The 55355-nt window shown below is 60.9% G+C and carries 58 protein-coding genes and 2 pseudogenes; 28 read left to right on the top strand and 32 right to left on the bottom strand.

Annotation, left to right across the window (positions count from 1 at the left end):
• Positions 1-88 precede the first annotated feature (88 nt).
• The 5 genes from FFS21_RS20330 (at position 89) to FFS21_RS20350 (ending at position 4260) form a co-directional block, all read left to right on the top strand.
• Positions 89-523 (top strand): DoxX family protein, encoded by a 435-nt coding sequence (locus FFS21_RS20330; protein ID WP_137926595.1) that lies wholly within the window; start codon positions 89-91, stop codon positions 521-523.
• Complete coding sequence (locus FFS21_RS20335) at positions 520-2130, top strand: MFS transporter (protein ID WP_137926596.1); 1611 nt, start codon at positions 520-522, stop codon at positions 2128-2130. The genes FFS21_RS20330 and FFS21_RS20335 overlap by 4 nt, the downstream gene beginning before the upstream one ends.
• A gap of 26 nt (positions 2131-2156) precedes the next feature.
• Positions 2157-2435, top strand: a complete 279-nt coding sequence (locus FFS21_RS20340) for a XapX domain-containing protein (RefSeq protein WP_137926597.1) — start codon at positions 2157-2159, stop codon at positions 2433-2435.
• Positions 2419-3609, top strand: a complete 1191-nt coding sequence (locus tag FFS21_RS20345) for a porin (RefSeq protein WP_137926598.1) — start codon at positions 2419-2421, stop codon at positions 3607-3609. Before FFS21_RS20340 ends, FFS21_RS20345 begins: the two co-directional genes overlap by 17 nt.
• A 270-nt stretch (positions 3610-3879) precedes the next feature.
• Positions 3880-4260, top strand: coding sequence for a response regulator transcription factor (locus FFS21_RS20350; protein ID WP_249359514.1), 381 nt, complete (start codon positions 3880-3882; stop codon positions 4258-4260).
• 4 nt (positions 4261-4264) lie between these two features.
• Here the strand turns inward: FFS21_RS20350 and FFS21_RS20355 are convergent, their stop codons facing one another.
• Positions 4265-4975 (bottom strand): response regulator transcription factor, encoded by a 711-nt coding sequence (locus FFS21_RS20355; protein ID WP_137926599.1) that lies wholly within the window; start codon positions 4973-4975, stop codon positions 4265-4267.
• 320 nt (positions 4976-5295) lie between these two features.
• Positions 5296-5535, bottom strand: a complete 240-nt coding sequence (locus FFS21_RS20360; protein ID WP_137926600.1) for a hypothetical protein — start codon at positions 5533-5535, stop codon at positions 5296-5298.
• 451 nt (positions 5536-5986) lie between these two features.
• Here FFS21_RS20360 and FFS21_RS20365 point away from each other — a divergent pair, with 451 nt between their 5' ends.
• From FFS21_RS20365 to FFS21_RS20410, 10 genes are all read left to right on the top strand, one after another.
• The gene (locus tag FFS21_RS20365) at positions 5987-7108 is read left to right on the top strand and encodes a branched-chain amino acid ABC transporter substrate-binding protein (protein WP_171020459.1); all 1122 of its coding nucleotides are present in this window, start codon (positions 5987-5989) and stop codon (positions 7106-7108) included.
• A gap of 69 nt (positions 7109-7177) precedes the next feature.
• Positions 7178-8107 carry a branched-chain amino acid ABC transporter permease gene (locus FFS21_RS20370; RefSeq protein WP_137926602.1) on the top strand — a complete coding sequence of 310 codons (930 nt, stop codon included), beginning with the start codon at positions 7178-7180 and terminating at the stop codon, positions 8105-8107.
• On the top strand, positions 8094-9302 hold the full coding sequence (locus tag FFS21_RS20375; RefSeq protein WP_137926603.1) for a branched-chain amino acid ABC transporter permease: 1209 nt from the start codon (positions 8094-8096) through the stop codon (positions 9300-9302). Before FFS21_RS20370 ends, FFS21_RS20375 begins: the two co-directional genes overlap by 14 nt.
• The gene (locus FFS21_RS20380; RefSeq protein ID WP_137926604.1) at positions 9299-10081 is read left to right on the top strand and encodes an ABC transporter ATP-binding protein; all 783 of its coding nucleotides are present in this window, start codon (positions 9299-9301) and stop codon (positions 10079-10081) included. The genes FFS21_RS20375 and FFS21_RS20380 overlap by 4 nt, the downstream gene beginning before the upstream one ends.
• Positions 10078-10797: an ABC transporter ATP-binding protein gene (locus FFS21_RS20385; RefSeq protein ID WP_137926605.1), complete on the top strand. Its 720-nt coding sequence runs from the start codon at positions 10078-10080 to the stop codon at positions 10795-10797. The genes FFS21_RS20380 and FFS21_RS20385 overlap by 4 nt, the downstream gene beginning before the upstream one ends.
• A 24-nt stretch (positions 10798-10821) precedes the next feature.
• Entirely contained in the window at positions 10822-12120 is a 1299-nt protein-coding gene (locus FFS21_RS20390; RefSeq protein ID WP_137926606.1) for an amidase, read from the top strand.
• A gap of 32 nt (positions 12121-12152) precedes the next feature.
• Complete coding sequence (locus tag FFS21_RS20395) at positions 12153-13460, top strand: M20 family metallo-hydrolase (RefSeq protein WP_137926607.1); 1308 nt, start codon at positions 12153-12155, stop codon at positions 13458-13460.
• Between the two features lie 50 nt (positions 13461-13510).
• On the top strand, positions 13511-14101 hold the full coding sequence (locus FFS21_RS20400) for a helix-turn-helix domain-containing protein (RefSeq protein WP_137926608.1): 591 nt from the start codon (positions 13511-13513) through the stop codon (positions 14099-14101).
• A gap of 89 nt (positions 14102-14190) precedes the next feature.
• Positions 14191-15228, top strand: coding sequence for a Bug family tripartite tricarboxylate transporter substrate binding protein (locus FFS21_RS20405; protein WP_137926609.1), 1038 nt, complete (start codon positions 14191-14193; stop codon positions 15226-15228).
• 77 nt (positions 15229-15305) lie between these two features.
• Positions 15306-15590, top strand: coding sequence for a hypothetical protein (locus FFS21_RS20410; RefSeq protein WP_137926610.1), 285 nt, complete (start codon positions 15306-15308; stop codon positions 15588-15590).
• A 79-nt stretch (positions 15591-15669) separates the two neighbouring features.
• Here FFS21_RS20410 and FFS21_RS20415 read toward each other — a convergent pair whose 3' ends face one another.
• Entirely contained in the window at positions 15670-15924 is a 255-nt protein-coding gene (locus FFS21_RS20415) for a translation initiation factor 1 (RefSeq protein ID WP_137926638.1), read from the bottom strand.
• 11 nt (positions 15925-15935) lie between these two features.
• Positions 15936-16157 carry a translation initiation factor IF-1 gene (gene infA / locus FFS21_RS20420; RefSeq protein WP_101682497.1) on the bottom strand — a complete coding sequence of 74 codons (222 nt, stop codon included), beginning with the start codon at positions 16155-16157 and terminating at the stop codon, positions 15936-15938.
• Positions 16158-16831: 674 nt separating this feature from the next.
• Between infA and FFS21_RS20425 the strand changes: the two genes are divergently transcribed.
• Positions 16832-17035 carry a cold-shock protein gene (locus FFS21_RS20425; protein WP_010812830.1) on the top strand — a complete coding sequence of 68 codons (204 nt, stop codon included), beginning with the start codon at positions 16832-16834 and terminating at the stop codon, positions 17033-17035.
• Between the two features lie 100 nt (positions 17036-17135).
• On the opposite strand, the gene FFS21_RS20430 is transcribed toward FFS21_RS20425, so the two are convergent.
• Positions 17136-18068, bottom strand: a complete 933-nt coding sequence (locus tag FFS21_RS20430; RefSeq protein ID WP_249359516.1) for a LysR substrate-binding domain-containing protein — start codon at positions 18066-18068, stop codon at positions 17136-17138.
• Between the two features lie 85 nt (positions 18069-18153).
• Here FFS21_RS20430 and FFS21_RS20435 point away from each other — a divergent pair, with 85 nt between their 5' ends.
• The gene (locus tag FFS21_RS20435; RefSeq protein WP_249359518.1) at positions 18154-19374 is read left to right on the top strand and encodes a M20 aminoacylase family protein; all 1221 of its coding nucleotides are present in this window, start codon (positions 18154-18156) and stop codon (positions 19372-19374) included.
• Between the two features lie 23 nt (positions 19375-19397).
• A complete protein-coding gene (locus FFS21_RS20440; RefSeq protein WP_137926612.1) occupies positions 19398-20381 on the top strand; it encodes a Bug family tripartite tricarboxylate transporter substrate binding protein in 984 nt (327 codons plus the stop codon).
• A gap of 26 nt (positions 20382-20407) precedes the next feature.
• Here the strand turns inward: FFS21_RS20440 and FFS21_RS20445 are convergent, their stop codons facing one another.
• Positions 20408-21436: an AraC family transcriptional regulator gene (locus FFS21_RS20445; protein WP_137926613.1), complete on the bottom strand. Its 1029-nt coding sequence runs from the start codon at positions 21434-21436 to the stop codon at positions 20408-20410.
• Positions 21437-21578: 142 nt separating this feature from the next.
• Between FFS21_RS20445 and kce the strand changes: the two genes are divergently transcribed.
• The 5 genes from kce (at position 21579) to FFS21_RS20470 (ending at position 26520) form a co-directional block, all read left to right on the top strand.
• Positions 21579-22514 carry a 3,5-dioxohexanoate:acetyl-CoA acetone transferase gene (gene kce, locus FFS21_RS20450; protein ID WP_137926614.1) on the top strand — a complete coding sequence of 312 codons (936 nt, stop codon included), beginning with the start codon at positions 21579-21581 and terminating at the stop codon, positions 22512-22514.
• A 103-nt stretch (positions 22515-22617) separates the two neighbouring features.
• Positions 22618-23997, top strand: a complete 1380-nt coding sequence (locus FFS21_RS20455) for an MFS transporter (RefSeq protein ID WP_249359519.1) — start codon at positions 22618-22620, stop codon at positions 23995-23997.
• A 32-nt stretch (positions 23998-24029) separates the two neighbouring features.
• Positions 24030-24770 carry a 3-oxoacyl-ACP reductase FabG gene (gene fabG, locus FFS21_RS20460; protein WP_137926615.1) on the top strand — a complete coding sequence of 247 codons (741 nt, stop codon included), beginning with the start codon at positions 24030-24032 and terminating at the stop codon, positions 24768-24770.
• A gap of 30 nt (positions 24771-24800) precedes the next feature.
• Positions 24801-25592, top strand: a complete 792-nt coding sequence (locus tag FFS21_RS20465) for an SDR family oxidoreductase (protein ID WP_137926616.1) — start codon at positions 24801-24803, stop codon at positions 25590-25592.
• A gap of 220 nt (positions 25593-25812) precedes the next feature.
• A complete protein-coding gene (locus tag FFS21_RS20470) occupies positions 25813-26520 on the top strand; it encodes a hydrolase (RefSeq protein WP_137926617.1) in 708 nt (235 codons plus the stop codon).
• A gap of 176 nt (positions 26521-26696) precedes the next feature.
• Here the strand turns inward: FFS21_RS20470 and FFS21_RS20475 are convergent.
• From FFS21_RS20475 to FFS21_RS20500, 6 genes and pseudogenes are all read right to left on the bottom strand, one after another.
• Positions 26697-27814, bottom strand: a pseudogene (locus FFS21_RS20475) (alkene reductase).
• A gap of 52 nt (positions 27815-27866) precedes the next feature.
• On the bottom strand, positions 27867-30131 hold the full coding sequence (locus FFS21_RS20480) for a xanthine dehydrogenase family protein molybdopterin-binding subunit (RefSeq protein WP_137926618.1): 2265 nt from the start codon (positions 30129-30131) through the stop codon (positions 27867-27869).
• Positions 30128-30610: a (2Fe-2S)-binding protein gene (locus tag FFS21_RS20485; RefSeq protein WP_137926619.1), complete on the bottom strand. Its 483-nt coding sequence runs from the start codon at positions 30608-30610 to the stop codon at positions 30128-30130. Before FFS21_RS20485 ends, FFS21_RS20480 begins: the two co-directional genes overlap by 4 nt.
• Complete coding sequence (locus tag FFS21_RS20490; protein ID WP_137926620.1) at positions 30607-31893, bottom strand: c-type cytochrome; 1287 nt, start codon at positions 31891-31893, stop codon at positions 30607-30609. Before FFS21_RS20490 ends, FFS21_RS20485 begins: the two co-directional genes overlap by 4 nt.
• Before the next feature lie 247 nt (positions 31894-32140).
• Positions 32141-33340 (bottom strand): MFS transporter, encoded by a 1200-nt coding sequence (locus tag FFS21_RS20495; RefSeq protein ID WP_212745258.1) that lies wholly within the window; start codon positions 33338-33340, stop codon positions 32141-32143.
• A gap of 115 nt (positions 33341-33455) precedes the next feature.
• Positions 33456-34382 (bottom strand): LysR family transcriptional regulator, encoded by a 927-nt coding sequence (locus tag FFS21_RS20500; RefSeq protein ID WP_137926621.1) that lies wholly within the window; start codon positions 34380-34382, stop codon positions 33456-33458.
• A gap of 193 nt (positions 34383-34575) precedes the next feature.
• Here FFS21_RS20500 and FFS21_RS20505 point away from each other — a divergent pair, with 193 nt between their 5' ends.
• From FFS21_RS20505 to FFS21_RS20520, 5 genes are all read left to right on the top strand, one after another.
• Positions 34576-37773 (top strand): efflux RND transporter permease subunit, encoded by a 3198-nt coding sequence (locus FFS21_RS20505; protein WP_137926622.1) that lies wholly within the window; start codon positions 34576-34578, stop codon positions 37771-37773.
• On the top strand, positions 37770-39011 hold the full coding sequence (locus FFS21_RS20510; RefSeq protein ID WP_349304720.1) for an efflux RND transporter periplasmic adaptor subunit: 1242 nt from the start codon (positions 37770-37772) through the stop codon (positions 39009-39011). Before FFS21_RS20505 ends, FFS21_RS20510 begins: the two co-directional genes overlap by 4 nt.
• Positions 39008-40462, top strand: coding sequence for an efflux transporter outer membrane subunit (locus FFS21_RS20515; protein WP_137926623.1), 1455 nt, complete (start codon positions 39008-39010; stop codon positions 40460-40462). The genes FFS21_RS20510 and FFS21_RS20515 overlap by 4 nt, the downstream gene beginning before the upstream one ends.
• Before the next feature lie 92 nt (positions 40463-40554).
• Positions 40555-40716: a hypothetical protein gene (locus tag FFS21_RS32080; RefSeq protein ID WP_171020456.1), complete on the top strand. Its 162-nt coding sequence runs from the start codon at positions 40555-40557 to the stop codon at positions 40714-40716.
• A gap of 5 nt (positions 40717-40721) precedes the next feature.
• Complete coding sequence (locus FFS21_RS20520; RefSeq protein WP_237380687.1) at positions 40722-41189, top strand: MarR family winged helix-turn-helix transcriptional regulator; 468 nt, start codon at positions 40722-40724, stop codon at positions 41187-41189.
• Between the two features lie 9 nt (positions 41190-41198).
• On the opposite strand, the gene FFS21_RS20525 is transcribed toward FFS21_RS20520, so the two are convergent.
• The 20 genes and pseudogenes from FFS21_RS20525 to FFS21_RS32090 form a co-directional block, all read right to left on the bottom strand.
• Positions 41199-41606, bottom strand: coding sequence for a cupin domain-containing protein (locus tag FFS21_RS20525; RefSeq protein WP_249359521.1), 408 nt, complete (start codon positions 41604-41606; stop codon positions 41199-41201).
• Positions 41607-41882: 276 nt separating this feature from the next.
• On the bottom strand, positions 41883-42176 hold the full coding sequence (locus FFS21_RS20530) for a hypothetical protein (RefSeq protein ID WP_137926624.1): 294 nt from the start codon (positions 42174-42176) through the stop codon (positions 41883-41885).
• Positions 42177-42691: 515 nt separating this feature from the next.
• Positions 42692-43165, bottom strand: coding sequence for a hypothetical protein (locus FFS21_RS20535; RefSeq protein ID WP_137926625.1), 474 nt, complete (start codon positions 43163-43165; stop codon positions 42692-42694).
• 361 nt (positions 43166-43526) lie between these two features.
• A complete protein-coding gene (locus FFS21_RS20540) occupies positions 43527-43808 on the bottom strand; it encodes a hypothetical protein (protein WP_249359523.1) in 282 nt (93 codons plus the stop codon).
• A gap of 325 nt (positions 43809-44133) precedes the next feature.
• Positions 44134-44925, bottom strand: a complete 792-nt coding sequence (locus FFS21_RS20545; protein ID WP_212745260.1) for an Imm49 family immunity protein — start codon at positions 44923-44925, stop codon at positions 44134-44136.
• 259 nt (positions 44926-45184) lie between these two features.
• Positions 45185-45529: pseudogene (locus tag FFS21_RS32950) on the bottom strand (POTRA domain-containing protein); the annotation flags it as partial.
• Between the two features lie 471 nt (positions 45530-46000).
• Positions 46001-46351: a DUF596 domain-containing protein gene (locus tag FFS21_RS20555; protein WP_137926626.1), complete on the bottom strand. Its 351-nt coding sequence runs from the start codon at positions 46349-46351 to the stop codon at positions 46001-46003.
• A complete protein-coding gene (locus FFS21_RS20560) occupies positions 46348-46632 on the bottom strand; it encodes a hypothetical protein (RefSeq protein ID WP_137926627.1) in 285 nt (94 codons plus the stop codon). The genes FFS21_RS20555 and FFS21_RS20560 overlap by 4 nt, the downstream gene beginning before the upstream one ends.
• A gap of 1025 nt (positions 46633-47657) precedes the next feature.
• A complete protein-coding gene (locus FFS21_RS20575; RefSeq protein WP_137926629.1) occupies positions 47658-47945 on the bottom strand; it encodes a hypothetical protein in 288 nt (95 codons plus the stop codon).
• 117 nt (positions 47946-48062) lie between these two features.
• On the bottom strand, positions 48063-48368 hold the full coding sequence (locus FFS21_RS20580; RefSeq protein WP_237380685.1) for a MafI2 family immunity protein: 306 nt from the start codon (positions 48366-48368) through the stop codon (positions 48063-48065).
• Positions 48352-48690, bottom strand: a complete 339-nt coding sequence (locus tag FFS21_RS20585; RefSeq protein WP_137926630.1) for a hypothetical protein — start codon at positions 48688-48690, stop codon at positions 48352-48354. The genes FFS21_RS20580 and FFS21_RS20585 overlap by 17 nt, the downstream gene beginning before the upstream one ends.
• Before the next feature lie 279 nt (positions 48691-48969).
• On the bottom strand, positions 48970-49392 hold the full coding sequence (locus FFS21_RS20590; RefSeq protein WP_137926631.1) for an SMI1/KNR4 family protein: 423 nt from the start codon (positions 49390-49392) through the stop codon (positions 48970-48972).
• A gap of 108 nt (positions 49393-49500) precedes the next feature.
• The gene (locus FFS21_RS20595) at positions 49501-49974 is read right to left on the bottom strand and encodes a hypothetical protein (protein WP_137926632.1); all 474 of its coding nucleotides are present in this window, start codon (positions 49972-49974) and stop codon (positions 49501-49503) included.
• Positions 49974-50606 carry a hypothetical protein gene (locus tag FFS21_RS32285; protein ID WP_212745261.1) on the bottom strand — a complete coding sequence of 211 codons (633 nt, stop codon included), beginning with the start codon at positions 50604-50606 and terminating at the stop codon, positions 49974-49976. The genes FFS21_RS20595 and FFS21_RS32285 overlap by 1 nt, the downstream gene beginning before the upstream one ends.
• Before the next feature lie 204 nt (positions 50607-50810).
• Positions 50811-51299, bottom strand: coding sequence for a PM0498 family protein (locus tag FFS21_RS20605; RefSeq protein ID WP_137926633.1), 489 nt, complete (start codon positions 51297-51299; stop codon positions 50811-50813).
• Positions 51299-51475 carry a hypothetical protein gene (locus FFS21_RS32085; protein ID WP_160474495.1) on the bottom strand — a complete coding sequence of 59 codons (177 nt, stop codon included), beginning with the start codon at positions 51473-51475 and terminating at the stop codon, positions 51299-51301. Before FFS21_RS32085 ends, FFS21_RS20605 begins: the two co-directional genes overlap by 1 nt.
• A gap of 162 nt (positions 51476-51637) precedes the next feature.
• On the bottom strand, positions 51638-53410 hold the full coding sequence (locus tag FFS21_RS20610) for a ShlB/FhaC/HecB family hemolysin secretion/activation protein (protein ID WP_137926634.1): 1773 nt from the start codon (positions 53408-53410) through the stop codon (positions 51638-51640).
• A 99-nt stretch (positions 53411-53509) separates the two neighbouring features.
• Entirely contained in the window at positions 53510-54022 is a 513-nt protein-coding gene (locus FFS21_RS20615; RefSeq protein ID WP_249359527.1) for an immunity protein Imm33 domain-containing protein, read from the bottom strand.
• A gap of 274 nt (positions 54023-54296) precedes the next feature.
• The gene (locus FFS21_RS20620) at positions 54297-54701 is read right to left on the bottom strand and encodes a hypothetical protein (RefSeq protein WP_137926636.1); all 405 of its coding nucleotides are present in this window, start codon (positions 54699-54701) and stop codon (positions 54297-54299) included.
• A gap of 136 nt (positions 54702-54837) precedes the next feature.
• On the bottom strand, positions 54838-55355 hold a 518-nt coding region (locus tag FFS21_RS32090), incomplete at its 5' end, for a hypothetical protein (RefSeq protein ID WP_171020458.1).

Genomic DNA, 55355 nt, shown 5'->3' on the forward strand with positions numbered 1-55355 from the left:
CCCTCACCCCCAGCTCCTCTCCCACTTCGCGGGAGAGGGGAGCAAGAAACGCCTCACCCGATTTTCTGAATTCCCCGGAGACCCCGCCATGCCCCCTTCCTCATCCTCGCTGGCGGTAGCCGGCGGTCATCAGCGGCACCTCCTCCGCTGGCTCCACTGGCTCGCCCTGCTGCTGCTCTGCGCGGCCTATCTGCAAGGCGGACTCGTCAAGCTGTTCGATTTCCCGGGTGCCGTGGCCGAGATGCAGCACTTTGGCCTGTCGCCTGCGGTGCCGCTGGCTGCCGCCACCATCGCACTCGAACTGGCTGCACCGGCCATGATCCTGCTCGGCGTCTTCCGCTGGCTCGGCGCACTCGCGCTGGCGGCTTTCACGTTGGCCGCAACGTTCATGGCAAACCGCTTCTGGAGCGCACCGCCCGAAGCCGAATTCATGCTGATGAACGCGTTCTTCGAGCATCTCGGTCTCGTGGGCGCCTTCATCCTCGTGGCCTGGCATGACCTGAACCAGCGGGGCCGCGCATGACGCAGGCCACCGCGACCGCCAAGCCGGCAGGATCGTTCGCGCCGCTGGCGCAGCCCACGTTCGCCGTGCTGTGGGTAGCCACGGTGCTCGGCAACGTCGGCAGCTTCATGCGCGACGTGGCCAGCGCCTGGCTGGCCACCGATCTTTCGTCGTCGCCCGCCGCCGTCGCCACCATCCAGGCTGCCGCTACGCTGCCCGTCTTCCTGCTGGCGATTCCGGCCGGCGTACTCTCAGACATCCTCGACCGCCGACGCTTTCTGATCGCCATCCAGTTCCTGCTGGCGGGTGTCAGCGGCACGCTGGCGCTACTTTCGTGGCAGAACGGGCTGACCATCGAACTGCTGATCGGCCTGGCCTTCGTGGGCGGTATCGGCGCAGCGATGATGGGACCGACGTGGCAATCCATCGTGCCGGAACTGGTGCCATCCAACACGCTGCGGCAAGCCGTGGCGCTGAACGCGCTCGGCGTCAACATCGCACGCGCCATCGGCCCCGCCACGGGCGGCCTGCTGCTGGCCGGCTTTGGCGCGGCAGTGACGTATGGCGCGGACCTCGTCAGCTATATCTTCGTGATCGGCGCACTGGTGTGGTGGAAGCGTCCGAAGCAGGCCAGCGATCCGCTGCGCGAGCACTTCTTCAGCGCCTTCCGCGCCGGGCTGCGCTTCACACGCGCGCACAGCAAACTGCACATCGTGTTGCTGCGCGCGGCGGTGCATTTCGCTTTCGGCAGCAGTGTCTGGGCGCTGTTGCCGCTCGTCGCCAAGCAATTGCTGCACGGCGGCGCCGGACTCTATGGCGTGCTGCTTGGCGCCGTGGGTGCGGGCGCCATCGTCGGCGCGCTGACGATGCCTGCATTGCAGAAGAAGCTCGATAGCGACGGCGTGGTGCTTGCCTCGGCCATCGCCACGGCTGCCGTCATGGCGGGCCTGTCGTTTGCGCCACCGGTCTGGCTGGCGCTGCCGCTGCTGCTGGTGCTCGGCGCCGCATGGATCATGGCGCTGACCACGCTGGGCGGTGCCGCGCAGGCCATCCTGCCGAACTGGGTACGTGGCCGCGCGCTGGCGGTGTACCAGATGGTATTCAACGGCGCGCTGGCTGGCGGCAGCCTGCTGTGGGGTTTCGTGGCGCAAGCCATGGGCACGCCCCATGCGCTGCTGATCGCGGGCATCGGGCTGGTGGTGGCGGCGATATTGCTGCATCGCATCCGCCTGCCGCGCGGTGAGGAAGACCTGGCACCTGCACGCCACTGGGCCGAACCCGAGATGGCCGACGAGATCGCGCATGATCGTGGCCCCGTCATGATCCTGATCGAGTACTGCATCCCGGCTGCCAGTCGCGACGCGTTCCTGCGCGCCGTGCATGGCCTCTCCGAAGAACGCCTGCGCGATGGCGCGTTCAGTTGGGGCGTAATGGAAGATCCTACCGATCCGGAACTGCTGACCGAATGGTTCCTCGTCGAATCGTGGGCCGAGCACATGCGCCAGCACCGTCGCGTGCCCAATGCCGATGCCGATCTGCAGCGTGGCGTGGCGGGCTTCCACGTGGGCACCGAGCCGCCGCGTGTGCGCCACCTGCTGGGCGTGGGACTGCCGCCGGACGCACGCTGATCCTTCACAACATATCGATAGCCACCATGAAAATCTATCTCGTCTCCCTCGGCGCCGGCGTGCTCGTCGGCATCATCTATGCGCTGATGCAGGTCCGTTCGCCTGCGCCGCCCGCCGTGGCCTTGCTCGGCCTGCTGGGCATGCTGATCGGCGAACAGGTCGTGCCGCCGATCAAGCGCATGATCGCCGGCGAACCGGTCACGGCCGCGTGGTTCCACTCGGAATGCGTGCCGAAGATCACCGGCACGCCGGGCCCGCTGGTGGCATCGAACGAGAAGAAGGATGGCGATGCGTCGGCACATTGAAGGATTGCATTCCCGACGGTTTGCTCCCCTCTCCCGCGATATTTGCTCCCCTCTCCCGCTCGGCGGGAGAGGGGCCGGGGGAGAGGGCAAGCGCCTGCGTCTGCTGCTAACCGTTCTCGCCGCACTACCGCTTCCCGCCCTCGCCAGCACCGTCACCCTCTACGGCCGTCTCAACACCGCCATCGAGTACTCGCGCGCCAGCACGGCCACCGATGGCACCTCGCTCGGCAGCGTAGTGCGCCAGACCAACTACCGCTCCGTCTGGGGCCTGCGCGGCGAGGAAGACCTCGGTGGCTCGCTCAAGGCGCTGTGGCAGATCGAAAGCAACCTGTCGATCGACAACGGCCAGGGCGGCATTGCCACACGCAACTCGCGCATCGGGTTGCAGGGCGATTACGGCCTGCTGTTCATGGGCCACTGGCATACGCCGTACACCGAATCGACGATGGCCTACGATCCGTACTACCCCACCACCGCGGGGTATATGGCGCTGATCGGCAATGGCTCGACCTCGACGTCGGACAACGTGCAGGACACCAGTTCGTTTGACCGGCGCCAGAAGAACATCGTGCAATACCGCTCGCCGCAGATGGCCGGCGTCAGCGTCTGGCTGGGCTGGGGATTGCCCGAAGAAAAGACCACCGTGCCGCGCAATCCCGCGCTCTATTCGGCGGCCGTGGTCTACGACAAGGGACCGCTGAACGCGACTGTCGCCTACGAGATGCACCAGCACTATCAGGCGGCAGGACGCAATGACGATGCGATCAAGGTCGGCGTGGCCTATCAGTTGTTCAAAGGCACGCGCATCTCGGCACTCTACGAACACCTGCACTACCGCACCGATACCGGTGACCTGCAACGCAATGGCTATTACGCGTCGCTGGTGCAGCAGATCGGCGTGGGCAGTTTGCGGCTGGGCTTCGCGCTTGCCGCCAACGGCACGGGCTCGTCCACCGATACCGTCGGGTTCTTCCGCAGCGGTTCGCAAACGGGCGCCACGCAATTCACGGTGGGCTACGACTATCCGCTGTCCAAGCGCACGGCGCTGTTCGCGTTCTACAGCCGCATCAACAACAAGCGCAATGCCGTGTATGACTTTGCCATCAACGAACTCGGCGTCAGTGCCGGTGCGGATCCGCAGACCTTTGCACTCGGCATGCGGCACAGCTTCTGACATGATTGGCGGCACCGCTGGGCACGCTCCATCGTGAACTCATACCATGGTATGAATCTGCGCTGAATCGTGGCGGAGTCGTTCCGAAGCGCATATCCTTGTGCGGCTTTTGCGTGCGGGCGGGCCCTGCGGAGGGTCTCCCGCCAGTCAGCGGAGGGGCTTCCGGCGCCCTGGCAATACCACCGTATGATTGGGGGCAGGAGCCACCCGGATTATGCTGCGAGCAAGCGGTGAGCTGTATCGCCGCTCAAGACTATTCAAGGAACGCGTGTGACTGCCATCCCCATGATTGCCATCGTCGATGACGACGCTTCAGTCAGGCATGCCATCGGACGACTGGTGCGCTCCCTCGACATGGCTGTCGAACTCTATGGCGGCGGTCCGGAACTGCTGCAATCGCCGTTGCTGGCGGATATCGCCTGTGTCATCACCGATGTACAGATGCCGGTCATGAACGGCTTCACGCTGTGCGAGACCCTGCGTGCGGCCGGACACAAGATGCCGGTGATCTTCATGACCGCCTTTGCCCACGAAGGCTACGAGCAGCGGGCCCGCGCCGCTGGTGCCACCTGCTTTCTCAGCAAGCCGTTCCAGGACACCGATATCCTCGACTGCATCGAGAACGCCCTGAAGTCCCGTCCGGAAGATTGATGCGCTACGCCGTAGCCTGACGCTGGCCGGCACCCACCGGCTGGACGTGCGGGATATCGTCGGCCTGCACCAGGCCCAGTGTCTGCGCCATGATGATCAGTTCGGCGAACGTGCGGGCCTGCATCTTGCGCATGGCCTGTCCGCGATAGATCTTGACGGTGGCCTGGCTGATGCCGAGGCTGTCGGCCACCTGCTTGTTCATCAGCCCGCGCACCAGCAGTTGCATGACTTCCTGCTCGCGGCCGGTCAGTCCGCCAAAGCGTTCGCGCAGTTGTCGCGTCTGCGACGTGGCCTGACGGCGCTCGCGATCGCGCTGCAGCGCCTCGTTCACTGCGTCGAGCAGGTCCTGTTCGCGGAAGGGCTTGGCGATGAAGTTGACGGCGCCGGCCTTCATCGCCGCCACGGTCATCGGCACATCGCCGTAGCCCGAGATAAAGACGATGGAGGCACGCTTGCCCGCGTCGTTCAGTTGATGTTGCAGGTCGAGTCCGCTGGCGCCGCGCAACCGTACATCGAGCACGATGCAGGTGGGCCGGTCCGGGAATCCATGGGCAAGCAGTTCCTCGCCCGATGCAAACGATGCCGTGGCGAGTCCGATCGAGCGGAACAGGCCAGACAACGCATGCCGCACGTCGCGGTCGTCGTCCACGACCAGCACCACGCCATCCCCTTCGTCGATCCCGTCGGCGGCATCGTCAAATTGTTCGCTCAACATGGCGGCCCTGCCGTTCATCGCAACTCTCACTATGCATCTGGTGTGACATCCTGCCCGGCTCCGGGGATCTTCCCGAGGCACGCAGCGCGTGGCGCAGGCGGGCGGACAGGCTGCGGCGGATAAGCCGGAGCTGCATAATGACGCGACGAAATAACGCGGGCCACTGATAGGTAAGCGCCCGCCGCCGACGTGAATCCGCCCTACGCGAGGCGGATTATCAATGCTTTTTCAGATTTTGCAAAACGCCAGGCGTCATCGGCATGGACGCCGACTGACTGCACCGCGATGGCGTCCTCGATACGACGAGGCACGTCGGGTGACTACAGCGCCTCCAGCGCGCGGCTCAACGTGTAGGCGGCACGCACGGCCACGTCGAATGAACGGTCACAGGCCAGTTCACGTCCCGCGACGGTGATGCGCCAGAAATCGCGGTTGCGCTCGCAGTTCAGGCGATGTTCTTCCATCTGGTCAGAGAACCAGCGCCACAACCGCGCATCCTGCGTCAGGGCCGACGCAGCGGCGCGCAGGCGAATCACTTCGAGTCCGGCAGATTGATCCATGTTTTCCCCCTTGGCGGCACACTCGCGCGCCCTGTGAGCCAATAGTAGGCAGGCGGGCCCCGCCTGTGCATTGCCCGATGGCACAACCCTGGTAGCGCACTCGCATGCCGGCCTTATACGAAGGGATGATTGCGGCCCTTGTCCGCTACTTCCGTTCCCGGTTCCTCCAGTGCGGCGCACCGCGAGCGTGCCCGATGCGCGCCGATCGGGCATGCCGCGCACCGCCAGCCCGCACCACAAGAGGAAAAACCGTCCGCCACCCTCCCTCAGCACTAGGGGTTAGCGATATTTGCGGTCTGGCATGGGCATTGCATAGGATTCAAGTGACTTGAATACGGTGCAGAAGACTTTCCGCATCGGTTTGGGTCCCGACCATGTCGTCCAACCCAGGGGGAAGAGAGTGCGCAAGCAACAAATCGCAGTAGCCGCCGCCGTGGCAGCCGCCGCCGGCATGGCCTTGATGGCCGCGCCCGTGCAGGCCAAGGAAGTCGTCAAGATCGCGTTTGTGGGTCCGCTGACCGGTGGCGTGTCGTCGATCGGCCTCGGTGGCCGCAACTCGGCAGACCTGGCCGTGCGCCTGCGCAATGCCGATCCGAAAGCCAAATACACCTACGAACTCGTGGTCCAGGACGACGAGTGCCGCCCGAACGTGGGCGTGCAAGTGGCCACCAAGATCGCAGCAGACAAGTCCATCGTCGGCGGTGTGACCCACTTCTGCTCCGCCGTGGCAATGGGCACGGTAGGCGTCTACAACCGCTTCGGCATGCCGGCCGTGGTGTGGGGCGCGGTGCTGCCCGAAGTCACCTACGGCAACAACTTCAAGGAGATCATGCGTGTCAACGGCACGATGATCAACCAGAGCGAAGTGGCCGCCAAGTTCATGACGGGCCTGGGGTACAAGAAGTGGGCGATCATCCACGACACCACGGACTACGGCAAAGGCCACAACAAGTACTTCAGTGAATTCCTCAAGAAGGACGGCGGCACCATCGTCGGCACCTTTGGCGTGACCGCCGACCAGCAGGACTTCACCACGGAGCTGACCAAGATCCGCGAACTCAAGCCGGACGTGGTCTATTTCGGCGGCCTCACGCCGCTGGGCGTGCGCATCCGCACCCAGATGGAGAAGCTCGGCATCAAGGCCCAGTTCGAAGGCACCTCGGGCATCAAGTCCGACGCCTATATCGAAGGCGTGGGCAAGCCGCTCTCCGAAGGCTCGCTGGCCTTCATCGAAGGCGCCCCGCTGGAAAAGCTGCCAGGCGGCCAGTTCTTCATGGAACGCTACACCCAGCAGAAATACGGCGAGCCGCCCGAAGCCTACGGCCCGTTCGCGTTCTCCGCAGCCAACCTGATCATGGATGCCGTGGAGAAGGTAGGCCCGGACCGCAAGAAGGTGCGTGACATGCTCAACGGCACCAAGGACGTGGACACCATCATCGGCAAGGTCACCTTCGACGAGCACGGCCAGAACATCGTGCCGCTGATCACCAAGTACGTGGTGGAAGACGGCAAGTGGGTGATCTGGGAAGACAGCGCCTATGGCCGCGGCAAGAAGAAGCTGTCCGGCCTGTAAGCGTTGCGTCCGGGCAGCGCGCAACGTGCGCCGCCCGGACCGTGCCATCCGGAATTCGGGGGAAAGCGAATGAGTGTATTGGGGCAGTACGTATTCAACGGGCTGATGCTCGGCATGATCTACGCGATGGTCGCCGTGGGGTTCACGTTGTTCTTTGGCGTGCTCGACGTGATCAAGTTCTCGCACGGCGACGTGCTGATGGTGGGCGCTTTCGCCGGCCTGGCCGCCTCGGCAGGCGTGGTGGCGCTGCATGTGGAGTCGCCGCTGCTGCAGTTGCTGGCCGTGGTGGTATGCGCCGTGGTGGTGACCGGCCTGCTCGGTGCCGGCATTGCGCGATTGCTCATCCTGCCGCTGCGCCGCGCGCCGCCGCTCAACACGCTGCTGGCCACGCTGATGCTGGGCACGGTGCTGCGTGAAGCCGTGCGCCTGTTCTACCCCGATGGCTCGAACCCGAAGCCGTTTCCGGCTTTGCTGCCAAGCGGCCAGTTCTCGCTCGGCGCACTGACGCTGCGCGTGGACAACCTGATCCTGCTGGCCGCCGGCGTAGCCATCATCATCGGCGTACACCTGCTGATCACCCGCACGCGCTTCGGCATGGCCATCCGCGCCGTGGCGCAGGACGGCGAGACCGCAAGGCTGATGGGCATCAACTTCGAAGTGGTGGTGCTGGCCACGTTTGCGCTGGGCTCGGCCATGGCCGCGCTGGCCGGTGTGATGAACGGCCTCTACTACAACGAAATCAATTTCAATGTGGGTCTGCTGCTGGGCGTGATCGGCTTTGCCGCCGCCATTCTCGGCGGACTGGGCAACCTCTACGGCGCCATCCTGGGCGGCTTCCTGTTTGCCGCGTTGCAGGTGCTCGGCAGTGCCCTGCTGCCTGCACTGGTACCCGACATTCCCAGCGCCTACAAGGACGTGTTCGCCTTTGCCGTGGTCATCGTGCTGATGGCCTTCAAACCGACCGGACTCATCGCGGAGAAAGCCAGTGAACGTGTCTGACAACGTCTCTCAACCGATCACGCCATCCGCCGCAGAGACTGGCGGCCTGCGTCGCCGTCCGGCCGCCGTGCTCGCCATCGCAGCCGTGGCGTTGGTCGCCTATCTGTACTTCTTCCTGCATGCTGAATCGCAGATCGCCGTTGGCGTGCTGCTGGCCGTGGCCGTGGTGGCGTTGTTCGCAGCCGGAAAGCTGGGGCTGGTGAAAACCGTCGAACAAGCCGCCGCACATCGTCCGGGACAATCGCGCCTCTGGGCACTGGGCGGTACGCTCGCACTGATCGTGCTGTTCCACGAGAGCCACTTCGTGCTGCTGATGCTGTGCGCGGTGCTGCTCTACACCACCGCATGCCTGGGCCTGACCGTGCAGTTCGGCTTTGCCGGTGTTTCGAACTTTGCCGGTGCGGCGTTCTTCGGTATCGGCGCCTACACCACCGCCGTACTGGCTGCGCACACGCCAATCCCGCATCTGCTGGTGATCGCCCTCTCGGGCATCGCGGCAGCGGTGATCGGCTCGCTGCTGATCGCGCCAGTGCTGCGCACACGCGGACACTACGCCGCGCTGGTGACCATTGCGTTCGGCATCCTGTTCAAGACCTTCCTCGAAGTCAACGACGTGCTCGGCGGCCCGCAAGGTTTGCAGGTGCCCGGCATGACGCTGTTCGGCTTCCAGTTCAACGAGGGCGTGACGCTGTTTGGCGTCGACATCTCGTTTTATGCGAGCTACGCGCTGCTGAGTCTGCTGATCTGCGCCGGTACGTTCGCAATCGTCAAGGCGCTGGAACGGTCGTGGGTGGGCCTGGCCATGGACGTGGTGCGCACCGATGAAACCGCTGCGGCCACGTTCGGCCTGCATATCGCGCGCTGGAAGGTCATCGCCTTCATGCTCGGCAACTTCTTTGCCGGGGTGGCCGGCAGTGTCTACGGCATGGTCACCGCGTTCGTGGCGCCCAACAACTTCACGTTCGCCGACTCGCTGCTGATGCTGTCGATCGTGATTCTGGGCGGCCTTGGCAATGTGGTGGGCCTGGTGCCCGCCGCCATCATCGTGCTGGTGCTGCCAGAGAAGCTGCAGTTCATCCAGGAATACCGCTTCCTGTTCTACGCGGCGCTGGTCATCGTGATCCTGTTGTTCCGCCCTGATGGCCTGATGCCCCGCAAGACGCGGCTGTTCTTCCCGCGAAAGGATGCGCAATGAGCCACGCAATGATCGAGGTACGCGACCTGACGATGCGCTTTGGTGGGCTGACCGCGCTGGACAAGCTGCAGTTGGAGATCCATCGCGGCGAGATCCTTGGCCTGCTGGGGCCCAACGGCTCCGGCAAGACTACGTTCTTCAATGTCCTGACCGGCATCTACAAGGCCACTGCCGGCACCATCACGCATGACGGCGAGCAGGTCATCGGCAAGACGCCGCAGCAGATCTACCGCAGCGGCGTGGCGCGCACGTTCCAGCGCTCGCGGCTATCGCTGCCGCTGACCGTGTTCGACAACATCGTGATCGGCGACTACCAGAACATGAGCCACGGTCTTGTGTTCAACCTGTTCCGCCGCAAGGCGTTCAAGGCCGAATACGACCGCTATGTGGAATCCGTGCTGGAACTGCTGAACATCTTCAGTCCGCCGCTGGCGGCGAGACTGTTCGAACCGGTGGAAACATTCACCATGATCGACCGCCGCCGTATCGAGGTGTGCCGCGCGCTGCTGAGCCGCCCGCGCCTGCTGCTGCTCGACGAACCCTCGGCAGGCATGACGCATGACGAGACCCACGAACTGATGAACGACATCCTGCAGGTGCGGGGCAAGTTGAAGGACCTGTCCGTCGTGCTGATCGAACACGAGATGAACGTGATCGAGCGGATCACGGATCGCTGCATCGTGCTGAACTATGGCAAGAAGATTGCCGAAGGCACCTACGCAGAGATCACCGCCGACCCCGACGTGCAGACCGCCTACCTGGGAGAGGAAGCCGCATGAGCCAGAGTGACACCACACTGCGCGTGGAAGGGCTGACCACGGGCTATGACAAGGTCAACGTGCTGCACGATGTGTCCATCGAGGTGCCGCCGGGCAAGATCACCTGCATCCTCGGCGCCAACGGCGCGGGCAAGAGCACGCTGATCCGTTCGATCCTCGGTCTCACGCCGCCGCGCAAAGGCCGCATCCTGTGGGATGGCGACGACCTCGCGGGCGAGAAGACGCACAACATCATCGCGCGCGGCATTGCGTGCATCCCGGAAGGCCGCAAGGTGTTTCCGCGCATGACCGTCGCCGAAAACCTCGCGCTGGGCGCTTTTCTCGAAGCGAATCCCGCCACGGTGCGCGAACGCATCGCCAATGTCTACGAGATCTTTCCGCGCCTGCGCGAGCGGTCTGGGCAACTCGCGGGCACGATGTCAGGCGGCGAACAGGCGATGGTGTCGATTGGCCGTGGGCTGATGGCACAGCCTCGCCTGCTGGTAATCGACGAGCCTTCGCTCGGCCTCTCGCCGCTGTACGTGAAAGAGAACTTCAAGGTCATCCAGCAGATCAACGCCCTGGGCATGACCGTGCTGCTCGTCGAACAGAACGCGCGCCAGACGCTGGCCATCGCGCACCACGGCTATGTGCTCTCGCAGGGCCGCGTAGTGGCGCAAGGTACGGCACAGGCGCTGCGCGAGAACGACGAAGTACGCGCAGCGTACTTCGGCTGACCCACGGATTTGAGGCAGACGATCATGGACGATTTTCTCGATTTTCCGGTACGCACGCTGGCCACGATGATCGCGCAGCGCGATCTCACGGCGGAGGCTGTGACACGCGCGGCGCTGGCCCGCATCGCGTCGCTGGAGCCGGGCATCCTGGCCTGGCAGCACGTGGACGCCGATGCCGCTATTACACAGGCACGGGCCAACGACACCGTTGGCGGCACTGCCGCGCTGCAGGGCGTGCCCATCGGCGTCAAGGACCTGATGGATACGATCGACATGCCCGCGACCTATGGCTCGCCGATCTATCGCGGGCACCGGCCAACCATCGACGCGGCTGCCGTGGCGCTGGCACGCGATGCCGGTGCGGTGATCGTCGGCAAGACGGTCACCACCGAATTCGCCACGTTCCAGCCCGGCCCCACGCGTAACCCGCGTGCGCCTGCGGATCGGCCTCATACGCCGGGCGGCTCGTCGAGTGGTTCGGCCGCTGCCGTAGCGGCTGGCATGGTGCCGCTCGCGTTTGGCACACAGACCGCAGGCTCCGTGATTCGCCCCGCTTCGTATTGCGGCGTGGTCGGCTACAAACCCACGCATGCCACCTTGCCGTTGGCTGGCATCAAGCCGCTGTCGCCGAGTCTCGACACCGTGGGCGTGCTCGCGCGCCGTGTGGACGATGCCGCGCTGTTCATCGGTACACTGGCCCGCGATGCATCGATTGCCAACGCGACACTGGCCCAGAAGACATCGCTGCGCATCGGCGTCTGCCGCACACCGCACTGGGAGCGCGCTGGCGCCGATGCACGTGCCGCGCTCGACACCGCGGTGCGCGCACTGGAACGCGCGGGTGCCACTGTCCATGCATTCGACCTCCCCGCTGCCTGCGATGGCCTGACCGAGGCACAGATGGACATCATGGCCTTCGAGGCTGTGGCCGCCTTTGCACCCGAAGCGCGCAATCCATCGGCACAGTTCAGCGCCGCGTTCGTTCGACAGCTCGAAGCCGGACGTGCCGTATCGGGCGAGCGTTTTCACGCGGCACTGGCGCTGGCCGAGCGTGCACGGCTGGCACTGGCCGATGCCCTGGCAGGGTTCGACGCCATCCTCGCACCCAGCGCGGAAGGCGAAGCGCCTGCGGGCCTGCAAGCCACGGGCGACCCGATCTTCTGCCGCATGTGGACGCTGCTCGGCACGCCGTGCGTGCATGTGCCGACGGGTACCGGTGTCACGGGCATGCCGGTGGGTGTGACCGTCACCGCCGCGCGCCATGCCGATGCACGCGTACTGGCCGTTGCCCATCAACTTGAGATGTCGCTGCAAGCGCGATAAGCGCCTGCCTTCCACGCATTCCGGAGCACAGATTGAATTTCACCGACTCGCCTTCCGCGCACGCAGAGATTGCAGGTACCGTACAGGATCACGTCGATGCCGCGCGACTGGCCGCATCGATGGCCGCGCTGGCCCGCTTTGGCGGACGCGATGATGGCGGCGTCTCTCGCGAGACGCTGACCGATATCGACCTTGCCGCACGTCGCCACTTGATCGAACAGGCACGCGCACTCGGCTGTGAAGTCAGTACCGACGATTGCGGCAACCTGTTCTTCCGCCGCCCCGGTCGCGAAGACCTGCCTCCGGTGCTCACCGGCAGCCATGCCGATACCCAACCCGTCGGCGGCAAGTACGACGGCGCCTATGGCGTGTTGGCCGGACTCGAAGTCATCGCGGCACTTAACGCTGCCGGTGTAGAAACCCGGCGACCCATCGAGGTGGTGTCGTGGACCAACGAGGAAGGCAGCCGCTTCGGTCCCGGTGCCATGGGATCGAGTGCATTCGTCGATCCCGGTCGGCTGGCCACCTATCGCGACGCGGTGGATCCGGCTGGCGTGCGCTTTGGCGACGCACTGGATGCCGCGCTCACTGCCAGCGCCGATGTGCCGCGCCTGCCCATGCCGCGCCCGATGGCGGCCTGCGTCGAACTCCATATCGAACAGGGACCGGTACTCGAAGCCGCGAATGTGCCGCTGGGCGTGGTCACCGGCATCCAGGCCGTGCGCTGGTTCCGCGTGGACTGTGCCGGCACGATGGCCCATGCAGGCACCACGCCAATGGCCGTGCGACGCGATGCCATGGCCGTGGCCGTCGCCATCGCACAAGAGCTTTACGCGCTGGCACCGCGCGATGCCGCAGCAGGCAGCAACGAGTTGCGCCTCACGCTGGGCCGCTGGACCGTAGCGCCCAACTCGGTGAACACGATTCCGGGCCATGTGTCGTTCACGGTGGACATGCGTTGCCTCGATGACGCTGCGCTGGACCGCGCCGAAGCCGCACTGCGCGCTGCGTGCGTGCGTCATGCACAGGCGAGCGATGCCGTCACCGTGGAGCGATTCTTCCATCGCACGCCCACGCATTTTCCCGGCACCATGCTCGATGCGATCGAACGCGCGTGCACACGCGCCAGCGAACAGGCGGGCCGGGCCATGCCGATGCGGCTGACATCGGGCGCCTTCCACGACGCCATGTATCTGGCCGACCATTGCCCCACGGCGATGATCTTCGTCCCGAGCAAGGGCGGCATCAGCCACAATGCCGCCGAAGACACCGACGCTACCGAACTGTTCCTCGGGGCGAAGGCACTGGCTTACACTGTCGCGGAACTGGCCTGCCGCTGAAATCCCCGAGGCTCCGGCGCCCGGCCTCCGCCCCCAACGATATCGACCGCATGGCAAAGACCGCGCGCCCCACTCCCGAACCGGCCGACAGCAAGTCGGCCACGCTGACGCTTGGCGTCAAACTGCGCCACGCCCGGCTGGTTGCCGGCTACACGCTGCTGCAACTGGCCGGCAAGGCCGGCTGCTCCGAAAGCCTGATCTCCAAGGTCGAGCGCGGATTGGCCACGCCGTCCTTCACCACGCTGCACCGGCTGGCTGTGGCGCTGGACACCAACATCGGCACGCTGACCAGCGAAGAAGAACCCAACCAGTCGCCCATCCTGCGCAACGGCGAACGCCCCGTCATCCGCGCAGGCGGCGTGGCATTGGAACGCGTGGTATTGCCCAAGCGCGGCGGGCTGCTGCAGGCCAACATCCACATCGTCTGGCCCGGTCAGGCCAGCGACGGGCAGATCGAGCATCAGGGCGAGGAAGTGGGCTATGTGCTTGAAGGACACCTTGAACTGATGCTTGGCGACGACATCCACCGGATCGGTCCCGGCGACGCCTTCACGTTTTCCAGTCAGGTGCCGCACGGCTATCGCAATGTTGGCGACGTGGTAGCGCGTGTGCTCTGGGTGAACTCCCCAGCCACGTTCTGAGTATTCCGAGTCCGGACAGATCGATGCGGCGCGGCCGGTATAATCCGCCGCTGCTAGTCATTACCCAACACGCGTTGTCTGGATCTGTCATGCCTCAAACCTGCGCAGCGGTGCCGCGCCTCCGAAACATCGATCGCCGGAACGCCGCGCGAACCCTCCTGAACGTGGCGCTCGCATTGGTCGTCACAGCAAGCGGCCTGGCTACGGCCCCGGCGCTTGCCGATACCAGCTTTCCCGCCAAGCCGATCCGCCTGGTGATTCCGTTCCCGCCGGGCGGCGGTACCGACATCCTGGCGCGCCTTGTGGCCAACCAGGTATCGCAGTCCACCAAGTGGACGTTCGTGCCGGACAACAAACCCGGCGCGGGCGGCACGCTGGGTATCGCGGAAGTCGTACGCGCGGCGCCCACCGGCTACGAACTCGTGATGGGCCAGAAAGACAATCTCGTCGTGGCACCGTGGCTCTACAAGACCGTCTCGTACGTGCCGTCGCGTGACCTGATCGCGATCAGCCACGTTGGCTACACCCCGATCGTCATCGTCACCTCGGCCAATTCGAAGTACAAGACGCTGGCCGATGTGGTGGCCGCCGCGAAGTCGCATCCGGAATCCATCAAGTACGGTTCGCCCGGCAACGGCACCACGATCCACCTGGCCGCCGAGATTTTCAGCCAGGCTGCCGGCATCAAGCTGCTGCACGTGCCATACAAGGGCTCGAACGCCGCGATGATGGACGCCATGGCGGGCAACGTGGACCTGATGGTGGCATCCGTCCCCTCGGCCCTTGCACAAGTGAAGGCCGGCAAGCTGCGCGCGCTGGCGGTGACATCGGCCAGCCGCAGCACGTCGCTGCCCAATGTGCCCACCGTGGCGGAGAGCGGCTACAAGGACGTTGACGTCAGTACCTGGTACGGGATCTTCGCGCCGGCCAAGACGCCGGCCAGCGTGGTGGAACGCATCGGTGCCGAAGTCAACAAGGTACTCGCCACGCCTGAAGTCATCCAGGCCATCCACGACCAGGGCGCCGAGGCCAAGCTCATGACGCCGAAGCAATTCTCCGATCTGGTGGATAGCGACTACCGGAAATGGAAATCCATCGTCGAACGATCGGGCGCACGGGTGGAGTAATTGGGAAGGGCCTGAAATACTGACTGGGCCGGGCGGAAAGAGCGTACAGTCGTCTGATAGACGAACAGGAGCACGCAATGGACAATCATCCGGCCGCCAATAGCAAGGGGTTCGATCTCTATCCGCTGGTCTACAAATGCGAGCCGCCGCGCGAATGGCACGAGCGCCGGCCGGATCGGTCGTACAAGGCTTCCGTGGTGATCTGCCGCGAAGGCGTACAGCCATCCGCAGACAATGGCCGGGTCTTCCACGTTCCCGTGACGCAATGGGGAAACGTGGGCGAAGCCAAGCGCGCAGCCGTGCAGCACGGCTCCGACATCATCGACGGACTGGTGCCCGGCGAGTCGGTGGCAGGACTGTGAGGGCGGGACGATAAAGATGTGCAGGACTACCCGGGCAGGACGCCATCGCCCGGGCTGAAAACGCCGGTCGGCGAATTGCCTAGATACCGAACTCGGGCCCGCCGTATTGGGCCAGCAGCGATTCGATCAGCGCCATGTCCTGCGTTTGCGGCGTGCGGTCTTCCACCGCACGCGACGGACCGCAATAGGTAGCGGTGACGTGGCGGCGCACCATCAGCACACCACCTTCTGGCGGGCTCACGTCAACCACGGGCCAGGGAGTATGCCGATAGCTACCGGCAACCCAGCCCGCAGGCGTGAGATGCAATTCTTCCCATTCCTCGCTGGTCGACATTGGCTGCGCCATCAGTTCTTGTGGCGGTAGTTGATGCGGCCCTTTGTCAGGTCGTAGGGCGACATTTCCAGCGTCACGCGATCGCCAGCCAGCACGCGAATGCGATTCTTCTTCAGGCGTCCGGACGAATACGCCCAGACTTCGAAGCCGTTTTCCAGGATCACGCGAAAGCGATTGTCGGGCAGGACTTCAGATACCTTGCCGCCAAATTCCACCAGTTCTTCTTTAGCCAAAAATGCTCCTTGTTGTGGCGGAGCGGGTCAGGGTGCAGCACGCACATGCCTCATGCCCTGGGGCATGCGATGTTCCTTGCTTTCCTGGCAGCCGGTCGCCATTGCAGAAATCAGTGATCGGTGCCGCATCTCGCCCGGATGGCAAATCGCGAAAACCGAACTGTCGTGAGGGAGGCCTTGCTTGCACAACCGGCGCCGGTATTGGCGAATCGGTTGCGGAGCGGACGCGCCGCTGGGCGGGGTGAGGTTTGCCGGCGACTGTCGCCGTGAACAGACCGGGCACAAGCCCGATCGACCGCTATTGCTCTTCTAGTGATGTTGTCTTGCGGCCGGCGCGCGATGTTCGACACATGTCGATGAAGGGAGCGCTGGCGAATCATACCACCTATGGGGGGAGCCCACCGGCCCCCACCCATTCGTGGCGGCGGCTTCGGCGCGGAACCCAGGCAGGTTGTGCAGCCGACCGCACGTGCGTCACCGTAAATTCGCCGAAGCCGTGTTGACAGCCTTTGCGGTTACGGGTATAAAAACTCCCGCAAGATCTTCAAGCAGCAACCCGAAGCACAAGGTGCCAGCCCTCTGTGGCGCCACTTTTCTCCATGTTTCTTCCTTGATCGTCATGCCTCGCTAACAGTTATCGGTTGGCGAGAATCTATTTTTTAAGGAATCCGCACATGGAAACCGGCACTGTTAAGTGGTTCAACGACTCGAAGGGTTTTGGCTTCATCACCCCGGACGCAGGCGGTAACGACCTGTTCGCTCACTTCTCGGAAATCCAGGGCAACGGCTTCAAGTCGCTCCAGGAAGGCCAGAAGGTTCGCTACGTCGCAGGCGTTGGCCAAAAGGGCCCGGCAGCGACCAAGATCGAGCCGATCTAAGTCTCTGAGTCGTACCGCTGTAAGAAAGAATCCCGGCCCTGCCGGGATTTTTTTTCGCCTGTCGATCGATCAGTGCCGTGGGCAGATCGATCCCCGCGCGCTACCGCCCGAGTTGCCTGACGAAAAGCTCGGCCAGCATGCGAGCCGACGTGCCCAGTGGCATGGCGCGCAGTCGGATCAGACCCGCCTGCATGGCGGGCGGTAGTGGGGACACGGCAGAGAAAGCCTGTAGGCCGTTGCTGTAGAGCGGATCGGCCAGCAACCGCGTGGGGCAATAGCCGATCGCATCGGTGCGCCGCATCAGTTCCGTCATCAGCGTTGGCGATGTGCACGCCGTGATCCGGTGCGGCACAGGCAGGCCGCTCGCCCGCAACCATGCCAGCAGCGTTTCGCTCTGGCTGCCCGGCGAGAGGTTCAGCGTCCACTGGGCGTCCACCAATGCGTCCCAGTGCGTCGCGCCGGCCAGCGGATGCCCCACTCTGCCGGCGGGAACGGCGGTCACCGCCAGCAGCGGCTCGAAAGTCAGTTCGGGCGGAAGGTCCTCTGGATCGGCAATGGCAATGGCGAAGTCCAGCCGCCCTTCGATCAGACGCGGAATCAGGTCGGCAAGAAAGCCCTCGCTCAACGACAGTGTCGCGTCGGGCTGCCGAGCCGTGAAAGCCTCCCAGACCCGGGGCAGCACATCGAGCGCCAGCAAAGGCGTGACGGCGGCGGTCACATGCGCGCCGGCCCCACCCTGCAGCGCCCGAATCTCGTCACGCGCCCGTTCCAGAGACGCCAGCGCCAGCCGCGCGTTGGTCAGCAGCACGCGTCCCGCCGCCGTGAAATCCACGCCCTTGTGGCTGCGCACCAGCAGCTCCGTCCCCACATCGTCTTCCAACTCGCGCAACGCCTTGGTCAGCGCGCTCTGGCTGAGATGCAGGCTGCGGGAGGCCGCGCGGATGGTGCCGCTTTCGGCAACCTGGACAAGGGCTCGGAGCTGATGCTGGCGCATGGCAAGGACTCGCGGATGTCGGGAGGGGGTGAACACCATGGGTGTTCACCTCGGAAAATATACCGCTAATTGGTTTTCGTCGTGGGCCATATGATGGAGCAGACCAAATCGCTCGCCATTGCCCATGAACCAAGCGACACACGCCACCCTCAGTACTCCCGATGCAGACAGCATGACGGCTTGGCGTCACCAGTTTCATCGCCATCCCGAACTGGGCTTTGAAGAATTCCGGACCAGCGCCTTTGTCGCGGAGAAGCTGAAGACGTGGGGCTATGACGTCACCACCGGCATTGCGGGGACAGGACTCGTCGGGCGGCTGCGCTTCGGCAATGGCGGTCCCCGCCTCGGTCTGCGTGCCGAGATGGACGCGCTGCCGATCCAGGAAGCCACGGGGCTGCCATGGGCCAGTGAGGTGCCCGGCAAGATGCACGGGTGCGGCCATGATGGCCACACGGCCATGCTGCTGGGCGCGGCGCAGCGTCTGGCAGCCATGCAGCAACAGGGCGTGGACTGGAACGGCACGCTGCACCTGATCTTCCAGCCGGCGGAGGAGCTGGGCGGCGCTGGTGGAGCGCGGCGGATGATGGACGAAGGTCTGTTCGACAACTTTCCGTGCGATGCCGTGTTCGCCATGCACAACTACCCGGGACGCCCAGTGGGACGCTTCTATGTGAGAGATGGCGCGTTCATGGCTTCATCCGACCGTGCAGTGATTACCTTCCACGGCGTCGGCGGCCACGGCGCCATGCCGCAACTGGCGGCCGATCCGACCATTGCCGCCGCGTCGACCGTGATGGCGCTGCAAAGCATCGTCGCGCGCAATGTCGATCCGCAGGCCGCCGCCGTCATTACCGTGGGGCGCCTTGAGGCGGGCACCACGTACAACATCATCCCGGAGTCCGCCGAACTGGAACTCAGCATCCGGGCCTTGCAGCCGGACGTGCGCGCGCTACTCGAGCGGCGCATCCACGAGGTAGCTGCCGGCCAGGCTTCGACGTTCGGGCTGCGGCATACCGTCATCTATGAACGCGGCTATCCCGTGCTGGTGAACACCGGGCCAGAGACAGCGCTCGCCGTGAAGGTCGCGCGCAAGCTGTACGGCGACGATTGCGTCGATGACGATGCCACGCCGCTCTGCGCCAGCGAAGACTTCGCCTACATGCTGGCGGAGCGGCCCGGCTGCTACCTGATGATCGGCAATGGCGACAATGGCCACGCGGCCGGTGTGCCGACCGGCCCGTGCAGCGTGCACAACCCTTCCTACGATTTCAACGACCGCTGCCTGGATACGGGCGCGGCATTCTGGGTGGCACTTGCCACCGAATTCTTCCACCCCACCGCCTGACTGCCATGAACCCGATTCGCCGAATGCTTGCCCGCTGCACGTTTGCCGCTGTCGCCACGGTTGGCCTGTTCGCCACACCCGGCGCGAGCGCGGCGGACGCGTATCCCTCCAGACCGGTGGTGCTGATGGTGCCGTATCCGGCTGGCGGACTCTCCGATGCGATTGCACGCAGCATGAACGCGCGCCTCTCGAAGGCGCTGGGCCAGCCCGTGGTGATCGAGAACCTGGGCGGCGTCAGCGGCGCCATGGCGGCACAGAAGGTATTGAACGCGCCTGCCGACGGCTACATGATCTTCCTCGGCTCGCCCAACGAGGTCATCCTTGCGCCGCTCTCGAACGCGGCGGTCAAGCTGCGCACCGAAGACTTCCGGCTGCTGACTCCGGTGACCGTCAACCGGCTTGTGATGGTGGCGCGGCCCGACCTGCCGGCGCGCACAGTCGATGAGGTCATCGCGCTCGCCAAGGCCAATCCTGCCAAGCCGCTGACGTATGGCAGCGTCGGTCCAGGTTCGATGTATCACCTTGTGACCGAAGACATGGCAACGCGTACACACATCGGCGTCAGCCATATCCCGTACAAAGGCATGGCACCGCTCGTCCAGGACCTGGCCGGGAAGAATGTCGATTTCGCGATCCTTCCTTATGCCACCAGTTTCCGTGGCCTGGCAGACCAGGGCAGGCTGAAACTCGTAGGCTGGGCGGGAAACAGCCGCAGCAAGACCGATCCGGCCATTCCGGCCTTCGGTGAAGGCACGCAGTTGAAGGATTTCGACCAGGCAACCTGGGCCGGGATCATGGTCAAACAGGGCACGCCGGAGGCGGTGGTCACGCGCCTGTATCAGGCCCTCGTCGAGACGCTGCAAGATCCGCAGGTAGCCAGCGGCCTGGAAGCAACGGGCGCGGAAGTGGCCAAGCCAAGCTCCCTGACAGACGCCCAGCGCTTCCTGCAGGCAGAAACCGGTAAATTCCGCGCCATGGCGAAGCGGATCAATCTGCAGCCGCAATAAACGCTTCCGGACCGAGCATCTCGCGCTCAGGGTCCGCGCAGTTCGGTCAGGCTCTTTCCCGTCCAGCGCTTGAGCGCGCGACGAAAATTCGCGGTGTCGCTGAAGCCCAGCAGCATCGCGATATCGTCGCCGCTCATCCTGGTCGTCTTCAGGTATTCCGTCGCCAGCGAGCGCCGGACGTCATCGACAATGGCGACGAATGAAGTGCCCTCCGCATCCAGCCGTCGACGCAACGTCCGGCTTGTCATATTGAATGCGCTCGCAACCGCCTCCATCGACGGAAACTCTCCGGGGCTGCGCATCAGGAACTGGTAGACCTCGCCCGACGCACCGATCGATGTCTTGGCTTGCCCGATCAGCCGGTCGCAGGTTTCCTGCAGCAATGCCGCGGTGTGCAGGTGCGCGAGTTGCGGCTTGTGGTCAAGGATCGCGCTGTCGTAGATGAGTTCGCAAGCCTGCTGGTCGAAGGCGCAGGGGCAGCACAGGTATTCCTCGTAGATGGCAGCGTAGTGCGGCGCCGGATAGGCGAAATTTGCCTGCACAGGCGGGCAACTCTTCCCGGCCACGTCCTGCAAGTGCGTGACGTGCTGCGTGAACTGCTGCTCCAGCAGGAACTGCTGGACTTCACGGGATTGATTCGACGCGAAGGCATCGGGAAACGTCCACACGCCCCGGTCTGGGTACTCCGTCCAGGCGATGGTCAACGTGGGCGTTGCAAGTCGGTGGTATTTGACCCCGAGCCTGAAATAGTCGCGCAGCGACAGGCACGACATCAGCGCGTAGCCATACATCCCGTAGGCGGACAGATGCAGCCGGGACCCCGTCCGGAAAGGTGTCGCAGGGTCGGACGACAACGCCACGGCATTGCTGCAGACGGCGGCGTACTGTCGCACGGAAGTCAGCACCGCGGCATCGTAGATCTCATCCGGTTCGATGCCGGACCCTTTCAAACTGTCAACGGGTTCGATGCCTTGCTCGGCCAGCACCTCGACCAATGCCGCGATCTTGTACGGCGCGTGCACGCGCTCATTGGGAAGCGATAGTTTCGACGTCACGGCTTTGTTCCAGTTTGTCCTGCAAGGACTCCCTCTTGTCCGGAAATGACCTTACGGGGCGCATCCTATCTCACTACTATCCGTATCACAAGATTCGGGCGAGCGCGGACTGGCGCCGCCCGAAGGACACTGGAGACAAGCCTTGAGCAGCAACCGCAAAGTCATCATTTCCTGCGCCGTGACGGGCTCGGCACACGTACCGTCGATGTCGGAATACCTGCCCATCACGCCTGCCGAGATCCGCGCCCAAGCACTGGAAGCCGCGCAAGCCGGCGCGGCCATCCTGCATCTGCACGCGCGCAACCCGTCGGACGGCCGCCCCACCCCGAAACCGGAAGTCTTCCGGGAGTTCGTGCCCGATATCGCGCGTGAAACCGACGCGGTCATCAACATTTCCACCGGCGGCAGCACGCGCATGTCACTCGACGAGCGACTGGCCTATGCGCGCGTCGCCCGCCCGGAGATGTGCTCGCTGAACATGGGTTCGATGAACTTCTCGCTGCATCCGGTTGCCGAGAAGATGACGTCATGGCGCTTCGACTGGGAGAAGGAGTATGTCGAAGGCATGGAGGACATGATCTTCCGCAACACGTTCCGGGACATCAAGAACATCCTGACCGAGTTCCGCGACCACGGCACACGCTTCGAATTCGAGTGCTACGACGTGGGCCACCTCTACAATCTCGCCCACTTCATCGACGCGGGCCTGATCAAGCCTCCGTTCTTCATCCAGTCTGTGTTCGGCATCCTGGGTGGTATCGGCGCCGACCCCGAGAACCTGTCCCTGATGCGCGCCACGGCCGACAGGCTTTTCGGCCGCGAAAATTATCACTTCTCGATACTCGGCGCAGGCCGCCACCAGATGCCGCTCGTCACCATGGGCGCCATCCTTGGTGGGAACGTTCGCGTGGGGCTCGAGGACAGTGTCTACCTATCCAAGGGCGTAAAGGCGAAAAGCAATGCGGAACAGGTTCGCAAGATCCGACGAATCCTCGAGGAGCTTTCCTTCGAGATCGCCACGCCCGCCGAGGCACGGCAAATGCTGTGCCTCAAAGGCAGGGACGCCGTTTCGTTCTAATCATCCCGCTTCATTTCTATCGTCCCATGCGCAAGGCCGGACGCCTGCTACCAGCATCCGGCCATAACAACAAAAGCCATGGGATCCACACCGGAGACAACTCATGACAACGAACACCGCTGAGCGCAGTGCCGATGGCCTGCATGCGCGCGCCACGCGCAAAGCCATGCTGCGACTCATCCCGATCCTGTGCGGGATCTACTTCCTCTCGTTCATCGATCGAACCAATGTGGCGCTGGCCAAGGCCCATCTCGCGGCAGACCTCGGCATCAGCGCCGCCGCGTATGGGCTGGGCGCCGGCATTTTCTTCCTGGGCTACGCACTGCTGGAAGTGCCCAGCAACCTCATCGCGCATCGCATCGGACCGCGCCGCTGGATCGCGCGCATCGCGGTCACCTGGGGCGCATTGTCGGCGGGCATGATGTTCGTGCAGGGGGAATGGTCGTTCTATGCGCTGCGTGTGCTGCTTGGCATCGCGGAAGCGGGCCTGTTCCCGGCGCTGATGTATATGGTCACGCTGTGGTTCGCGCCCAAGGATCGCGCGGTTGCGGTCGGCTGGATCTATACGGCCCCGGCGGTGGCGCTCATCATCGGCAATCCCATCGGCATCGGCCTCATGCAACTCGACGGTCTTGGCGGACTGCATGGATGGCAATGGATGTTCCTGCTCGAAGGGCTGCCTACCGTGGTCATCGGCTGCATCCTCTATTTCATCCTGCCCGATCGGCCGACCGATGTGAAATGGCTGACGCCAGAAGAAAGCCGTTCGCTGGAGGCACATGCCGTGATCGACGCGCATGGCCACGCCCATCTGTTCTCCGGCGACTGGGTGTCGGCGCTCAAGAGACCCACCACGCTCTGCATCAGCCTGATTTACTTCCTGAACCAGATTGCGTTTGTGGGGCTGTACTTCTTCACGCCCTCCATCGTCTCGCAGATGAACGTGAAGTCTCCGGTGCTGATCGCCATCCTGTCGAGCAGCGTGGGCTTTGGTTTTCTGATTGGCGTCTTGCTGCTGCCGCGCATCCATCGCCGGATGCACAGCGACTGTGTCTACCTCGGCATCCTGACCATGGGAGTGGTCGTGGCAGCTTCCGCATTTATCTCCACGTCGAATGAGACCGCGCAGATTGCACTGCTGGCAGCGGCAGGGTTCTTCGGCGGCGGCGTGTTGCCCTCTTACTGGTCCATCGCCATGAAGCGTTTGCACGGCGTACAGGCAGCAGCCGGGTTGGCGTTCATCAACACCATCGGATTGCTCGGCGGATTTGTCGGACCCTACTTGTTTGGCCTCGCCGAGACGGCGACAGGCAAGAGTTCCAGCGGGTTCTACGTCATCCTGGCCGCCGCAGTACTCGGCCTTGTCATGATCCCGATGCTCGCCCGCGCCATCCGTACCGAAGGCCACCCGGTGGCTTCCGGCGACGCGACGGCGGAACTGCGTAACTCCGGGTCACGCACGATCACCAAGGCTAACGCCTGACACTTGGCAAGCAGCACGAAAGAGAGGCAGTCATGAAGCTAGCAGGAAAGGTCGCCATCATCACGGGCGCGGCACAGGGAATCGGCGCGGCAACGGCACGCAAGTTTGCGCAGGAAGGCGCCATCGTCGTGCTATGCGACCTCAAGCAGGATGCCGTGGGCGAGGTGGTCGCTGCCTGTCGGGAAGACGGCGCGACCGCCATCGGATTCGGCCTGGACGTGGCGAATCCCGCCGCCGTATCCGACATGGTTGCAGAAGTGGTCGCCCAGTTCGGACGCGTGGATATCCTGGTGAACAACGCCGGCATTACGCGCGATGCCAAGCTCCAAAAGATGACGACCCAGCAGTTCGATGACGTCATCGACGTCAATCTCCGCAGCGTGTTCCATGTCACGCAGGCGGTGGTGGACGGCATGGTGGAGCGCGGTTCGGGCGTCATCCTCAATGCCAGTTCCGTGGTGGGCCTCTATGGCAATTTCGGTCAGACAAACTACGCCGCCGCCAAGTTTGGCGTCATCGGCTTCACCAAGACCTGGAGCCGCGAACTGGGGCCGAAGGGCATCCGCGTGAACGCCGTGGCACCGGGCTTCATCGAGACGCCCATCCTGTCCACCGTGCCCGACGAGGTACTGGAGAAGATGCGCAATCAGGTGCCATTGCGTAGATTGGGAAAGCCGGAAGAAATCGCTAGTATCTACGCCTTCCTTGCCGGCCCTGATGCAAGCTATATCAACGGCGCCGTCATCGAAGCATCCGGTGGCATGACGCTCTGATTGCATGCCCTACAACATGAGGAGACACATATGAACGCACTGGCACTGCTACGGCCACGCCCTGGTCTGCGTGTGCTAATCACGGGCGGCGGCTCCGGCATTGGTGCCGGCATCGCCGAAGCCTTTCTCCAGGCCGAGGCCAACGTCTACGTCTGCGACGTCGACGGCGCCGCGCTCGAATCGCTGAAAGCGACAAACCGCACGTTGCACACGGGCATCGCCGATGTCGGCAAACGGGAGGACGTTGACCGCATCGTGGCCGATGCCGGCGCCAGGCTGGGCGGGATCGATATTCTCGTCAACAACGCGGGCATTGCCGGGCCCACCGGTGGCGTCGAAACTATCGATCCACTGGAGTGGGAACGCACCGTCACAACGAACCTGCACAGCCAGTTCAACTTTGTGCGTGGGGTCGTACCGTTGATGAAGCAGACATCGGACTGCCCCGGCATCATCGCCATGTCGTCCGTCGCAGGCCGTCTCGGATACGCCTACCGTACGCCCTACGCCGCAACAAAATGGGCCATTGTCGGCATGGTGAAATCACTGGCCATCGAACTCGGACCCAGCAATGTCCGCGTCAACGCCATCCTGCCCGGCGTGGTGCAAGGCGAGCGCATGGACCGCGTCATCGCAGCGAGAGCCGAATCGCTCGGTATCGGCTTCGACGCGATGCGCGAACAGTATCTCCAGAAAATCTCGCTGCGCCGCATGGTGACCGTGGAAGACATCGCAGCCATGACGCTGTTCCTGGCATCGCCCGCTGCACACAACGTTTCCGGACAGGCCATCAGTGTCGATGGCAACGTCGAATATCTCTGATCCCGTGCCGAAGAATTGCGCGATGAATTAGCCCCTTCCTATCGATTCAATAAATTTGAACAACTATGACAGCGAACCCCCGTTTTTCTCCGACGGGGCGGCCGCTATAGTTCAGCACATGGACAGCGCAGCAACGCAACGAAGCAAAACAAAGCGAAGCCAGCGCTGCCCGATAAAACCTCAAACTTATTGAATACATTTTTTATACCGGAGAATCACCATGTCGAACGCCAACAACGCCAAGCTGGAAGTCCTGACCCCGCACAACAGCCAACTGATCTTCATCGACCACCAGCCGCAAATGGCCTTCGGTGTGCAGTCGATGGACCGCCAGACCATGAAGAACAACGTCGTGGGCCTGGCCAAGGCAGCCAAGATCTTCGACGTGCCGACCACGATTACCACCGTCGAGAGCGAATCGTTCTCCGGCTATACCTACCCCGAACTGCTCGACGTGTTCCCCGGCAAGGAAACGCTCGAACGCACTTCGATGAATTCCTGGGATGACCAGAAGGTGCGCGACGCACTGGCCGCGAACGGCCGCAAGAAGATCGTCGTCGCCGGCCTGTGGACCGAAGTCTGCAACACCACGTTTGCCCTGTGCGCCATGCTCGAAGGCGACTACGAGATCTACATGGTGGCGGACGCTTCGGGCGGCACGACCAAGGAAGCGCACGACTACGCGATGCAGCGCATGATCCAGGCCGGCGTGGTGCCGGTGACGTGGCAACAAGTGCTGCTCGAATGGCAGCGCGACTGGAAGAACAAGGAAACGTACGACGCCGTGACGAGCCTGGCCAAGGAACACTCGGGCGCCTACGGCATGGGCATCGACTACGCCTACACGATGGTGCACAAGGCCGCGCAACGTACGCAGACGACGCATGAGTCGATTGCTCCGGTGCATGCGCCGGTGATCGAGCGCTAAGCCAAGTCGAGCAAGAAGAAACCAGAATCCGCAATCGTTGGACGCCGGTTCTCCGGAATGAAGGCTGCACGCCGGTATGGATGCAGCCTTCATTTTTTCTTATCAAGAAAGAAGGTCGACCTGTTCCTGTACGGTGCGCCAGCGGCGATGAAGAAGTTGCGCGGGTAGAACCTGCCCTACGCAAGTGCCTTGTAGTCCGTATAGCCCACGGCACCGCCGCCGAAGAAGGTTGCCGGGTCAGGTGCATTCAGCGAGGCGGCCAGGCGGATTCGTGCAGGAAGATCCGGGTTGGCAATGAACGGACGGCCAAACGCGATGATGTCGGCCCGCCCCGAGGCCAACGCCTCCTGCCCCGTCTTGCCATCGTAGCCACCTGCGAGGATGAGGACACCGTGCCACGCTTTGCGCATGGACAGGATCATCTCGTCCCACCGTGGATCGTTGGCCTCGTCCCGGACGTTGCCGACCATCGCGGGTTCCACCAGGTGCAGATAGGCCAGCGACCACTCGTTCAGACGCCGCGCGATGTAACCGAAGGTCTGCATCGGCGTCTCGTCGCCCATGCCCATGAAGCGACCCATCGGCGTCAGCCGAACGCCAACGCGCGACGCGCCAATCTCGTTCGACACCGCTTCCACCACCTCCAGCAGCAGGCGTGCCCGATGCTCCAGACTGCCACCATAGGCGTCGTCGCGATGGTTGCTGTTCGAATTGATGAACTGGTCCAGCAGGTAGCCATTTCCCGCGTGGATCTCCACGCCATCCATGCCCGCCTCGATCGCGTTGCGGGCCGCATAACGGTAGTCCTCCACGATGGCCGCAATGCCTTCGAGGGTCAACGCCTGCGGCGTCGGCACATCGCCCCACACGCCCTTGCCTTCCTCATCGACGATGAACGTCTTTCCCGGAACGGGTAGCGCGCTGGGCGCGACAGGCAGTGCACCGCCGGGCTGGAACGACGGATGCGACACGCGCCCGACATGCCAGAGTTGCAGGAACATCCGGCCACCGGCTTCATGCACCGCCTTGGACACGGCACGCCACCCGGCAATCTGTTCAAGCGAATAGATGCGGGGGTCCACGCATATCCCTGCCCCTGCGGCGAAATCTGCGTGGCTTCGGAAATAATCAATCCAGCCGATGCGCGCTGCCGGTAGTACTCGACGTTCAGCGCGGTGGGCACGTTGCCGGGCTGGCCTGCCCGCGACCGGGTCAACGGTGCCATGGCAATGCGGTTCGGCAACTGGAGCGATCCAATCGTGATTGGCGAGAACAGCGAAAGCGTACGGTCCATGAGAATCTCCAGGATGTGGGGGAAAGAGCGCCGTGAAGGCGCCTCGCGGTAACTAGGGAGCGATCAGGTTCTTCAGCCGCTCACCCGCCAGCGGCATGTCGCGCAGACGGTGACCCGTGGCATCGAACAGTGCATTGCCGATGGCGCCCGCCGTCGGACCCATCGCTGCTTCGGCCACGCCCAGGAACGGCATGCCGGGACGGTCGATCAGGTGTACGTTGACCTGCGCGGGCACCGCCGAGAACCGCAGGATCGGGTATGTGCCCCAGTCGAAACTGCGGATGCCCTGCGGATCGAAGCGAAGCTGTTCGTAGAGACTCCAGCTTGCCGCCTGCAGGATGCCGCCCTCGATCTGGTTGCGCACGCCATCGGGATTGACGATCTGCCCGCAGTCCACCGCGACTTCGGCACGTTCGAGCTTCACCTGACCGGTGTCGCGCTCGACCGATACCTCCACGGCCATCGCCACATACGCCATCAGGTTCTTGTACTTGCCGAATGCAAAGCCCACGCCGTGTCCTGGCTTGCGCGCGGGGCGCGGCCAGCCAAAGCGCTGTGCGGCGAGGCGGATCACGTCGAGCGCGCGCGGATCGTCCATATGGCGGATGCGGAACGGCACCGGGTCGATGCCAGCCGCATGCGCGAGATCGTCCATGAAGGTCTCGATCGTGAACACGTTCATGTGCGCGCCCAGCGAGCGCATGGCCGAGGTGCGCAAAGGCATCGTCGGCGAGAAGTTGTTGACGATGTGGCTGGTCGGCAGCCGATAGAGCGGAATCGCGTTGCGATCCCCACCGCCTTCGGGCTGCAACATCGGCGTGGACGGCGCGGGCGCGAAGGGCTTGGCAAGCAAGGTGGCAGGAAGCAGGCGCCCTGCGTTGACCACGCGCTCGTTGTGCGAACTGCTCCACAACGCATAGTCCCAATCGACGATGGTGCCGTCCGCCGAGAGCGACGCCTTGACCTGCGTGACCATCGCAGGCGTGAAGTGGTCCCAGAGGTTTTCCTGATCGCGCATCCACTGCACGCGTACCGGTTGACCGGGCAGCGCGCGGGCCAGCAGCGCGGCATGTGCGGCGGCATCGTCGGCGGGGTTATGGCCGTAGCAGCCCGAGCCCTCCACATGTACGCAGCGGATCTTGTCCTTGGGCATCGACAGCATTTCCGCCAAGCCGTCGCGCAGCGGATAGACGCCCTGCGAGTGCGTCCAGACAGTGAGCATGCCATCGTCGAGATACCCGACCGCACACGATGGGCCAATCGAACCATGCATCAGATAGTGCTTGGCGTACGTGGCGGACAGCGTCTTCACGGCAGGCGCCATGGGCGCGCGTTGATTGGCGATGACGATGTGTTCCGTGCTGATCTGCTTGAGCTGCGCGTTGACCTGATCGGGCGCAGGTAGCGTGCGCCCCGGCCCCCATCGGCAGCCCGCCGACAGCGCGCGCTGCGCGAGCACGGCCTGCCATTCGCGGCGCGCCACCACGGCCAGCATGTTGCCGTCGCGGACGATGGCGACAAAGCCCGGCGTCGCCCGTGCGGCGGCATCATCGACGGAGAGCAACTGCGCGCCATAGCTTGCGGGCAGCACCACGCGCGCATGCACCATGCCTGGCAGCTTCATGTCCTGCACATAACTCGGTCCGCCCGAGACCTTGCCCGGGATGTCCACGCGATGCATCGATGTGCCGATTACGTTGAACGTAGACGGATCGCGCAACGGCGATGTGGGCGTAGCCACCACATGCAGGTTTACGCGCGGCAGCAGCTCTGCGAAGGTCAGCGCGCGTCCATCCGCTGCGATGATGTGCGCATCGCTCGTCCTGAGCGTGGACGGATCGACGCGCCACATTCGCGCGGCGGCATCGACCATGAGCCCACGCACCTGCGCGGCGGCGTTGAGCAGGGCGCTGCCGCTATCGGCCATGGTATGGCTGCCGGCGGTCAACCCTTCGTCGGGCGAGTGCGCGGTGTCGGCGGTCAGGAACGTCATGCGATGCGGCGCGATCTGCAGTTCCTCGGCGGCCACCTGCCATAGCGCCGTACGGATGCCGGTGCCGAGTTCCACCTTGCCGGTGTAGACCGTGACATGGTTGTCCGGCGCCACCTTGATCCATGCATCGAGATACGGATTCGTCTTGAGGCTGCCGGCGAGCTTCGTGTATTCACGGCCCACGGTTACCGCCGCGCCTTCGTCGGCAAGCACCATCTGCGCCAGTGCCTCGTGCCCCGGCACCAGCGAGAAGCCGACGACGAGCGCGCCTGACACCATGAAAGCCCTGCGGCCGGGGTTGTCGATCTGTTCGTCGTGGCTCATAGCGCTGTCTCCGCTGTACCACCACTTGCTGCGCCCGATGCCGCACGGATGGCAGCAAGGATGCGCATATGCGTGCCGCAGCGGCACAGGTTCGGCTCCATGTGCGCGCGGATCTCGGCATCGGTGGGATGTGGGTTGCGATCAAGCAACGCCTGCGCACGCATCACCATGCCGGCGATGCAGTAGCCGCACTGCGCGGCCTGATGATCGATGAATGCCTTCTGCAAGGGGCCGGGCTTCTCCGCCGTGCCGAGGCTTTCGATCGTGCGCACGGGACGCTTGCCGATGGCCGCAACCGGTGTCACGCACGAGAACGTGGGCTTGCCATCGACGATGACCGTGCATGCGCCGCACTGGCCCATGCCGCAGCCAAACTTCGCGCCGTTCAGCCCCAGGTCTTCACGCAGTGTGTAGAGCAGCGGCGTGGCTGGGTCGATGTCGAGGGTGTGGCTGACGCCGTTGACTGTGAGCTGGATCATCGCGATGCATCTCCCTTGCGGATATCCGCCACCGCCTGCGGCACGTTCTGCCACGGCGATAGCGTCGTATAGGTGGCGCGCAGGTACAACGCCAGATCGGCGATCTGCGCATCGTCCAGCGACTCGCCGAACGCGGGCATGTAGTGCATGGGCTGCTCGCCCTGCCATGGCACGCCGAGCAACATCATCTGGATCACGTTGCGCGGCGTGCTGGCCAGCACCGCGCTGCTGGTGGACAGGCTCGGGCGGTCGCCCACGCTCTGCATCGGTGACTTGTCGCCATGGCACGACGCACACGCGCCGTTGAACAGCACCGCACCGCGAGCGATGGACTGGCGGTCGGCATCTGTTGAAGTGGTAGCGGCCGGATGCTCCACGGGCTGCTGCAACGAGAACAGGTAGGTGGCCATGGCCTGCACATCGGCCAGCGGCACGGTGGCCAACTCTTGCGTGACGGGCAGCATCGGACCCGCCGCCGCGCCGTGGCGCGCCGACATGCCGGTGCGCAGATACGTCACAAGGTCAACCTCGGTCCACGGCGCACGCGCATTCGCCAGCGACACCAGCGAAGGCGCGACCCAACCATCGACCACGCCGCCGTGCAAGGACTTGCCCCAGCTTTCCGCGCCAATCAGATTGAGCGGGCTGTGGCACGCTGCGCAATGGCCGAGTCCGGTCACGAGTTCACGCCCGCGATTCCATGCGGCGCTCTGCGTGGTATCTGGCGCTTCGGGACCCGTGCGTAGAAACAGCACGTTCCAGAACGCGACGAGCGGCCGGAAGTTCAGCGGGAACATCAGGTCGTTGGCCGGTGCCTTGGCAACAACGGGATCGCGCCGCATCAGGAAGGCATATGCCGCAGCGATGTCGTCATCGGACATGCGCGTGTAGTGCACATACGGAAACGCGGGATATAGCTGGTGACCGTCGCGCGCAATGCCACGACGCAGCGCACGCTTGAATGCGTCGAGCGACCACGTGCCGATGCCCGTCTCCGCATCGGGCGTGATGTTGGTGGTGTACAGCGTGCCGAACGGCGTGGCCAGCGGCAGGCCGCCCGCATAGGACTTGCCACCTGGTGCGGTGTGGCAGACCGCGCAATCGCCCAGTGCCACCACGCGTGCGCCGCGTAGTGCGAGTTCGCGGTCGATGGTTGAGGGTGCGGGCGGCTGGATTGGCGCGATGGCCGGCTCCCACATCAGCCATGCCGCCACGGCTATGCCGACCACGGCAACGGCCGCTCCGGTAATGACGATGGGCTTCCATCGGAATCTGGACAACATGTGGTGGACCTCCGCCATCTCTTCTGTGGGTTGCGGCAATCGTAGAAAACACGGGGAAGGCGGACAACTGGCACGTAGTGGAGCACGGCTGACACCATGGTATGGGCTGCGATAAACCAATCCCTTGGCGGTCTGTGCACGGGCTCAGTGTGGTGTGCGATTCAGAAATCGTTGGCGTTGTCCGGAAGCGCGATGCGGCGGTATGCCCTAGGGATGTATCCCAAAGGCATACCGCATCCGACTCGATTCAACGGCGCGACGTCGCGATCAACGCCGCCAGTGAAAGCAGCGCCATGCTGCCTCCCGCCACGACAATGCCGTGCCAGCCGAAGTGCGTGTAGAGCGAGCTGGCGAGCGCGGAGCCTGCCGCGCCGCCGACGAAGATCGCCGTCATGTAGAGCGCGTTCAGGCGTCCACGGCTGTTCGCATCCAGCGCGTAGATGGCCCGCTGGCCCAGCACCATGTTCATCTGCACGGCAAAGTCGAGCAGGACGCCGGTGAGCGCAAGACCGATCACCGCACCGCTACCGCTTGTCAGTCCCGGCAGGAAACTCAGTGCCGCAACGGTCATCGCCGCAAGCGAGGCAACGCGTGTATGTCCGGCATCCGCCAGGCGTCCAGCAATGGGCGCGGCCACGGCACCCAGCGCACCGACCAGTGCGAACAAACCGATTTGCGATTGCGACAGGCCATGTTGCCCAGCCAGTTCCAGCGGCACCGCGGTCCAGAACAGGCTGAACGCGGCGAACAGAAGACCCTGGAACAGCGCGCGCTGACGCAGCAGCGCGTAGCGGGCGAGCAGATGCCACAGCGACGCCAGCAAGCTGCCATAGGTGGCGCGATGTTGCGGCACGCGACGCGGCAGGGTCATCACGATGATCCCGACGGTCAGCAACGTCAGGGCCGCTGCGATCACGAATACCGCGCGCCAACCCAGCCATTGCGCCGCCATGCTTGAAAGCGGGCGCGACAGCAGGATGCCCGACAGCAGGCCGCCCATGATCGTACCGACGGTGCGGCCACGGAGCGCCTCCGGCGCGAGGTGGGCGGCAAGGGGAATCAGGATCTGTACGCTCACAGAACTGAGCCCCAGCAGCAGCGAGACCAGCAGGAAGACACTCGGCTGTGACGACAAGGCGGCACCGGCAAGGCTGGCAGCGGCGGCCACTCCGCTGATGGCCAGCAAGCGGCGGTTCTCCAGCAGATCGGCAAGCGGCACGAGGAAGAAAAGCCCGACCGCGTATCCAATCTGCGTCAGCGAAACGATAACGCTCGCGCGGTCGGTAGAGAGTCCGATCGCAGGGGCGATCAGCTCGATAATCGGCTGGGCATAGTAGAGGTTGGCCACCAGGACGCCGGCGCAGAGCGAAAACAGCGCGACGAGCGCGGGTGACATCGGCGACACCGTCACATTGCCAGCGGGGGAGGGAGAGGCTTGGGTAGACATGGCTCCGGTTCCTGAAAGGGAATGACCGGAGGTTAGTCGTCAGGCGACGTTGCGGGAATCGCAACACGGCGCAAGACAGCGTTGCGCGCAGGGCAATGGGTGGATTGACCGCTGCTTATTCCGCAGTGGGCCTTGCCTGGCCGGTCGGCCCCGGCAGCGACGACAGGAACTCAAGGAACGTGGCCACGCGGCGCGATCCGCGATGATTCGGAAGATAGAGCGCCGTAATGACCGAACTCGAATCGTTGGGTGTCACGTCCCACGACGCGAGCAACGTCACCAGCCTGCCCTCGGCAATGTCATCCTGCACAAGCCAGTCTGGCAGCAATCCCACGCCCAGGCCCGCCAGCACCGCATCCCTCAACACTTCGATGTTGTTGCTGCGAAGGCTGCCGTTGACGGGCACCACCACCTTGTGCGCGTCCTGGCGAAACGTCCAGACCTGATCGCGGCGTCCAAAGCTGAAGCGAAGGCAGCAGTGATCGAGCAAGTCGGCAGGCTCCGCTATCGCCGCATGCTGGTCGAGGTATTTCGGGCTTGCCACCACCAGCCGGCGAAACCACCCCACTTCCCTTGCCACGACATTGTCGTAAGTGGCAGCGCTGCCCAGCCTGACGGACACGTCCACGCGTGCATCCAGCAGATCCACAATCTCGTCGGTAAGCTGGACTTCGACTTCCAGCCGAGGATGCTGCGCCATCCACGCACCGAGATAGGGCGACACGCAACACCGGCCGAATGCGACCGGTAGCGATACGCGCAACTGACCCACCGGCGCCTCGCCACGGTCCGCGATCAGCGCGTCGGCCTCTTCCACCGCCTCCAGTATCTGCCGCGCGTGCTGGTAGTAGCTCGCACCGGCTTCCGTCACCGTGACCTGGCGTGTGGATCGGTTCAACAGCACGGCGCCCAGATCGCCTTCCAGTCCGTCGAGCGCGCGCGTGACAGACGAGGTCGCCAGATTCATGCGTCGCGCAGCCGCAGAGAAACCCTTGGCATCGACGGTCTCGACAAACATTTTCAGGGCGAGCAACTTGTCCATGGGCTGGGTGGGGCAAAGGATTGAGGATGACGCAGGTTGCGGATCAACCGCTTGCGTATCGTACATGCCCGGGGATTCTGTCGTATCGAAGTGGCATTTGAAAAGCCCTGCGATCTGGCTGCTAAACGCCCCCACGCGGTATCCCTAGACTTCGCGAATCTTCACGGAAGTCCCCCAACCGGATAAAACAGGCATGTGGATCGTCAGGCTCGCCTTGCGTCGGCCCTATACCTTCATCGTTCTCGCGATCCTGCTCATGCTGGGCGGAACGCTGGCCGTCCTGCGCATGCCCACGGATATCTTTCCCGCGATCGATATCCCTGTAGTGAGCGTGGTCTGGAACTACAACGGGCTGTCGGCGCAGGACATGGCGCAACGCATCGTGACGCCTTACGAGCGTTCGCTGACAACGGATGTCGACAACATCGAACACATCGAATCGCAATCGCTGGCGGGCGTAGCGGTCATCAAGGTGTTCTTTCATCCCGGTGCCGACATCAACCGGGCCATTGCGCAAGCCACCGCAGGCGCACAGTCCATCCTCAAGCAGATGCCACCGGGTGCCACTCCGCCGCTGGTGCTGAGCTACAACGCCTCGACGGTGCCGATCCTGCGACTCGCCCTGGGCAGCACCACATTGCCCGAGCAGGAACTCTACGACCTTGGCAACAGCTTTATCCGCACGCAGCTTGCGACAGTGGAAGGCGCCTCTGTTCCACTTCCGTACGGTGGCAAGGTGCGCGAGGTCACCGTCGACCTGAACGTGCCCGCATTGCAGGCGCGCGGCCTCTCGCCGCTTGATGTGGTCAACGCCGTGAATGCCCAGAACCTGGTGTTGCCAGGCGGCACAGCGAAGATTGGCACGCTCGAGTATCGCGTGGACCTGAACGGGAGCACGCAGACCGTTGCGGCGCTCAACGACCTTCCGGTCCGCTCCGGGCCCGATGGCACCATCTTTGTGCGCGACGTGGCGCAGGTACACGATGGCTATGCGCCGCAGACCAATGTCGTCCGTCACAACGGCTTGCGTTCCGCCCTGTTGGAGATCGAGAAAACGGGCAGTGCCTCGACGCTGACCGTCGTGGCCCAGATCCGGGCCTTGCTTCCCCACATCACGGCGGGATTGCCAAAGTCCCTTGAAGTGCAGCCGCTATCGGACCAGTCGGTCTTCGTGACATCCGCAATCGACGGCGTGCTGCACGAGGCGCTGGTCGCGGCTTGCCTGACAGCGACGATGATCCTGCTTTTTCTTGGAAGCTGGCGGGCGACGCTGATCATCGCGATCACGATCCCGCTATCCGTGCTTGCGGCATTGATCGCCCTCGCCGCTTTCGGCCAGACCCTGAACATCATGACGCTCGGCGGACTGGCGCTGGCCGTCGGGGTACTGGTGGATGACGCGACGGTGGCCATCGAGAACGTTGCGCATCATCGGGAACAGGGCAAGCCGCTGGAGCAGGCCATCCTGGACGGGTCCGGCGAGATCGCGCTTCCCACGCTGGTTTCCACGATGTGCATCTGCATCGTGTTCCTGCCGATGTTCCTGCTGAGCGGCGTGGCGCGCTATCTCTTCGTACCGCTGGCCGAAGCCGTCGTGTTCGCCATGATGGCCTCGTACTTCCTGTCCCGCACGCTGATTCCCACGTTGGCGCACTATCTTCTGCGTGGCGAAGGCCGCGCCCCCGCAGCTACCCGAGGCCCCGCCTACTGGTTCGATGTCGCACACAAGCGCTTTGAAGCGGCGTTCGAGCGCGTGCGGAGCGCCTATTCCGCGATGCTGTCGGCCGCACTGGCCGCGCCGCGCCGTACCGCGCTGGCATTCGCATTGCTGTGTGCGGGCTCGATGACGCTCGTGCCGTTTCTCGGACAGGATTTCTTCCCGGCCATCGATAGCGGAGAGCTTCGACTGCATATGCGCGTCCGCACTGGCACGCGCATCGAAGAGACGGCGCGCATCGCCGATGAAGTCGAGAACGAGATACGCCGCATTGCCGGGCCCGGCAATGTCGGCGGCATCGTCGACAACATTGGATTGCCGGTAAGCGGCATCAATCTCACATACGACTCCTCGCTGCCCATCGGCACGGGCGATGCCGAGATTCTTGTTTCCCTGAAACCCGGCGCCGGTTCTTCCGCAGCACTCGTGGAACGTCTCGACGCTGCGCTGCAGACATCCTTCCCAGGTGTCAGCTTCGCGTTCCTGCCCGCAGACATGGTGAGCCAGATCCTGAACTTCGGGCTGCCCGCACCGATCGACATCCAGATCGTTGGCAATGACGTGGATGGCAACCGGCAGGTTGCGGACTCCTTGCTGCGCAACCTGGCGGCGGTGCCGGGGCTGGCCGATCTTCGCCTTCAGCAGCCGGCGGATCAACCCGCCCTGGCCATCGACGTAGACAGGACGCGGGCGTTGCAAGCCGGGCTGACGCAACGTGAGGTGGCGCAGAACCTGCTGATTGCGTTGTCCGGAAGCGGTCAGACTTCGCCAAACTTCTGGCTGAATCCGAAGAATGGCGTCAGCTATCCGGTTGCCGTGTCCGTACCGCAGTACGCGATGGATTCCCTCCAGACGCTATCGAACATTCCCGTCCGCCTGGGGGTCAATGCGCCCCAGCAAGGCGGGGCAGGTGAAATCGGCCAGCTTGGCAGCGTCAGGCGGTATTCGCAGCAGGGCGTCGTCTCGCACTACAACGTCCAGCCCGTACTCGATATCTTTGGCGCAGTGAGAGGACGAGACCTCGGAGGTGTGGCTGCCGATGTGCAGCGCATTGTCGATCAGGCGCGGCCTCATCTGCCTGCCGGCTCGGAGATCATCGTGCGCGGCCAGGTGCAAACCATGCACACATCGTTCAGCGGGCTGCTGACCGGGCTGGCCATCGCAATCGTGCTGGTCTATCTGCTGATGGTCGTCAATTTCCAGTCGTGGCTCGATCCGTTGACGATTGTCGGAGCCCTTCCGGTGGCGCTATCCGGCATGGCGTGGATACTCTTTGCCACGCACACCACTATCAGCGTTCCCGCAATGACGGGGGCCATCATCTGCGTCGGCATAGCCACCGCCAACAGCATTCTCGTCATCAGTCATGCTCGGGGCCTGCTCGCTGCCGGCAAATCGGCGCGGGACGCGGCTTTCGAGGCGGGATTCAGCCGCTTCCGCCCCGTTGCCATGACCGCGTTGGCGATGCTGTTCGGCATGGTCCCCATGGCATTGGGCTCCAGTGGAGCCGGCGCGCAGAACGCCCCGTTGGGCCGTACGGTCATCGGCGGACTCGCCTTCGGCACGACTGCCACGCTGGTGCTTGTACCGGTGCTGTTCGCTGCGCTGCACGGCTGGATGGCAGCGCGCTCGCGCCCCGCAGCTTCTCCCAACCTTCATGAAGGCACGGCATGAGTTCGCCCCAATCTGGCTCCGCGTCTGAACAGCCGCAGCAAGACCCTTCCGAAAGCGCGCTGGAAACGCATACCACGCCAATGCGCCGCTCCCGTGGGCGCCTGCTTGCGCTGCTTGTCATGGCACTGGCTGCTGCGGCGGCATTGACTGTCGGTCTTGTGCCACGCTTGCACGGACAGAAGGTCTTGCAGGAACGCGTTCAGGCAACGCAGATACCGATCGTCAATGTGGTGGCGCCTCGCAATGGGGCGCAGGCTTACGATATCGTGCTTCCCGCCGACGTCCGCGCCTACGAGGACACCGCCATCCACGCACGCGTGAGCGGATACCTGCGCCGTTGGTACGTGGATATCGGTACGCCGGTCAAGGCAGGTCAGTTGCTTGCAGACATCGACGTGCCCGAGATTGCCGACCAGCTCCGCCAGGCACGCGCCACCGAGGCCACGGCATCGGCCGAGTATGACCTTGCCCGGACTACCGCGCTGCGATGGAAGGCCCTGCAGGCGACGAACTCCGTAGCGCAGCAGGATACCGACCAGAAGGTTGCCGACATGAACGCCAAGGCGGCCCTCTTGAGCGCCGCGCACGCCAACACGGCCCGACTTGCGCAACTGACCAGCTTCGCGCAGATTCGCGCGCCGTTTGACGGCGTGGTCACGCAGCGCAACGTGGACACGGGGGCATTGGTGGATGCTGGAAGCGGTACGGGCCAAGGCCCCGAACTCTTCCACCTGTCGGCAGGGTCACGGCTGCGCGTCTATGCCGAGGTGCCACAGGACATCAGCGCAGCACTGGAACCCGGCACCAAGGCGTGGCTGACGTTGCCGCAATCACCCGCGAAGCGCTACCCGGCAACCGTGGCGCGCACGGCTGGCGCGATCAATCCTGTCACACGCAGCTTGCGCGTGGAACTGGACGTAGACAGCCAGGAGGTGGAAATACTGCCGGGCACCTATGCAGAGGTGCACCTCGTCATCGCCAATCCGCATGCCGGGCTGGATGTGCCGGCCAACACGCTGAGGTTCGGCAAGGATGGCGCAGCGGTCCTGATCGTCGACGATCAGGACCGGTTGGCCACACGCCGCGTAACGCTCGGTCGCGATTACGGCTCTCACGTCGAGATCCTTGCCGGACTGCAGGGAAACGAAAGACTTGTGACGAACCCTGGAGATGGACTGGTGGCTGGCGCGACTGTCCGCGTCGCATCCGCCGTCAAGGCCAAGGGAGCACCGGCATGAAGGGGGTCTCGATACTGCTGGCCTGCGTCGTGCTGGCGGGTTGCGCGTCGGCTCCGTATCACGCGCCCGACATGCCAATGCCATCCGCGTATCGCGAGGCGGGCAATACCGTCCATCAGGTCATCACGCAAGACTGGTGGAAGGCATATCAGGATGAGACGTTGAACACCCTGATCGCACGCATCGACGCCGGCAGTCCGACATTGATGAAGTCGATCGCCCTGCTGCACGATGCGCGCGCGCAGGTTGCAGCGGCGAGAGCGGATTACTTCCCTACGATAGGCGCCGGGGCTAGCGTCACAAGCACACATCTGTCTGCCAACGTGCTGGGCCATTCGCTGGCTGGACGGACTACCCCGGATCATCTGCTGGGACTAGGCGCGAGTTGGGAGCCCGACCTGTTCGGTCGCATCGGACGGAACGTGGATGCAGCGAAGGACCGCGAGCAAGCCAGTGTGGATGACGTGGCTGCGGTGCGCCTGGCCTTGCAGGCAGAAATCGCCATCGAGTACTTCGGTATTCGCTCACTCGACAGGGAAGCGGCATTGTTGCAGCGGACGATAGCCACCTATGAAGCCGTGCTGCAACTGACAGAGAACCGATATCGCGGCGGCATCACTGCGGAATCGGACGTAGATCAGGCGCGCAGCCAGTTGGAAACCACTCGAACCAAACTGGCGGACGCACAGTTGGCGCGCACACAGCTTCTTCATGCGCTGGCCACACTGGTCGGGGAGCCTGCAACGTCCTTCTCCGTACCGGACGAGAACGACCGACAGCGCTTTCAGGTTCCACCCACGCCCGATGCGGTGCCCGCCACGCTGCTGCAACGCAGGCCCGACATCGCCGCAGCAGAGCGACGCGTGGCGGCGGCCAATGCGCAGATCGGCGTGGCGCGCGCAGCGTTCTTCCCTACCCTGATGTTGAATCTCAACGGCGGCCTGGAGAGTTCCGGCCTTGCGGGTTGGCTAACCGCCCCGAGCCGCTTCTGGGCCGTGGGCCCGGCTTTGGCTGCAACGCTGTTCGACGGCGGCAAGCGTGAAGCAGGGGTGGACAGCGCGCGGGCGCAATTCGATGCCAGTGCGGCCGACTATCGCGACACAGTCTTGAAGGCCGTGCAAGACGTGGAGGACAACTACGCCGCCCTCAGGATTCTCGCCGATGAATCCAGAAGCCAGGAGACAGCGGTGGCGGCATCGGAGCGCGCACTCCAGCAAGTGACCGAACGCTATCGTCTGGGAGCCGTTGCGTATCTCGATGTCAGTGTCGTGCAGGCCACCACGCTCGATAACCTGCGCGCACTGGAATCCATTCATCGACGCCAGTTGGCCGCCAGCGTGTCGCTGTATCGGGCACTAGGTGGCGGTTGGACCGTGAACGACCACGGCCAGCCCAACGCGTCGAAGCGTCCAGATGCTTTGCGCCCGGTAGGACATGTAGAAACGCAATAGCAGCTATGAACGTCCGTGGGTGGCTCGCAACCACTACGGGCGCCACAATCTCGCCTCACATCGGCACCCTCAACATTCCAGATATGCGACTCATGAAGGTTCTCATTGCACTGGCGTTCACCAGCTTGTCGATCTCGGCCTTCGCCGGCCCGGACTGGACAGTGATCGAGCGCGCCCGGGCAGCCGCGCGTCAGGCCAACGCCACGGCATCGCAGCCCCATGAACAGGCCACTTGCGAAAAGGGCACGCATTGACAGATTTGCCCACAGTCCCGCGCAGCCTGATCGATGCCGGTGACTTTGACCTGAGCGGCAATATTGCCTATCTGCTCGTTCGCGCGAAGAACACGCTGTCCCAGTACGTGGAGCAGGGAGCCAGCCATATGGGATTGACGCATGCGCAGGCATGCTGCCTCATGATGCTGGCAAATGGCCACTCCACGACACCTACCGAACTCTCCCGGCGGCTGGACATCGATGCCGGCGCCGTGACGCGTCTGGTCGATCGCATGGAGCGGCGCGGCCTCATCACGCGTAGCCGCGGCGAGGCAGATCGCCGCATGGTGCATCTCACGCTGACCGATGAAGGCCATGCAATCGTCCAGAGGCTTCCGTCGGTGTTCATCGACGTCACACACAGAGGCTTTGCGGGATTCAGCCCCGAAGAGATCGCCATGTTTCGCCAAATGCTGATCCGGGTGGTGGCGAACGGCGGCGTTGCTGACTGACTTCTTGCGCTACTTTTTGGCTGATTCGCTGACCGCGGCGGCATCGTACACCACGTAGATCTTGGTATAGCCCTGGGTCTCGAATACCCCGCTCCATCCCTTCGGGATCGTCACGGATTCGCCAGCCCGAACCGTCATCGACGAGCCATCCGACGACGTCAGCTTGACGCTGCCCGAGACGAAATACAGGAACTCGTCATACGGAAAACCGGGGTTCGCAGCGATCTCTTCCCGGAACGGTCCGGACTTGTACATGCCCGTCTGAAAGGCACCATCCGCCGAGGTATAGCGCTGCGCATCCGCCGACACCGAGCCATCCGGCGCACGCTCCACCTTCACTTCCGGCTGCCTGAATATCGCACCGCCGATGTCGGCACGCGAGTCCTTGATGGGCTTGATAACCTCCGCGTGAGCCATGGAGGTAAGGATGCATGCGGCGGCCATCAGACCCGCCCGAACTAGATTGCGCTTCACGGTATGTGTTTTGTAGTTTTTGGAAACTACGCAGTATGGAAGGCAGATGCCTCGGACGCCATGGACTGGCATTCATGGCAGGCATGCCGGGCGGGCATGGGGCGAGGGATGATGATCTCTGCACGGAAACTCGACCAATTGGAAGCAGGTGATATTCCATTTCCGCTTCAACGTCCCGGATTTCAGCGCGCCGATCCCAGCCATGGCACGTTGAATTTATTAGCGCGCCTCGTGGATTCCCACCAACTCTCCGGTCAATGCCGAATACACTAAATTGAAGTCCAACCCTTTATATGGACGAAATACGACGATTACTTCTTCCGCGCTTATTCCGTTCAACCAGAGATAGACTCCCTTCTCTAAAGATTCAATAGGTTGCGAGCTACGATTAAGCGACTTCCATTTTTCAAGACTCGGCGCAGTATTTCTCCATATTAAATTATTTTCTTTATCAGAATAACAAATTGACTTTCCGTCGCATGAAATTTCTAAGTTTTGTTTTTTCAATTTCATAGCTACGTTGCCTGTCCTTTTCTACGCATGCAGCCCTGCCCCGGATTGCCGGAATGAGAATGGTAATAGGTACGCCTGCCATCGCCCGGCTTTTTTTGACATCGGCATTATGGAGAATGAGAGGATGCCAAGGAAAAATTTCAACGTTTACAATTAGCGCGATGCAACACCCTCAGTACGAAACCTACGAATCCAATTGCGATTAGCCCCAGCATGAAGTAGAGACAAAATAGAAATACGAGATGCAGTTGCTTCGCATCCACGTTGAATCCCAAGATCTTTGGCGACCAAGCGATGGCGTAAAGTATCCAGGGTGAGAGAATGCCTCTCGCGATAATTAGGATAGATTTAAGCTTCATTTGTTAGTACCGAATACAGACGCTGCATCGACATTCGTCTGCTTCAAACAAGGAAACGCAGGGTGCGCCGCTTGCACTCCTTAGAACATTGGAGAGGATGGAGCCTGAGTCACCCGTGATAGGGAAGAGCGCGCTGGCGCAGATGGAAGTTTATTTTCACCAGTGCTTACCCAGGAATTCAACCTTGACTAATTCCCCGTTGTTCATATCAAAAATGAATCGGCAATCACATCTATCACCGTCGCTACCCTCTCCATACATTACGTTAGTCGGGTCTCCTTTCATGTGCTTCGGAATGCCAAGTTCGCCGTTCTGCGGAACAGAATTTTCACTGAGCTTTGGGACGGCAATACAAAATCTTCGTGTACCGTCCGGATTTAAAACGGTCCAACTCTTCAAGTCGGGAGCAGCGTAAACCAGCCCAGACATGTCGGGGACCGGTACTGGACGATTTTTATCTTCGTATGTTATCCCTTTATAAGTCCATCGTGTCCCTACAATCTTTCTCGCACCAGTCCGAGCATAGAAGTCATCCCACCACTGCATCCTATCGCTGGCCGCTTCACGCTCTTCCTTAGAGGAGGTTGCACCTGTGTCCCATATCTCAAGGACGCTGCATATTTTTTCCATGATTAATATCCAAGTTGCCGCGGCAGCGTAGTGGGCTTCAAATGTTCCAGGCGCTCAGCCGGAGGAATCAAAAATTGCGCGTGTAATGCGCCACCACGCAGCAGAGAATTTAGCTCTGTGAGCTGACCATTCCCTTGCCTAGTTGTATTTATCTGTGCTCCAGCAAAATTAACGTTGCTATCAAGTGAACCCAGCCAGTCGCAATAGCTGGCGCCACCGAACCAAGCACCATGAGACCGCGCCTGTCATTTGCCATAGATCGCGAAATAACGTCTTTGGTTGCCGGATTGCCCGGAAATCGAACCGAATGTTCCAAGATGCCCCCGCGATACCGCGCCCGACTTCTTAACCGGATTCGGCGTTACTGAGGCTTGCGCATTGATTCCTCGATTTCGCGTTCAAGTTCGGGCGAAATACACTCATCCATCGATAATTCTACGATCTCCTTACGACCGACTTTTGGAAGCAAGGAGCTAAGTCGATCAAATACGACTAATTCAATTAGCCCCCATTCCAATAAGCCAGATAAATATCCATGCCACAGCAGTGCAACATTCTCCGTTGCCCCCCGCCTCGCGAGTTGACGTTTCATTCTTTCACGCAACTCGCTTTCCGTCGGATAGCCAGTCATCATTGCTGTCATTGTGGTAACCTCGGAACGTACACGCTTCTCTGGGAAGTGATAAGCGTAATACTCTTAATTTTTACGCCAGATTTAGAATCTGCCGAGTATGCACGGTTCACTCCGCGCTGAGCGATATCGGGGCTCATGCTAGGTTGGTTGCGTGCATCGATAATGCTATCCGGAGACTGTCCACACCGCTCAGGCACCGTTACCGTGAACAGATTATCCGCATTCTGGCTGATATACGCGACAGCATACCTATCACCGCTTGACCCTTTGGTCGCCCCGTCATCCACCAGACGATAGCCATTATCGAGCAACATGTTTGCTACCTAACGGCGAGTCAGATTTTTAAAAAATCAGACAGCCTTCCAATAAGACCACGGGATGACGGCACATAGTTAGGCGAGAGAAAATCGTAGACTTCAGCATAATGTTCGAGTGGAAGGATTGGCATCAATTCCATCGGCACCAAAGGATGATCAACTCCTACCCGTATACCTCGATACCAGCACAGCTTTGCCTCCAAGGCAGCCGGAAACGAGATATAGCCCTCCGTAATGGCGTCCGCATTCTGAGCATTGGCATCCTCTTTTATGCGCGCTTCCAGATCCGGTTTGCTATTCTTGATTAGCAATGAGAAAAAGTCACTTCCTTCCGAAGCAAGCGTTCGCTCCGGCTTGCGGCCATTCTTCGCAAGCCGGCGTATCTTATCTTCCAGTGCGACGTATTCCCCTCGCAGTGCCAGCTGCCACATATGCACTCTAAATTGCGGACGAATAGGGTTCTCACACGAATCAACAAATTCCTTCGATTCAAAGTTTGCCACAGCCCTGATCATGGCAGGCGAATCAGAAAAAAGTGCAAAAAGTATCTCGTACCCGATTTCGAATCGCTGATGACTATTGATTTCAAATTCCGCCAATTTTAGTTGGCAAGCCGTGTAGAGATGTTGTTTGAAATCATCAACGTTTCCCTCGACAAAATACCTAAAAAATCCAATTATCAAATTATCGGCGGCAAGACTACCGTAACACGCTGACAAATCAATCTTGTCACGGTTGTGACGAATCTTCTTGACGACGTCAGACATGTGATCCATCGCAAAATGGAGTCCGCGAAGTTTGGTTTTCAAGAGTTCATTTTCCACGACAGACTCACTTTAGTTTGATAATCGTCCCACTCGTCGAACTAACTCCGGGGCCCACTGACGCCAGTTTGTCGGCCGCCAGCGAAGACAAGCCCGCCCCGACCGCACCCGCATGAGCATTGCCACCGCCCAGCCCGGCAATCTCATGCTGCGGAATCATCGGACTGACACCGCTTGTGTCCTTTGACGTGAATGTCGAAGCTACCATCGCCCGCGAGAATCCCGGTTTACCCCCTCACGTTGGCGTAGCATCCTGACTCGCCACACGCTTCATCTGCTCCAGCCCTTGCTCAAGATCGCGCAGGTTCAGCAGTTCGCCTGGCGCCGTCGGGAAAGCAGTCTTCCACGTGCCCCACAAATCAGGATCACTGAAACGGATATCGCCGATGACGCCGGGAATCAGCGCGAGTTTCAGCGTGCCCGATGACAGGTCTTGCTCGGGCACCAGTACGCAGGTGGTGACGTAGCCTTTCGACAGGATCGTTTGCGAGAGGCCCTTCACCAATGTTTCAACGCCCTGTTTGCCAACGCACTGGCCTTGATAGTGTTCTAGCCACTGCCTCGCAAATGCAAAGGGGTCCATCGGCAAAAAAAGTGGACGCGCCAGCCGACTGTATCCGGCGCTGACAACGGAAACTCCATGTTTCCGCGTTGACCACTTCGCACTGGAAGTCCCCACAGATCTTCCGGCGGACCTCCACTCAGCGCGCGCGATTGCCTCGGCGCGGACTGTAGGGGCATTCACCGCTGCGGCGCGTTCGCGGGCTTCCCATTGCTGGCGGTTGCGCTGGTCTTGCTCGGCGTTGGTCAGGGCGGCGGCTTGACCTGAAGGCAACGGGACCTGCGCCATCACGGATAACGGCAAGCTTCGAGAAGCCAAGCTTTCATTTCACAGTAACTTGTCCTGTCTTCCATCTCCAACCTCATCGACGGCGCACAATCGCACCATTATTGTCGTAAACGCTTATTTTGATATTTATCACCAAACATTTTTATAAGCTTGGAACAGCTCGCACATGGCGATCGCTCAGTTGGGAAAGTTAAGATGTTCATGGACCATCTAAGTCCATACCTCCGCTCCGTTCGCGTCAACCCAGACAACGCCAGCCGGCGCATCAGCTAGAAACCACATGCCAAAGCCATCAAGATCATCCTCGTTGGGTTCCGTGGGCCACGAAGCCCTGAGCAGGGCAAGCTGATCCTCCTCGCTTCCGGCAAGCATGATGCCACCACTGCCGAGCCTCACAACTCCTGCCGACATGAGGCTTCGCAGTATGGAAAAAAACATCGCAGTCCTGTCCACACAGATCCCCTCGGACTCTAGACCAACCGTCATATGTTGCCAGATGGCACCCATCGAAAGCCCAAATGCACTACGACGGACGCGTTCAATCAGTTCATCATTCTTCATTTAAATTTGATCTCCACCCGACGCCCGCTATTTATCGATGCATCGATTACATCAATGGTCCACGATGCACCACTCTGCTGGCCAGATGTCGAAAAATTACGTAGCGTTATCTTTGCACCGGATTCCGTGGTTGCCGAAAAAACATCGCCTTTTTCCGCCACCGTTCTTACTGTTGGCATCTCGTCGACACCAGCCAGTTTTCTGAAGTAGCTCATCACGTCGGCGGTTGTGGCTCCCGCATAGACTGGCGCGCCCAAGCTGACCTCCGGGTCCGCTTTCAATACCTTTCCATCCAAACTTTATTTGAAGATCCTTTGGTTGGACTGCGGGATTGTTGAACTGTGCAGGCAAGTTCGTCAATCCTCCTTTGAGATTGCAATTGAAGGATTGTCCTCGACCCCTTGCCCGTCAACGTCGGCCCCGCTGGATTCTGCGCCAGGCGCCTTAGAGCGGCGGCCTCTCCCTCCACGAGCGAGCCGACTGCACTTGCGGTCACTACCGCTCCCGTTCCGGCCGGCATAGCTCCGCCAGCGACAATCTCTCCGGTAGTAATGCCTGCGTTGTTGAGACAAAGAACAGGATTGGCAGCACATGCGCTCGCCGCCGCAACGGCGTTGCCGCTGTGCCCAGTTGGCGCAAGGACGGCCGGTGGGAGTCGTGGGTTCGCATTGACAACATCACCAGCGGCCCCAGCGAGACTTACCCCACGCGCGAGGAAGCCATCGCCGCAGGCCTCGCGTGGCGGGCAGGACCGCAACAGCAGCCATAGAAACGAAGAACCCGGCAGCGAGGCCGGGTTCAGGTTGTTAGCTTGCTATTTTCGCCCTTGTCCACGGGGCGCTAGCAGAGTCGCGCCAAGCATGCCACCCCAATGGCAGATCAGAAAGCTGCTGCACGGTTGGATCAATCTCTACAACGCATCGCAGACTAACGAGCATCGCATCGGACTCGCTTACTGGCTCTGTCTGACTGGTGTAAAACTGCCATGCCCCATCATCGCTATCATGCGACACGTACGCAATCCAAGCGTGCTCCGTGACAATCGTTCGATTGACGATGACCGCTACGTTTGGCTGATCGCCAAAGGGCCAGCTTTCTAGGCTCATGGGCTATTTATTTGACTTCGCTCGGTTTTACTCACGAGAGAGCACTTGCGCATTGCTGTAGCGATTACTGCCTCTGGCAACATCGGGATCAGCCGGACTCTTCGGCACAATATGGTCGATCTGTGCAGCATTTTGGGGAGGAGTACCCCCCGCCTGACTTTTCTCTGGCGTCACCAATTCTTGGCCGTCAAGATCTGATCTTAGCACTCCACCGTTTTTTTCTTTCTAGGTTCTGCTGGTAAATTTTCGCCTTCTGTGCCTGCGTGAAAGTTCTTCGCGCCTCGACCAGCACTCTTCAACTCGTTACCAACGTAGTTCAGCTCGCGTGTCTGAAGATCCCGCACGGTGTGAGCTACCGGGTCATACTGATACATCCCCGTGGATTTCAGCTGCGCCTGTTCAGCCGTGTATTGCTGGCCACGCTGCTTTTCTGCATAGCTAGGGTCATCTAGGCGCTGCTGCTCTTCCTGGCTCTTACCACGCTGCAAGTCCGCCAACTTCTAACGACGAACCCGGCTTCACACGGCCGGGTTCGGATCTTTGCATGCATGTGTGCCACAGGCCTATGCTGCAGGCCAATGGATGCCAAGTCAGCAGTGTATTGACTACTCCTTACGCAAATACACGTACCAAGCAAGCATACAGTCTCGATAAGTTTGCGGGGCATCGAGTCTTACGCACTCCGCCTCAACGGATGCCTCTTCAAAGTGCGAAGCCACCTCTGTCCCGACCTCGTCCATCATCTCACGATCGACATCCGAGATCGGACCATCAAAGACGGCCTTCATTTTGACGTCCCCACCTTCAAATTCGCAGCTTATGGCGCGTATGTTGGGGCTGATCCTTCCTAGCAAGGCTGTCTGCATGGCGAGAAGTAGCCGGCGCGTAATGTCTTCAGTACTCATCATCATGTTTCATATTTCTCCGAAGAAGATACGCGCGAAATTGATCGTCACCATCAATCTCAAGTAGATTGATTAATTTCGCTACCGCCTCAGATATCGATGGAAATCTCGACCACAAATCCCAAGGACCTTCTGGAGAAAAGTAATACCAATACCCGGTCAATGCATCACTGGGAGGAGCAACGGCGCCACTTCTTATTCCATCAAGGACAGGAGCCAAATTGACTTCATACAATTCCTTAAGCTGCGCGTCCTCTCCAGCCGCCGGCCGGATAAGCTCCTCTACGCTCACAACTTGAAGCAAAATTAAGTTATTCAATGTAGTCATATTCACTGCAACTTTATTAACCCGCCGGATATCATTTTCGGCGGAGTGAACTACGATTGCATGAAGTGCGGCTCTCGCGCTCTCGGTTCCGGAAGTGCCCTTGCCAAGCGAATCGGCCAGAGTTCGAAAATTGAACCGCCCCCGTAAATCCCAACGCGCGATGACATCGCTAATTCCTCCTGAATTCAGTCGAATCTGGGTTAGTCATGCCCATTGCAGCATACGAATGATTAGGGTGATAAGATTACTCGGCCGTAGCCTTGGCAGGCTTGGCTGCGGTCAATGCTCTGTCGATCGGCTTTTTGGCGGATTAAACCAATCTGGATCCACCATCAGCCGCTGAAAAAACTCAATTAGCGAGTCGCAGATTCTGTCACCCCACATCCAGTAGACGGCATTTGGGTTGCCACTGCGGGGTCGGAGACACAAAAACAAATCGAGGTCCCGATCGAAAAATGGGAGAACGTCAGGTTGGATTTCAGTGTACGGCATCATCCATTCACATGTTCCGTCGAGCAACTTCGGTATATCCGTCGGGTGAATCACGGAATTATGTGAATGTGAAACAAAGCGGGCTTCTTCCCCTGACTGCAATCGTCCCTCGCCGATTTCAAGGTAGAAAGTGCGCAATTCGTTTGGGAACGCATAGTCGAGCTTCTTTTCGGCTTCAAATATCAGGTCATTATTGACTGGAAAAAACATTTTCGAACAATCCAAGACGCAAGGTTGACGAAGGGATGCGGACAAGAGGCTTCAAGAATTCGAACATATCGTACGGATACGGACACAGGGCATTGTGTTCTTCGATAGTCAATTCGCCAGCCTTCCTAAGAAAGCTTTCAGATCTACAGCATAGCAAAACGGAACGCCGTTGCGCTCACCCGACACTTCCGAACCTAATTCGCCAATCCCTATGTAGATTGCTGGAATTTTCACTCCCCGCATTCCAAAGCAGATTTCGTGACGGCGCCTGTATTCGAACAGCTCGTCCAGTTGCTCATCTAGATAGGCATCGAAGTTCTCATACGTAGTCTCAATGGACCTGTGAATTGATCCACACCATTGAACAAACTTTGGAAGAGATTCTTTTTCCATGTGGGACTTATTGTCCTTAAACCAACCTACCAGTTCATCAAGATTCCATTCGACGTCCAAAATGACATAACTTTTTCCACTGTCGAGAACAGATAGCACAATCTGACCCACGCGGTTTCCTGCTGGGAATCCCAAATCTGTTGCGGATTTATTTTGCGACAGGAAGAATTCAAGATTCAGTTCGCTCATCACTTTCCCTTGATAAGTTTTCCATATTCGGCTTTATTAATATCACCGCGCTGCAATAGCGCTCTCAACACACTTGCCGGAACTTCATTGCCCGGAACTGGATAGCCATGCCATCCTCCAACATTATCAGGCTGGAATTCATACACTCTCCCATCGGAAACGCCGTAACGCTGCTTTCCGCCTTGCACGGAATTATTCAGCACTTGCTGTGCTGCTGAATCCTCTAGATCCATGGGCATACCCCATCCGCCAACGTCGTGTTTCGGGCTCGGCGCGTACTTGGGTGCGTCATTCCCGCTACTGAAGATCGCCCCGAGTCCTTCAACAATCTTTAGCGGGTTGGGCAATATTCCACCAACTGCTGCCCCAATGGTATCTGCTGTATCGACAATCGGCTTCGATTGATCAGCACGGAGTCGGTAATGGGATGAACTTGGAACGTCCCGTCGCCCGAGGACGCCAGTGATGCACTGGCGCCGATGAACCCAAACATGGCAAGCGCCACGCTCCGGAGCGACTTTGCGAAGGTGTAAAAAGGCATGATTCGTATAGTCTTGAATGGGCTTGCCGTTTGCGCTAAGGACAAGCGGCATGACTTGATGATGGCCAGCGGTCTCGGGGTGGAAACTCATTCGCTCAGCGGAACACCAAAATGAGGCGAAGGGAAAAGTAGGTCGTATAGCACCGAAGTAGTCTCGTGCCCCTACTAACGCGCCACAGAAGGTTGTCGGACTAGTGAAATTCCGTACGTACTGGAGTCTTCGAAGTCGGAACAGCAGAGCAACGCTGCGCATCGCGCAAATCGATCTTCGAATAAAACGACGTGGATTCGTGAGCTATTTCTTCGATTTTGATGGACCTGCAACGGCACTAATAGCTCCTTTCACGTCCTCGGTTGAATTCATCAACATCGTTGCATCAATGTAGCCTTCAAGATCGGCACTCAGCCAGCTTTCCCCATCTCTCTTTACGTGGAACTTCACAACAACGCAAAGTTCGTCAGCGGAAAGAGCGGCGACGAGAACGAGACTTGTGAATTTGTTCCAGACTTGAAAGATGCAGTGTATGAATTGGATTGCTTGAGGTATAGGAAATGTTTCATCGTAATCTTCGATATGAAGTGAATTAATGAAACATTCATACCCTGTAGCGTCTTTGAAGTCTCTCCGGCTAACGTTTATTTCTCTTTCAAACAAAGAAGCCAGAAGATAGCAGTCTCCGACGACTTGAAATCCTCGTTCTGCTATCGACACCAATTCAGAAGTGAGCTCGCGGGTTACTGGAGAACTCACTAGTAGGCGCTGCATCTCATTGTTGAGCTTCATCACTTCGCTCCGAGATATTTAGTAAGACCTTTTTGAATAGCATTGCTAAAACTAGGATTGTCGAGAAGTTTGTTAACGGAATTTGGTGCACCCGGGAGGCTATTTGTGCCGTGATCGTACAAGTACTGCGCTACCGGTAGCGTGATCTGCGCCAGCTTCTTCCGATCAGTAGTCATGACTTTTATATCCTGCTCAAATCCTTCTCAATTGCTGTCTACATCGGCCCGGAGTAATTTTGATAATTTTATTCTCCGCTGCACCCATCGATTTTGGAAGCAACGCACTAAACGAATTGCCCAGTGCCGATGAACCAGCCATTGGCGTCGCCGCCGATATCGCTAATACTGATAAACCACCTGCACCCCGCCCGTCACCCCTGCCGTGTGGAACTGCTCCGGCTTGTACACGGGCACTCCCAGAAACACGTCATACGAGACACCGCCGAATTTCTGCGAACCCACGCCGCCTCGAACGCCGATGACTGCACCGGCCAATTGAGTGCCTACCAGCGCAGCCGTGGCTGGACCGTAGACTCGGCCATAGTCCAGGCCGGCGTAAAGGGCCTGGCCGGTTGAACCGAGTGGTGCTTGCAACTCGTTGCGCCAATAGAATCCGCGGTCGCCCGCCAGCAGGCTTTCTCCATCGAAGCCTCGCACGGTGTATCGGCTGCCGATGGTCAGGTCATCGACATAGTAGAGACGGTCATTCGTGAACTGGCCGCGGATTGTTGTCACGTAACGGAATGGCTGCGCGGCAATCTTGAAGGGGACCGAGAGGTTGGCGTCGAGGACGGCCATGCGGAAGCGCCATGTGGGGCCATCGTCTGCGGCCAGCGCATCGGGCTGCGCGCCCATCGCCCCGATGCCTTGACGGAACGAGAGCGTCGCGTCCAGTTGCGATTGCCCGAAGTAGTGCCGATCCGTCATACCAATTTCGAGGATCGTGTTGTTGCGGCGCTGCTGCGGAATCTCGGTGTCCTCGATATAGCTCTTGCCGAATCGGCGCGTCAGTCGCACCTGCATGCCGAAGACATCGCTCTGGCTACGGCTCAGTACGCGATGCAACTTCAAATCCACGTTCTCGGATTTTCCACTCGATACGAATGTGGTGTTCACCCCGGCAATCTGCTGGAAGTAGTTGCTGCTGTAAGCCGACAGCGTGGCTGTCCAATATCCCCACGGCACCGAGTAGTAGCCGTTCCAGCCGCGCGTGCCGTGTTCCTTGTTGTTGAACTGCAAATCCTGGCTGTAGCCAATGTTGAAGATGTCGCTCAGCCCCAGCGGATTGTTGATGCCCAGGCTCACGTTGCCTTGCCATTTCCCCGTGGAACGCGAACCTGAGTTATCGACCGATGCCACCAGCGTCCACGGCTTGTTGCGCTTGATGGCAATGACAACATCGCTGCGCCCCGGGACTGAGGTCGGCACGATTTGCATATCGACATCCTGACTCGCCACACGCTTCATCTGCTCCAGCCCCTGCTCCAGATCGCGCAGGTTCAGCAATTCGCCTGGCGCCGTCGGGAAAGCAGTCTTCCACGTGCCCCACAAATCGGGATCACTGAAACGGATAGCGCCGATGACGCCGGGAATCAGCGCGAGTTTCAACGTGCCCGTTGACAGGTCTTGCTCGGGCACCAGCACACGGGTGGTGACGTAGCCTTTCGACAGAATCGTTTGCGAGAGGCCCTTCACCAATGTTTCAACGCCCTGTTTGCCAACGCACTGGCCTTGATAGTGTTCCAGCCACTGCCTCGCAAATGCAAAGGGGTCCATCGGCAACGCCGAGGCTCCCGCAGACTGGAGGTCAGCCGGAAGATCTTGGGGGACTTCCAGTGCGAAGCGGTCAACGCGGAAACAAGGGGTTTCCGTTGGCAGCGCCGGATACTCGGCACGCGCGATTGCCTCGGCGCGGACTGCGGGCGCGTTAACGACAGCGGCGCGTTCGCGGGCTTCCTGCTGCTGGCGGTTGCGCTGGTCTTGTTCGGCGTTGGTCAGGGCGGCGGCTTGACCTGAAGGCAACGGGACCTGCGCCATCACGGATAACGGCAAGCTCGTAGCGCCAAACGCGAGTGACGCGGCAGTAGCAATGGGCAGAGATTTGAAATACATCGACGTAACAAAGGCCGGACGGGGCTCTCGCAACCGTCGACGCATGGCAGGGAGGAGGAAGTGTTGGCGCGCCTTTATCGGCGACCCGCGGTGCCGCGGTTAGCTATGACGCGCTTGCAATTTCGACAAAAAAGCGTTGGAGGAAGAGTGTATTTGGCGATCACCGCAGGAAACTTGGATTTCAGACGCATTCAGAGACACGGCACTGCCTTCAGGCAAAGCGAGGAATGGCACAACGGCGGGGCAACTGACAGCAATTTCAAACAGGGAGCAATGCCTCCCCCCTTTTGCGTCAGGATCGCGGAACAACCAGCCGGAATCTGATCCACCTTTGGAAGTCTCTCGCTCCATTCGAATCACTTCACTGCCCAAAAGGCCATCGGAGATAACACGCGAATCCATCAAGCTCGGAAACGATGGATCCGCGGTCAATTGCGCACAGACTTCACGTTGTATCAGCAAATGTCGAAGCGTCATGTTGACGCCGTGAATCCACTGAATCGGCATCGCGTCAAATCGCGGCTCCAAGATTTTCAGATCACCATCTTGATCAGCGCGTAAGGTGACAATCATCCAACCGAACTGCACAAATTGACCATCCTTGAAGAGCATGCCACTATCAACTGCCTCTTCAAAATACGATAGCAGCCACTCAAATCCAGATTCGAACTCAGAGGACACCTCTATGAGTATCTCGGGGTGACTGTTTCTCTGACGAAGGTTAGCCGTCCTGTACTCTGACATCTCAACATGCCCCTCTCATGGCATTAATTTTATCCGCCAAGCGCGGCTGTGAACTCAACCGTTGGCGCGGCTACGGGATTTGATGCCGCGGCCTTTGGATTGAAAATAGAAAAATTTTTAAATCATCCATGACGATGTTGGGTTATTGGAAAGAAAAGGTAAGAACTATCGTCTCCCCGTACTTCCCCCTGAATGTCGTTAGCGCAGATTTAGTGAATAGACCTACCAACCCAGCGGCCAAATCTGGCGACACGCCATCTAGAAAGATCGACAGCATGCATCCGTCTGCTCGCTCCTCCCACGAAACAAAGACGTCATCACTCGCAGTTTTCCAAAACTGAGTATTTTGTACATGTCCACCCGCTATCAGTTGATATGCCTGCGCCTCCGCAATCTCCTCCTGCGTTCCATCATCATTCCAAGTCGTAATTCTTCCGGTGTGCGGATTTTTGACTGACAATCCGAATGTTTCAAACAATGCGACTACAAAAGGAATTGCTCGATCCCGCCTGTCTGGGATCAGGACGTGGCAAACGGGTGCAGGCATCGTTTATTCCCGAAAAATCTCAACGTTGAAATGACAAACTCAGAAGGCCGGACGAAAGTGAGACCTCAAGGGCGACGGATAAAGGTTTGATGAACATCCGAGCAAGTGGATCAAGCAGGGCCTTTGCAGATCTCTTTTATGAGGCTAGAGCATACGACCTAAGAAATGACCTCGCGATCAAGCCTTCCGCTCCAGATCGAGATCGCATTTCCCGAAGTGAATCGATCGAAATAAAATCAGCTTCAAGGCCAGATATAAATCGATCCTTTTTTTCCGAATTTTTCACAGCCATAACACCTATCTCCTCCCGTGAACTTTCGAAGGATATCCAATCGAACGCAGCATTGAACAGGACTATTGGGTAGCCAATCTGCCCTCCCATGAAATCAGAAAAGTAGCTTTCAACAACCTCTACAGTCGAGCCCATTTCATATTTATCGATGATCAAACAAGAATCTTCTAGCAGATCCCCTCCCGAGAATTTAACGTATATTTTCTCATCAAACACGCTAAAATTTTCGGATATCAATTTAGAAAAAACATCGGAAAAGCAAAGCAACGGTCTTTCAAAAAAAATGAAATTAAAAACGTTACCTACAAAAACATTACCAGGTAAATCAATCTTGAAGTCAAGATGTCGAGAGAGCTGCCGCA

This window comes from Cupriavidus sp. 2SB (genome assembly GCF_005503625.1).
Taxonomy (GTDB): domain Bacteria; phylum Pseudomonadota; class Gammaproteobacteria; order Burkholderiales; family Burkholderiaceae; genus Cupriavidus.

Excerpts from the sequence above, each read along its gene's own strand:
- FFS21_RS20330 (WP_137926595.1), top strand. The coding sequence starts at position 89 with ATGCCCCCTTCCTCATCCTCGCTGGCGGTAGCCGGCGGTCATCAGCGG.
- FFS21_RS20335 (WP_137926596.1), top strand. The coding sequence starts at position 520 with ATGACGCAGGCCACCGCGACCGCCAAGCCGGCAGGATCGTTCGCGCCG.
- FFS21_RS20340 (WP_137926597.1), top strand. The coding sequence starts at position 2,157 with ATGAAAATCTATCTCGTCTCCCTCGGCGCCGGCGTGCTCGTCGGCATC.
- FFS21_RS20345 (WP_137926598.1), top strand. The coding sequence starts at position 2,419 with ATGCGTCGGCACATTGAAGGATTGCATTCCCGACGGTTTGCTCCCCTC.
- FFS21_RS20355 (WP_137926599.1), bottom strand. The coding sequence starts at position 4,975 with ATGTTGAGCGAACAATTTGACGATGCCGCCGACGGGATCGACGAAGGG.
- FFS21_RS20360 (WP_137926600.1), bottom strand. The coding sequence starts at position 5,535 with ATGGATCAATCTGCCGGACTCGAAGTGATTCGCCTGCGCGCCGCTGCG.
- FFS21_RS20365 (WP_171020459.1), top strand. The coding sequence starts at position 5,987 with ATGGCCTTGATGGCCGCGCCCGTGCAGGCCAAGGAAGTCGTCAAGATC.
- FFS21_RS20370 (WP_137926602.1), top strand. The coding sequence starts at position 7,178 with ATGAGTGTATTGGGGCAGTACGTATTCAACGGGCTGATGCTCGGCATG.
- FFS21_RS20380 (WP_137926604.1), top strand. The coding sequence starts at position 9,299 with ATGAGCCACGCAATGATCGAGGTACGCGACCTGACGATGCGCTTTGGT.
- FFS21_RS20385 (WP_137926605.1), top strand. The coding sequence starts at position 10,078 with ATGAGCCAGAGTGACACCACACTGCGCGTGGAAGGGCTGACCACGGGC.
- FFS21_RS20390 (WP_137926606.1), top strand. The coding sequence starts at position 10,822 with ATGGACGATTTTCTCGATTTTCCGGTACGCACGCTGGCCACGATGATC.
- FFS21_RS20400 (WP_137926608.1), top strand. The coding sequence starts at position 13,511 with ATGGCAAAGACCGCGCGCCCCACTCCCGAACCGGCCGACAGCAAGTCG.
- FFS21_RS20405 (WP_137926609.1), top strand. The coding sequence starts at position 14,191 with ATGCCTCAAACCTGCGCAGCGGTGCCGCGCCTCCGAAACATCGATCGC.
- FFS21_RS20410 (WP_137926610.1), top strand. The coding sequence starts at position 15,306 with ATGGACAATCATCCGGCCGCCAATAGCAAGGGGTTCGATCTCTATCCG.
- FFS21_RS20415 (WP_137926638.1), bottom strand. The coding sequence starts at position 15,924 with ATGTCGACCAGCGAGGAATGGGAAGAATTGCATCTCACGCCTGCGGGC.
- FFS21_RS20425 (WP_010812830.1), top strand. The coding sequence starts at position 16,832 with ATGGAAACCGGCACTGTTAAGTGGTTCAACGACTCGAAGGGTTTTGGC.
- FFS21_RS20430 (WP_249359516.1), bottom strand. The coding sequence starts at position 18,068 with ATGGTGTTCACCCCCTCCCGACATCCGCGAGTCCTTGCCATGCGCCAG.
- FFS21_RS20435 (WP_249359518.1), top strand. The coding sequence starts at position 18,154 with ATGAACCAAGCGACACACGCCACCCTCAGTACTCCCGATGCAGACAGC.
- FFS21_RS20440 (WP_137926612.1), top strand. The coding sequence starts at position 19,398 with ATGCTTGCCCGCTGCACGTTTGCCGCTGTCGCCACGGTTGGCCTGTTC.
- FFS21_RS20455 (WP_249359519.1), top strand. The coding sequence starts at position 22,618 with ATGACAACGAACACCGCTGAGCGCAGTGCCGATGGCCTGCATGCGCGC.
- fabG (WP_137926615.1), top strand. The coding sequence starts at position 24,030 with ATGAAGCTAGCAGGAAAGGTCGCCATCATCACGGGCGCGGCACAGGGA.
- FFS21_RS20465 (WP_137926616.1), top strand. The coding sequence starts at position 24,801 with ATGAACGCACTGGCACTGCTACGGCCACGCCCTGGTCTGCGTGTGCTA.
- FFS21_RS20470 (WP_137926617.1), top strand. The coding sequence starts at position 25,813 with ATGTCGAACGCCAACAACGCCAAGCTGGAAGTCCTGACCCCGCACAAC.
- FFS21_RS20480 (WP_137926618.1), bottom strand. The coding sequence starts at position 30,131 with ATGAGCCACGACGAACAGATCGACAACCCCGGCCGCAGGGCTTTCATG.
- FFS21_RS20485 (WP_137926619.1), bottom strand. The coding sequence starts at position 30,610 with ATGATCCAGCTCACAGTCAACGGCGTCAGCCACACCCTCGACATCGAC.
- FFS21_RS20490 (WP_137926620.1), bottom strand. The coding sequence starts at position 31,893 with ATGTTGTCCAGATTCCGATGGAAGCCCATCGTCATTACCGGAGCGGCC.
- FFS21_RS20495 (WP_212745258.1), bottom strand. The coding sequence starts at position 33,340 with ATGTCTACCCAAGCCTCTCCCTCCCCCGCTGGCAATGTGACGGTGTCG.
- FFS21_RS20500 (WP_137926621.1), bottom strand. The coding sequence starts at position 34,382 with ATGGACAAGTTGCTCGCCCTGAAAATGTTTGTCGAGACCGTCGATGCC.
- FFS21_RS20505 (WP_137926622.1), top strand. The coding sequence starts at position 34,576 with ATGTGGATCGTCAGGCTCGCCTTGCGTCGGCCCTATACCTTCATCGTT.
- FFS21_RS20510 (WP_349304720.1), top strand. The coding sequence starts at position 37,770 with ATGAGTTCGCCCCAATCTGGCTCCGCGTCTGAACAGCCGCAGCAAGAC.
- FFS21_RS20515 (WP_137926623.1), top strand. The coding sequence starts at position 39,008 with ATGAAGGGGGTCTCGATACTGCTGGCCTGCGTCGTGCTGGCGGGTTGC.
- FFS21_RS32080 (WP_171020456.1), top strand. The coding sequence starts at position 40,555 with ATGAAGGTTCTCATTGCACTGGCGTTCACCAGCTTGTCGATCTCGGCC.
- FFS21_RS20525 (WP_249359521.1), bottom strand. The coding sequence starts at position 41,606 with ATGGCTCACGCGGAGGTTATCAAGCCCATCAAGGACTCGCGTGCCGAC.
- FFS21_RS20530 (WP_137926624.1), bottom strand. The coding sequence starts at position 42,176 with ATGAAATTGAAAAAACAAAACTTAGAAATTTCATGCGACGGAAAGTCA.
- FFS21_RS20535 (WP_137926625.1), bottom strand. The coding sequence starts at position 43,165 with ATGGAAAAAATATGCAGCGTCCTTGAGATATGGGACACAGGTGCAACC.
- FFS21_RS20540 (WP_249359523.1), bottom strand. The coding sequence starts at position 43,808 with ATGACAGCAATGATGACTGGCTATCCGACGGAAAGCGAGTTGCGTGAA.
- FFS21_RS20555 (WP_137926626.1), bottom strand. The coding sequence starts at position 46,351 with ATGAAGAATGATGAACTGATTGAACGCGTCCGTCGTAGTGCATTTGGG.
- FFS21_RS20580 (WP_237380685.1), bottom strand. The coding sequence starts at position 48,368 with ATGATGATGAGTACTGAAGACATTACGCGCCGGCTACTTCTCGCCATG.
- FFS21_RS20585 (WP_137926630.1), bottom strand. The coding sequence starts at position 48,690 with ATGACTACATTGAATAACTTAATTTTGCTTCAAGTTGTGAGCGTAGAG.
- FFS21_RS20590 (WP_137926631.1), bottom strand. The coding sequence starts at position 49,392 with ATGTTTTTTCCAGTCAATAATGACCTGATATTTGAAGCCGAAAAGAAG.
- FFS21_RS20595 (WP_137926632.1), bottom strand. The coding sequence starts at position 49,974 with ATGAGCGAACTGAATCTTGAATTCTTCCTGTCGCAAAATAAATCCGCA.
- FFS21_RS32285 (WP_212745261.1), bottom strand. The coding sequence starts at position 50,606 with ATGAGTTTCCACCCCGAGACCGCTGGCCATCATCAAGTCATGCCGCTT.
- FFS21_RS20605 (WP_137926633.1), bottom strand. The coding sequence starts at position 51,299 with ATGAAGCTCAACAATGAGATGCAGCGCCTACTAGTGAGTTCTCCAGTA.
- FFS21_RS32085 (WP_160474495.1), bottom strand. The coding sequence starts at position 51,475 with ATGACTACTGATCGGAAGAAGCTGGCGCAGATCACGCTACCGGTAGCG.
- FFS21_RS20610 (WP_137926634.1), bottom strand. The coding sequence starts at position 53,410 with ATGTATTTCAAATCTCTGCCCATTGCTACTGCCGCGTCACTCGCGTTT.
- FFS21_RS20615 (WP_249359527.1), bottom strand. The coding sequence starts at position 54,022 with ATGCTCTTCAAGGATGGTCAATTTGTGCAGTTCGGTTGGATGATTGTC.
- FFS21_RS20620 (WP_137926636.1), bottom strand. The coding sequence starts at position 54,701 with ATGCCTGCACCCGTTTGCCACGTCCTGATCCCAGACAGGCGGGATCGA.